The sequence below is a fragment of the Alteromonas abrolhosensis genome, from assembly GCF_001953635.1.
Lineage (GTDB): Bacteria > Pseudomonadota > Gammaproteobacteria > Enterobacterales > Alteromonadaceae > Alteromonas > Alteromonas abrolhosensis.
This window is the reverse complement of record NZ_MEJH01000016.1, coordinates 1-57,671: the sequence shown is the minus strand read 5'-3', so window position 1 is coordinate 57,671 and position 57,671 is coordinate 1. Positions and strand designations below refer to the sequence as shown.

Sequence of the window (57,671 nt, the reverse complement as noted above, 5' to 3'; positions counted from 1 at the left end):
TCAACCCGCAGTTTAAAGCATGGGTGCCTGTTATTGATAATCCTAACTGTTGGTTGGTGGTTAACGGTGTAGACAAGCCTACACTTATTTTCTATCGCCCCGAAGACTTCTGGCACAAGGTGCCGCCAGAACCAAATGATTTTTGGACTGAGAGCTTCGACATTAAGCTACTTCAACAGGCCGATGCGGTAGAGAAATTCCTGCCTTACGACAAAAGCCGTTTTGCCTATGTAGGTGAGTATATTGAAGTGGCAAAAGCACTGGGTTTTGAAAATGTTAATCCAGATCGCGTGCTGCATTATTTGCATTACCAACGCGCCTATAAAACCGATTACGAACTTGACTGCATGCGTGAAGCAAACAAGCTGGCGGTAGCAGGTCATAAGGCGGCAGAGCAGGCTTTTCGCGAAGGTAAAAGCGAGTTCGACATTAACTTAGCCTATGCCTCTGCGTGTCGACAAGGCGATAACGATGTGCCTTACACCAGCATCGTGGCACTCAATGAGCATGCCTCAATTTTGCATTACATGCAGTGCGATACCGTAGCGCCGAAAGAATCGCGCTCCTTTTTGATTGATGCGGGAGCGAATTATCATGGTTATGCAGCGGATATTACGCGTACTTACGCTCAAGACGGCGTTCATAATTCAGCGATGTTTCGCGATCTTATTCAAGCGGTAGACAAGGTAACGCTAACCTTAGTCGATTCGTTGAAGCCGGGTGTAGCCTACACAGACATTCACTTGCTAGCGCACGATGGCATCGCACAAATTCTTCATGACACTGGTATGGTGAATTTAACGCCGCCTGAAATCGTAGAAATGGGGATTACTCGTACGTTCTTCCCACACGGCATTGGCCACTTCTTGGGTCTGCAGGTACACGATGTGGGCGGGTTGGTTAATGACGACAGAGGCACGCCTAAGCCTGCTCCTGAAGATCACCCGTTCTTGCGCTGCACGCGTATGGTAGAGGCGCGTCAGGTGTTCACAATTGAGCCGGGTCTATACTTCATCGACAGCCTGCTGCGAGACCTCAAAGCAACACCTGCGTCTAAATACATCAATTGGGATACCATTGATGCCTACAAGCCGTTTGGCGGCATTCGCATTGAAGACAACATCATTGTGCATCGTGATAAAAATGAGAATATGACCCGAGATTTAGATTTAAATTAATTGGGTGCGGCATATATCGCCACTAGCGATTATCAACAGCCTTACGAAAAAAAGAGCAGCGCGACGCTGCTCTTTTTTGTTGTGCTAACTTCTGTGTGATATTAAATTTTGGCTTTGCATGTAAACCATTGATGCTCTTGAAAGTAACCATAGAGTAACGGTAAAAGTGTTAGGAAGGAGTCTTTATGCCTCAGGGCGACATAATAAGTTTATTGGTTATGGCAACGGTCGCAGGGCTTGCCATGCCCGCAGGCGCTATTTTAGCTACCTTTAAAGGGGTCCAGCCTAAGTGGCTAGAGAAAGAGTTGCGACACGGTATTTTAGCGTTGGGAGCGGGGGCACTAATATCGGCAGTAGGCCTTGTACTTGTTCCTGAAGGCATAAAAGACGTATCCGTATTCGCTGCTATATCGTGTTTTGTTGGTGGTGCCTTAGCTTTTATGGCCTTAGATATTTACTTAGCCAAAAAGAAAACCGCGGGCAGTCAACTCGCCGCCATGCTTAGCGACTTCGTCCCTGAATCTATTGCTCTTGGTACCACTGCGGCACTTGGTGGAGGCACCATGCTATTAGGTATCCTCATTGCGGTGCAAAATTTACCTGAAGGGTTCAACGCTTATCGAGAAATGCTGCCCAAAAATAAGCGGCGCAGTACCAAGCTCATTATAATTTTTGTATTGATGGCACTGCTTGGCCCCTTGTTTAGCTTGCTAGGGTTTTATTATTTAGCGCAATTTCCTGTCATAATGAGCGGCATTATGCTGTTTGCAGCTGGCGGTATTCTCTATTCGGTGTTTCAGGACATTGCCCCGCAAATCCGCATGGAAAATCACTGGCTTCCTCCCCTTGGCGGTATTCTTGGTTTCTTAGTGGGGATGATAGGTTTTATGCTTGAAGGCTAGCGTTTTGAAAATGAGCTAGTTTTCTTCATAAGTTATCGTAGTTAGGCTGCGCCATTAAAAAAGGCGTGTTACTTACAACACGCCTTATCATACAACTTAGCCCACTAGGTTTATACGGATGTTTCGCGCACGGATGTTTCGCGATCAAAGGGCTTCTATTATCACCAAAGCTAGTAAATCTGAAGTCAACAGGCCCTAGCTCGTGCGCTCAATTGAAATATGTGCCAGCGCGATTAATGCCTCTTTGTACTCTGAATCTTCAATAGCGTTTAAGCTATCAATGGCCATTTGCACTTCTTTTTGCGCACATTCCCGTGTGTAATCCAACGCACCGGTTTCTTCCATAATGCCTTGAATTCGCGTTAAGTGTGGTAGGCCATTGCTTTGTTCAATCGCTTCTTGAATAAGTGCTTTATCGTCGTCGTTCTTGGCGTGCCACATCGCGTAAAGCAATGGCAGAGTAGGCTTACCTTCGGCTAAGTCGTCACCAGCATTCTTGCCCATTTCTTCGCTGTCAGCCATGTAGTCAAGTATATCGTCAGCTAGCTGAAAGGCAGTCCCTAAGTGCTTGCCGTACTCTTGCATAGCGTGTTCAATGTGCTCATCTTGGTCGGTTAACACTGCGGCTAACTGTGTTGCGGCTTCAAACAAACGTGCCGTTTTACCATAGATAACGTCAAAATATCGGGCTTCTGTAGTGCTGGCGTCGTTACAATTCATCAACTGTAAAACTTCGCCTTCAGCAATTTGGTTTGTGGCTTCTGACAGTACTTCCATAACGCGCATACGCTTTAGGCTTACCATCATTTGGAAAGAGCGGGTGTATAGGAAATCACCCACCAATACCGATGCCTGATTACCAAAAATGGCATTAGCCGTTTCTCGCCCTCTGCGCATGGTCGACTCGTCAACGACATCATCATGCAGCAGGGTAGCGGTATGAATAAATTCCACAATCGCCGCAAGGGTATGGTGATCGTTGTTGTCTATTCCCATGGCCCGCGCACTTAACACGGTAAGAAGTGGGCGCAAGCGTTTGCCGCCACTGTTTACAATGTAAAAACCTAGCTGATTAATAAGGGCAACATCAGAATCGACTTGTTGTTGAATCAGCTGGTTGACCGCCTGCATATCATCATTAGACAGGGCGCGGATTTGATCTATATCCATAGGCATGGCAATAAATACTTACTCTTACGTCTTGGGCAATTATTGGGGGCGATTGTACCTTAATCATCCGTACTATCCACCAAATTGTCTTAAAAAGTGACGGCTTAACGCATTTATGTGTAATTCCTCAAATACGGTTAAACCGGATATGAAATAGGGCGGGTGACATTCTTAACATAAATTTCGTTCTATGTATGTCGGCGCGCAGCTAGCATGCCCCTAAATTAAGTAATTACATGCAATTATAGAGACTCTTGCTATTTTTTCCTGCCAACGCGCTATTTTTTGATATTTAAATAAAGAAAACCGTGAGCATACAAGTAACTTCTTTTGTTAACCAGAAGTCGAGGCGTTAAAGGCGAATCGAAATTACATCGCTTTATGGCAGATAAAGTATTTGAATTTCTTTAGTGCGATCCAATGGAGGGATCGCATTAGGATCGCAGCCCTTTTTGAGGGATCTTTTGTCGATCCTTACTGGCAGATCGGTTATCAGTTTGATCGCCATATGCGTCAGTCCGGCCTATTAATACTTCAATTTTTATTCGTTATGACTTCAACTTTTTTCCAGTTTTCTCAAAAAAAATTGTGATTTTTTAACGCTTTTTAGGCATTTGAAGCTGCATCAAATAAGCAATTGGGGCATAATTCCCCCCATGTTGGAAAAATAATCTATTTTTCTGCGAATCGGGGTTGTGATTTACGGATGTTTCACGTACAATTCGCGCCCTGTTTTTTGAATTGAAGCGTCAGTGGACGCAGAGCGGAGTTAACTATGTACGCGGTTTTCCAAAGTGGCGGTAAACAACACCGTGTGGCCGAAGGCCAAACCGTTCGTCTTGAAAAAATCGAAGTAGCCCCAGGCGAAACGGTTGAATTTGACAAAGTTTTAATGGTAAGCAACGGTGACGACGTAAAAATCGGCACACCAATCGTTGCTGGTGGTAAGGTGACTGCTGAGGTTGTTACACACGGTCGTGGCGATAAAGTAAAAATCGTTAAGTTCCGTCGTCGTAAGCATTCTCGTAAGCAAGCGGGTCACCGTCAGTGGTTCACAGAAGTGAAAATCACTGGTATCAACGCATAATAGGAGCACGAACACATGGCACACAAAAAAGCTGGTGGTAGTACCAAAAACGGTCGTGATTCAGAAAGTAAACGCCTAGGTGTTAAGCGCTTTGGTGGTGAATCTGTTCTTGCTGGTAACATCATTGTTCGTCAACGTGGTACTCGTTTCCACGCTGGTGACAACATGGGTATCGGTAAAGACCACACGTTGTTTGCACTAAAAGACGGTAAAGTTCAGTTCGACGTTAAAGGACCGAAGAACCGTAAATTTGTAAGCATCGTAGCTGAGTAAGCGCGTAAGCTTCTCGCCGAACAGGCTTAGAAAAACCCCGCGCTTGCGGGGTTTTTTGTTTTATGAAACCTTTCTTTCTTTTTCTGTTCTTAATTAATAGCGTTGAAAATCCAGCATAGTTTAGCGTTAGGCAAGGTTTTACTTCTCGTTTTTTAGAATGCTGAACAGACACAAAAGCGCCGATGAGCAATTTGGTGTAAACTTAGTATTCGCATTAATAAGTTAATAACCCACGGCATTACAGCCCGGAGTGATAAATGAAATTTGTAGATGAAGCTGAAATTCGCGTTGAAGCCGGCGACGGCGGCAACGGTACCATTGGCTTTAGAAGGGAAAAATACGTACCTAAAGGTGGCCCAGACGGTGGCGACGGTGGTGACGGCGGCAGCGTGTTTTTACAAGCCGATGAAAACCTAAATACATTGATCGATTATCGCTTTGAGCGCTTTCACCGTGCAGAGCGCGGCCAAAATGGTCAAGGCGGCAACTGTATTGGTAAGAAAGGTAAAGACCTCACTGTAATGGTTCCTGTGGGCACACGCGCTACGGATAGCGATACTGGTGAAGTATTAGGTGACTTAACCCGTCATGGCCAAAAGCTTAAAGTGGCACAAGGTGGTTTTCACGGTTTAGGTAATGCTCGCTTTAAAAGCAGTACTAACCGCGCCCCTCGTCAAAAGACCAATGGTACACCAGGTGAAATTCGCAACCTTAAATTAGAGCTAATGCTTCTGGCAGATGTGGGTCTACTAGGTATGCCTAATGCAGGTAAATCAACCTTTATCCGCTCTGTATCGGCAGCTAAGCCTAAAGTGGCTGATTACCCATTTACCACCCTTGTGCCTAACTTAGGTGTAGTTCGTCAAGACTCACAGCGCAGCTTTGTTATTGCTGATATCCCTGGATTGATTGAAGGTGCAGCCGATGGCGCAGGCTTAGGTATTCGTTTCTTAAAACACTTGGAACGCTGCCGTATATTGCTTCACATCGTGGATATTTTCCCAGTTGATGAAACAGATCCTGCTGAGCACGCCAAAGCAATTATTGAAGAGCTTGAAAAGTACAGTCCTAAGCTGGCAGACAAGCCACGTTGGTTAGTGTTCAATAAAGTCGACTTGTTGCTTGAAGCAGAAGCTGAAGAACGCTGCCAGCACGTGATCGATGCACTAGGTTGGGAAGGCCCTGTTTACCAAATCTCTGCCTTCCAGAAGATGAATCTAGATCCTTTGTGTAACGACATTATGGACTTCATTGAATCTCTTCCTGCAGAAATGGAAGAGGAAGAAGAGAAAAAAGAGGTGGAATTTAAGTGGGACACTTACCACAAGAATACACTTGAAGCTCATGATGAGTTTGAAGACGACCTAGATGACGACGACTGGGACGAGGACGATTACGACGTGGAAGTTGAGTATCGTCGCTGAGAAACAGTCGTTGAGAAACAGGCGTTAAAAGCCAGCCGCTAAGTTGCTAATGACAATCCGCTGCTGGCAAGTGAACATAGCGCATGTTAAACCTGCTACAAATTTAAGCGGTAGGTTCGCCAGAACAACGTAATGAAACGGATAAAAGCTCGCATTATTGCCAAGGCAAGATGCGGGCTTTTTTGTTGGTGTATCTAACTCCTACACGGCGAAGCGCAGTGGTAGATGGTTGTTTACCATGTTATTCGAGGCGCTGATGACAGTATGAGCTCTGTCGACAATAGCGTTTCTGTGGTGAGGCAGTTTCAGATGAAAGTAGGCTTCTTCAAGTAAGCTTGTTAAACCCATAATTTTGGCGGTCATAGCGCTATTCTCTCCACCATCTACTTCTAGCAGAATAACGGCGATATCAAACGCACAGCCAAGGTAGGGAATTGCGTCACTGAATTGACCGCTCTGCATAAGCATAGTGCCTTGCAATTCGTCGCGCGCCATTACGTGTAACGCCTGTTCTGGGTTGTTATAAACCCAGTCTGCGTGTTTAGGACATAAATAGTTTATTTGCATTGTAGCGACCTCCTATATACACACTAGAACAGTTAAAATAATAATGCAAATGATAACTGTTTCTATTTGTTGATGGTGCAGCTATATACTTTGAGCCATTACACATTTGGTCACCGTTGTTGATATACTGCCGCGGTTCAACAAATTAAAACGGCTTTAAAGGTAATGAAATGAAGATAGCGATGATTGCTGCTATGGCGAAAAACAGAATTATAGGTGCCGACAATGATATGCCGTGGCATTTACCGGCAGATCTAAAGCACTTTAAAGCTATCACCTTGGGTAAGGCAGTTATAATGGGCCGTAAAACCTATGAGTCAATTGGAAGGGCACTGCCAGGCAGACCAAACATAGTTATCACAAGCAATGCAGACTACAGTCTGTCTGACGCTACAGTGGTCGATTCGCCTGAGTCAGCCTTTGAGGTTGCTAAAGCATTGAGCCCAGAGCAGAGCGAAAATGATGAAGTAATGATTATTGGTGGCGGTACTATTTACCAATCGTTTCTGGATAAAGCAGACACCTTGTACCTCACGCATATCGATTTAGACGTTGATGGCGATACGCAGTTTCCAGACTACGAAGCAGCAGCAAGTTGGAAAGAAGTGTCGCGAGAGGCGCACAGTGCCGATGAGAAAAATGCGCACTCTTACACATTCGTTACTCTTGTCAGGAACTAACATCGGGTTTAGAAGTTACGCTCACTAAGTCATTCTTTCAATCCAAAATAAAAAATGCCAGTGTTGGGAAGCTCAATAACGTAAAGCTTCGCAACACTGGCATTTTAGTTTTCTACGTTACGCGTAGAAGCTACTTCATTTGATCGAACAAATTCTCTAATGAAAGACCCTGATGACCCAACATATCGCGAAGACGGCGAAGTGCTTCTACTTGAATTTGACGAACACGTTCACGTGTTAAGCCAATTTCGGCACCCACATCTTCAAGTGTAGAAGGCTCATAACCCATTAATCCAAAACGGCGTGCAAGTACTTCGCGCTGTTTAGGGTTAAGCTCCTCTAACCACGTAACAATATTACTTTTGATATCTGAGTCTTGTAAGCTCTCTTCAGGGCTAAACTCTTTCTCGTCCGCAATAATGTCTAGTAATGCTTTATCATTTTCTCCGCCAATGGGTGTATCGACAGAAGTAATGCGCTCGTTTAAACGCAACATCTTAGTGACATCTTCAACAGGCTTATCAAGCGCTAGTGCAATTTCTTCTGCGGTCGGCTCATGATCAAGCTTTTGTGAAAGTTCACGAGAAGCACGTAAATACACGTTCAGTTCTTTCACTACATGAATAGGCAAACGAATGGTGCGCGTTTGGTTCATGATAGCGCGTTCGATGGTTTGGCGTATCCACCATGTGGCGTATGTTGAAAAGCGGAATCCACGTTCAGGATCAAACTTCTCTACGGCACGAATTAGTCCTAAATTGCCTTCTTCGATTAAATCTAGAAGTGCCAACCCACGGTTGTTGTAACGGCGAGCAATTTTAACAACAAGGCGAAGGTTGCTTACAATCATACGTTTACGAGAGGCTTCGCAGCCTTTCAGTGAGCGGCGCGCAAAATAAACTTCTTCTTCTGCGGTTAGCAGTGGTGAAAAACCAATCTCGCCTAGATAAAGCTGTGTGGCATCTAGGTTTTTAGGTTGGTCGTCCTGACTGAAAATGGCATCGTCATTTTCTAGTTCAGCGTCGTTAATTAAGGTCTCGTCAGCTTTCATATCAGCTGGCATATCGATGACATCTAAGTCATCTTGCGGTTTTGATTCTAAGGCTTTATTTGACTTACCCATCGTGAATCTCCTGCTACAAGGTTTACCTTATGACGTTTCTCCTTTGTCTTTTTTTATTGTTATTTATTTTTATTATTTTAATACTGGCAGGTACTTCATAGGGTCTAATGATTTCCCTCTATACCTAACTTCAAAGTGAAGTTTTACCGAATTTGTTCCGCTGTCACCCATGGTTGCTATTTGTTGCCCCGCCGATACCCATTCTCGTTCTTTGACTAAAATGGTGTCGTTGTAGGCATAGGCACTTAGAAAGGTATCTGTGTGTTTTATAATAACCAGATTACCGTAACCTCTTAGTGCACTCCCTGAGTAAACAACTTTTCCATCTGCTGCCGCTACGACTTTACTGCCTCTAGCACCAGCGATATCAATACCTTTGTTACCTGACTCTGACTTACTGAAGGTTCCAACTACTTTACCCTCTGCAGGCCATACCCACTCTTGTACTTTGTCGGGGAAGCTCGTCGGTGTTTGTTTTTTGACGCTTTGTGACGGCTTCTTGACAGCTTTAACATTTTGTGGCTTAACAATTTTTTCACTTTCACGATACGCCTGTGGTTGTGGACGGTCAACCAAACTTTTGTCTACATTTAAAGTGGTCGGAGTTGTCGACTGATTGGTCTTAGACTTAGGTATAACAGGGGGTGTAGCCACTTTCGAGGGAGGTGTCACGGCTAAAATTTGACCGGGAAAAATGGTGTAAGGGGCTGATAATTGGTTGTATTTCGCTAAGTCACGATAGTCGTTTCCGGTGTACCATGCGACCGCGTAAAGGGTGTCTCCACGTTGAACTTTGTAGGTTTTTTTAGTGTATTCTTCGCTTCCATCTGATACTTGGCTATTTAACAAAACAACGGGAGCGGGTGCTGTTCGACCTGCACAGCCCCCAAGAAGTGCAAAGATATATAAGGAAAAGCCTAGGTAAAACCAGTGCTTACGCATATCATCGCAATAGTAAATAAGCGAAAACTGCGAGGACAACTACACCCCAGCCAAGCACCTCTACATATTGCCTTAGCTTTTGCTCCATCGCAGCGCCACCCCAGCGCATAAGTGCGGCGACTAAAAAGAATCGTGCGCCACGCCCCACGGCAGATGCCAGTACAAAGGGCAAGAAAGCCATTTGCAAGAAGCCAGCACTTACAGTAAATATTTTATAGGGGATAGGGGAGAAGCCTGCGAGAAAAACTACCCACACACCGTAGTCTTTGAACCACTGCATTGCGGTCTCGATTTTGTGGGTATAACCCCAACTTTCAATAAGCGGGGCAAGCCATGCATCAAATGCAAAATAGCCTAGCCAATAGCCTGCAATGCCGCCAAAAATAGATGCAATCGTGGTAATAAAGGCAAAGTGCCAAGCTTTATTAGGCTGTGACAATGCCATTGGAGCAAGCATTACATCAGGTGGAATAGGGAAGAATACTGACTCTGAGAAGCTTAACCCACCTAAATATTTGGTTGCGTGGCGATGCCTCGCCCAGCGTAACGCCATGTCATAACATGGCTCAAAAAGCTTCACATTAGCTCTCCTGCTACAAGGGGAACAAATCGGACCGATTCAATGGTCGATGTCGTTAGTTCACCTTCAATCCTATCAATACATAGCAACGATTGTTGTTCGTTGCCTACGGGTATAATGAGTCGCCCGCCTTCTTTAAGCTGATCGCACAAGTCCTGAGGCAGGCTCGCAGCAGCGGCAGTAACGATAATAGCATCATAAGGACCTTTGGACGCCCAGCCCTTCCAACCATCACCGTGTTTCATTGCAATGTTGTGAAGGTCGAGTTGATTCATTCGACGCTTCGCTTGGAACTGCAATGACTTAATACGTTCAACACTGAATACTTTGGCAAATAGTTGCGCCAGAATAGCAGTTTGATAACCAGAGCCCGTGCCTATTTCTAAAACTTTCTCGGGTTTATTAGGGCTATCCAGCAGCAACTCAGTCATTTTCGCAACAATATATGGTTGCGAAATTGTCTGGCCTTGACCTATCGGTAACGCCGTATTTTGATAGGCTTTGTGTTTCAGCGCATCGGGTAAAAAGCTTTCCCGCGGCGTACCAGCAATGGCGTTTAATACTGCTTGCGAACGTATTCCCTCGTTGTAAAGCAGTTCTGCTAACGCGTCTCCTTTTCTAGAAGCTCTCATGATGTTGCGTACTTTCCTTTATTATTATCCACAGCCACGCGAGGTTTAGTCTATTGCGCGCCACGCTTTCTCAATACTTTCTTTAAACCCTGTTAATTGGCGACAGGGTTTCAACGCACTCTCTAAGGACTGAGGTTGCAAAACAGCCACTAGGAAGCGCAAATGAGATAGTAAATGTATCACCCTTACTCTGCCATTCAAGCTGTGAAGGCCAAATTTTTATCGCTCGGCGCTCTTGTTCGAACCCGCACTGACTTAAAAAGTCGATAACTTCGCTATTTTGCTCTGCGACAGACTGCTCTAGTACGAGTGCGTCAGCTTGCGTAACAAGCGCGCCTTTACCCCAAAGTGGAGCCGATGGACACACATCTTTGTCATCAAAGCGACGTTGTGCCTCTTGCTGCTGCTCTGAACCTTCATTGATGAAAAAGCTATTGGAGCCCGACAGTACCAGCGCGTCGCCGGTAACGACGTTGTCGAACAACCCTTTTTCTAATCGCGCAGAAAGCATTTCATTAAATAGCCAGCTGCGTAGCGCTGAAAGCGCCATTGAGCGTTTGTTGCGATGTCTAATGGTTTCGCCATTGACCATGCGCTCTGCCATTACCAGGTTTCCACCGCGCTGCACTTCACCCATGTCATTTAAGCGCATTACACCAAAGCGTTGTTCGCCGTAATAGTTTGGCACGCCGTGCTTTTCAATTTCTTGAAGACGCTCTTCAATGGCTTCTGGATGCAGAACCTGACGTAAGGTAATAGTAAAGTGGTTGCCTTTAAGTTGCCCTGTACGCAGTTTTTTATTGTGGCGCATTTGCTTAAGCACCTTAACGCCTTCAAGTTCGAAATTACTAAAATCGAAATCGGGTTTACCGGGCGCGTGAATACCAAACCACTGCTGAGTTACCGCATACTTGTCTTTGCGACCAGCATAGGTAATTTGACGTAGTGGTAGGTTAACGAAACGGGCTAACTGCTCAGCAACAAACGCAGTGTTTGTGTTGGTTTTTTCAATAAAAACAAACTGGTGCTCGCCTTCACCACAAGGGGTATAGCCCAAATCCTCGACAACTTGGAAATCGTCGGCTTGGAATTTAAAAATGCCGGTGGATACAGGCTTTGCGAAATAGTACTGCCAGTGGTCAGTGTGTAAAGGCTTCATAATTTTTCCAGTAGAACAACGGCGTGAGAGGCAATGCCTTCTTTACGACCGGTATAACCGAGCTTTTCAGTGGTCGTTGCTTTTACGTTAATGTCATCAAGTGCTACGTTGCAGTCTTGGGCAATAATCTCGCGCATAGCCGAAATGTGCGGCGCCATTTTAGGTGCTTGCGCCACAATGGTCATGTCTGCATTACTTAAGCCGTAACCTTTCTCCCTTACCACATTGACGACGTGACGCAACAGCACACGGCTGTCTGCGCCCGCGTAGGCGTCGTCTGTGTCAGGAAAGTGCTTGCCTATGTCACCGAGTGCTGCCGCACCTAACATGGCATCGCATAGCGCGTGGAGTAAAACGTCCCCATCGGAGTGGGCTAATAGCCCTTGTTCGTAGTCGATTTTTACGCCACCTATTGTGATGGGACCTTCACCGCCAAACTTGTGTACATCAAATCCGTGTCCAATTCGCATTATGATTGTGCCTTTTGATTTTGTGCGCTGTAGCTTTGTGCGCTGTAGCTTTGAGCGTCCTGGCCTTGCGCGCTAAATTTTTGCTTAAGATAAAATTCTGCTAAAGGAAGATCGGCAGGGTGCGTTATTTTTATATTCGCCGGGCTTCCGTTCACCATGGCAACCTTGTAGCCTTCAAGTTCCATGGCTGACGCTTCGTCGGTAATGTTGGCGCCTTGTGATAATCCATTTTGAAGAGCGCGTTTTAACAATGTGGCTGGGAAAAGTTGAGGCGTTAACGCGTGCCACAAACCCTCTCTATCTTCGGTGTGTGAAATCACATTCGACGAAGACTTGACCCGTTTCATAGTGTCACGAACAGGAGTAGCCAGTATACCGCCTACAACGTCAGGGGAGTGTATTAATTCGATAAGTGCAGAAATATCGCTCTGCTCCACACAAGGCCTTGCTGCATCGTGTACCAGTGCCCAGTCGTTCTCACCAAGATTCACAATACCGTTTAAAACGCTATCTGCTCTTTCTTTGCCGCCGTCAACAACGTGAATGGGTTTGTCACGCAACCCATATCGATCGAAATACCCGTCGCCCGGGCTTATTGCTACGATCACCTCGTCGATTAACGGATGATGTAGCAATGCGTCAATCGTGTGTTCAAGAATAGTTTTACCATTTATGGTGAGGTATTGCTTAGGGCGGTCAGCCTGCATTCGGCTGCCAACTCCGGCTGCGGGGATAACCGCAACAACGCGGGGCGATGTCATGTTCTTCACTTAGAATCTGCGGGCAAAATACGGTAGAAGGTTTCTCCCTTTTTGATCAAACCGAGTTCGTTTCGCGCTCTTTCTTCAATGGCTTCTAAACCAATTTTTAAATCGTTAATATCAGCTTTGAGTAGGGCGTTGCGCTGAGCAAGATTTGCATTTTGAAGGGCTTGAGAGTGAACTTCTTGTTTTCGGTTGAAGTAATCGGGAATACTATTTTTTCCAAACCATAGCCTGTATTGCAATAGACCAAGCAGTACTATCAATACAATGGGAAGCCATTTACCTTGCAACACAGATTCACCTGACAATGTGGTTAAGCGGAAAAAAAGCAGAGGCTCTGCGCCTCTGCTGTGTCTTATTATGCCGCGAAGCAGCGTCGAGTCAAAGTCGCATTATTCACCTTGGCCCAATTTTCCCTTCAATTTGTCAAATAGTTTACTTTTTTGCTGCTCAACAACGTTGTTAAGCTGAGCTTGTAGTAGTTCCTGAAGAGCGGCACTGTCGCCTTGCGCTGCGCTAAGCATGCTGTTTACATCAACAAGTTCGCCGGATAACAGTGATTGCTGGCTGCTTATCATGCTGTTGAGTTTGTTGTTTAGCTCATCTAACTTATCTTTTTGACTTGCGGTAAGCTGAGAAAGCGCCGCTTTAGCAAGCTTATTATCAAGGTCGGATTTAATATTGAAGCCAGGGTCTGAAAGCGTACCGTCAAGTAGCATGGTCATGTTCAAGCTGGTTAACGTTTGCAGTGCCTGCGCGATCGCGCTGGTAATATCACTGGTGCCAGTGGCTTCCATAACAAGCTGCTGAAGATCAACTTCGCCAGTACCACTTAATATGTTATCAGTGACTTTCATCGAGCCATTGGTTTTCATCAACGCCGATTTAAGTACAGCATTTAGCGTTTCATTGCCGCTAAATGTAATGTCAGACATATTCACACCGGCTAGCTGCCATACTTGGCTAGCGTCAACCCCGTTGCCGTCAATCCAGAATTCTCCGCTTGAAGTAAACGATTTTAATAGGTCTCCCGCCGCTTCAATAGTAAAGGTGGTGGGGTTACCGAAGACTTCGTGAACGTTTGTAATGTTATTCCACTTGCTGGTGATAGTTTCATTTTGCCAAAGCACTGATACATTGGCTTCTTTCACCAAGATTGACGGCACTTCAGTCGGCGCTTCACTTTTTTCTTCACCTTGAATGAGCGGCATAACAATTTGCATTGCTGCCATGAGGTACTCAGTGTATTCCGCCGCCTTGTCACCAAACACAAAGTAAGTCACTTGAGAAAGCGCAGCTTGATCGCCTGCAATTACGCCTTTTAACAAAGCGTAATCTTCTTGTGGCGCTTTTTTAAGTGCCTCAACGCTTTCACTGAACGCTTTTTTAGCATCGCTCGCTTTTTCCGTGAAGTTACTAATAAGCGCGCGGTCTGCCTGCATTTCTTCTTTTAACTTATCAAACGATGACTTCGCCTGTACCAAGGCTTGAGGGTCTTTGTAGTTCGTTTCTTTTAGCTGGGCAACTTGCGTTTTATAGTACTCAATGCGCGCCTTATCAGGTAAAGATTCATAATCGTCTTTAAGGCCCTTACCGTAAGTTTCGTAGGCAGATTTTGCTTTTTCAATGGCAGCGGTGGTTTTTAGCGGGTTACGAGCGAGTAGCTCATCGACCGTAGGCACCGCTTCTTTGGCTTTGGTTTTGATTTCATCAAATGACAATGAGCGCTCTGGTACGCGATACACTTCGCCTTCAGTCTCGCGCAACGTGTCGAACTGTACTTTCAGTAAATTAAGGTTGTTAACAATAACCTGGTCGTTCAAAAGCGGCTTGAGTTCAACGTCAGCATAAGCTTCACCCACAAAAACCTGGTTATGCGAAGGTTTTGTAGGGTTAGTTAGGGAAATGCCTTTTAGTGTAACCGTGGTCGGAAAAAGAGAGTGGTCGAACTCGTCGATATTCACTTCAGCGCCGTATGACTCGCCTAATTTGGACTCGAGAATAGATTTGATTATGGTGTTGGCGAACAAAAAATACACCAGAAATAGCACCACAAAAATACCAACCACCCATAATAAAATAGGCTTGCCCTTTGAACCACTACTCATATTCAACTCCTTGATTTGTTGCGCGTTTAAGGTTTATTGCGCAAAAGCCACTACTTTTATGTGGTGCAATACCAATTACAAAACGGCAATTGATGAACAGCCACTTATGGTGCTTCTGAGTGTAATGCACTCAGGTCGTTTCTTCCATACGCATAAGGTAGGTGTATTGTTTAAACAGAGAATGCGAAAGCACGTAATGAGGGTAAGAGAAGCAAATAACAGTAAAGTTTAGTTTTTTCTTTATAAAAGGCATAACACAGCCGTATGCGCAGTGCAGTGGACAACACTAATATTAGCCTGCTTTCCGATGCTTTCGATACCTTTAAGGCTTTCAAGCAAGGTGCAGCAGGCCAACTATTGGATGAGAGTTTATAGCTTAAAGCGGTTCGCAATATCCATAATAGCCAGACAGCTTGTGCGTAGCGCCTGACTTGCAGCGGCTAATTCATCAGCCGTACGCAAGCTGCTATCAGCAGCACCAGATAGCGCATTTATACGCATATTGGCTTCTGTAGCAGCCTCTGCTTGCTGTTCCGTCGCCCGAGCTATTTCGCTACTCATATCGGCAATTTCGGTCATCAGGCGATCTGCTTCCTGCAAGTTTTGGTTCGCTTGTATGGCGTTATCGACGGTTTTAGTCGACGCCGCTTGGCTCACTTTTACTGCATCAACCGCGTTTTTGGCGTTGTTCTGCAGTTTTTCAATCATCGCCTGAATTTCATCGGTACTTTGCCCGGTACGGCTTGCTAGCGTGCGAACTTCATCAGCTACAACGGCGAACCCTCGTCCTTGCTCGCCCGCTCGCGCGGCTTCTATAGCAGCGTTAAGCGCAAGTAGGTTCGTTTGTTCGGCAATGCCGCGAATAACATCAAGTACCGCACCAATGCTTTCGGTCTGCGCAGCAAGTTCGGTCACTGCACTACTTACACTTTCAATATCCGAGGTTAAAGAGCGGATATCTTTTACTGTGCTGTCTACGACCGAGGCGCCGTGCTGCACGTTACCACGGGCACTGCTTGTACTTTTCTCTGCCGAGTCAGCATTATTGCTAACTTCATTTATCTGCGTGGTCATTTCTTCCATCGCAGCGGCAACCTGAAGCATGTTTTCATTTTGGGTCTGAGCTTGGGCGTTACTGTTCTTGCTCGACGTTTCTACCAGTTCGGCTTGTTGGGTTAGTGAGTTTATATTCTCACGGATACCCAATAGCGATTGGCGCATTTTTTCGGTGTACTCATTGAAGTAGCGAGCCAGACGAGTCACCTCATCCTGACCAGTTTCTGGCAGTGAGCGGGTTAGGTCACCTTCACCTTGTGAAATGTCCTTCATGCGCTCACTAACTTCTTGCACCGGTTTGACAATGCTTCCACCGATTACGTAAATAAGTAGCACGACTAAAATTACGCTTACCACGCAGAACACCACAATCAGGTTGCGTAGGTGAGAAAACTCCTGTTCTAGGTTTGTCAGGTAAATACCAGAACCTACCGTCCAACCCCATGGCTTGAACTCTTTTACATAAGAGATTTTATCCGTGGGTGACTCCTCGCCGGGCAGCGGCCATACATAGTCCACAAAGCCTTCACCTTTAGATTTTACCTTTTGCGCCATCTCGATAAAGAACGCTTTTCCATTTCCGTCTTTAAACGTTCTCAGGTCCTGTCCATCAAGCGCTGGCTTAATAGGGTGCATGACCATGGTTGGCGTTTGGTCTTGAATCCAAAAATAATTGCTGCCGTCATAACGCAGCGCTTTAACTGCGTCTAGCGCTTGTTGCTTGGCTGTTGCTTCATCTATATCAGTGCGTGCAGCAAAGCTGCTAAGCATAGTATGAACAACTTCAACAAGGTGCTGGTTTTCTTCATAAGACTTGTGCTTTAAAGCTTCATAATGCCTATTTAGAACAACGGCAGTAAGTAATACAAATAACAACGTAATAAGAGCAACTATGATGCCCAAACGTTGAATTAAACTGAATTTTCTTAACCACATCGGCAATTACCTATCTATTTATATTTTTGTTTTTTTATAGTGTAGACGGTTTTTTATTAACCGCTTTTTATTGCGATTAAAAATACACCATTTATCGAAGTGTTTTTCTACGACTTTAGAAGCAACAATACTTATGTCTAAGAAGCGAAAAATAATCTGATCTCAAGGGGATAAAAAATGTCATCTAACGCACTGAATACGTAGCTTGACAGAGAATCAAAAAAACTTTGCTGGTAGGGGCTTGGCAGGGGAATTTTGTGTGCTACCATCCGCGCAAATTTGGCGCTGTCGTGATCTTCATACAAAAGTATAAAGTTAAAAGAAGAACGACAGGTCAACGCAGGGTTTCGACTTTGCTTGTTTTTTAGCCGCTTCCATGTAACCGTGAGCAGTCTGACACGGCGGGAACGCTTTTTGTTACAGCTATTTCTATGAAAGGGTTGCAATGCTCATTAACGACACACTTCATACAACTTCACCCCTACGCCAGCGTATAAGAGACTACTATCGCATTAGTGAGTCGGTGGCTGTGGATCAAATCCTTCCTATTGCCGAGGTAAATCCACGTGCTCGAAGCCGTGCATGGGAACGCGCCCGAAAGATGGTGCTTCAAATCCGACGCGAACAAGAGGGGCACGGTGGTGTTGATGCACTATTAAACGAATACTCGCTGTCTACTGCAGAAGGTGTGGTATTGATGTGCTTGGCAGAAGCCTTGCTGCGTGTGCCTGACAAGGCCACTCAAGATGAGCTTATTCGTGACAAACTGTCTCAGGGTCAATGGACACCTCACCTGGGTAATTCAGAATCATTGTTCGTTAACGCATCTGCGTGGGGCTTGTTGTTCACGGGTAATATGGTGAACTATGCCGACAAGCGCAAGAAAGAACAGTTTGGCTTGTTAAAACAAACCCTGGGTCGCTTAGGTGAGCCTGTTATTCGCCGTGCTATGAATATTGCTATGCGGGTTATGGGTCGCCAGTTCGTTATGGGCGAAACCATTGAAGATGCCGTAGATCGCGCTAAAGAGAAAGAAACCAAAGGGTATGTGTATTCTTACGACATGCTAGGTGAAGGCGCACGCACTATGCGCGACGCTGATCGTTACTACGATGCATACGTGAAAGCCATTAAAGTTATTGGTAAAGCGGCTAACGGACGTGGACCTAAGCGTTCACCGGGCATCTCAGTTAAGCTGTCAGCTATTCACCCACGCTTTGAATTTTCGCATCGCGAACGCGCCATGGCCGACATTCCGCCGCGCTTAAAAGCGCTGTGTATGATGGCGAAAGAATACGATATTGGCTTAACGGTAGATGCGGAAGAAGCAGACCGTCTTGAGCTTTCTCTAGACATTATCGAAGCGGTTTTTCGTGATGAAGACCTAAGCGGCTGGACAGGCTTTGGCTTGGCTGTACAGGCATATCAAAAACGTGCAATTCACGTTATTGAATACTTACGTGAGCTTACCCTAGAAGTAGGCCGCCCGCTGATGGTGCGTTTAGTTAAAGGCGCCTATTGGGATACTGAGATTAAACTTACTCAGCAGGCAGGTCTTGAAGAGTTTCCTGTATTTACCCGTAAGTCGTCGACGGATGTGTCGTACCACGCGTGCGCTAACCGATTGCTTGAGTACCGCGACACTATTTACCCGCAGTTCGCTACACACAATGCTTACACGGCATCTGTTATTGTTGAACTTGCCGGTGACGACAAAGAAGGTTTTGAATTCCAGTGTCTACACGGAATGGGTGATACCCTTTACGACCAAGTGGTAACACAGGATAAGATTCAGTGCCGTGTATATGCACCTGTAGGTGAACACGAAGACCTATTGGCCTACCTGGTACGTCGTCTTCTTGAAAATGGCGCGAACTCGTCGTTCGTAAACGCTATCGTTGACGATGAAAAACCGGTTGAGTCTTTGCTTGAAGATCCGGTAGAGAAAACACAACGCTTAAAAGTACGTTACAACAAGCTGATTAAAACGCCACGTGGTTTATATGCCCCGGAGCGTGACAACTCGCGCGGACTGGATTTGACCGATACCAACGCGGTAACGGCGCTTAAACACGAATTAGAGCGCTGGCAGGATTACTACAAGTTTACTGGTGAAGTGCCAGAAGGTGCTACTCCGGTACTTAGTCCAACTAACCACAACGACGTGGTAGGTTATCACCATTACGCTACGCCTGATGACATGCGCAAGGCATTAGATGAAGCCGAAGCTGGATTTGAAGCATGGTCTAAACGCGACGTGAGTGAGCGCGCTGAAATCCTCAATCGTACCGCTGACGCACTAGAGCGTCACATGGCAGAGCTCATCGCTATTTGTATGCGTGAAGCGGGTAAAGTAGCGCAAGACAGCATTGATGAAGTGCGTGAAGCGGTAGATTTTTGTCGCTATTATGCCGCTCGTGCTGAAGAGCTGGCTGAAGATCAGCGCTTGCTTCCTCGTGGTGTTGTGCTGTGTATCAGCCCGTGGAATTTCCCGTTGGCAATCTTCTTAGGCCAAGTTGCCGCGGCACTGGTAACAGGTAACACTGTTATGGCTAAGCCTGCTGAACAAACCAGCATCATTGCACAGCGTGCGGTAGATATTATGCACTCTGTAGGTCTACCAGAAGATGCATTGAAACTTATCGTATCGCCGGGTAAAGAAGTTGGTGAAACGCTACTGCCTGATGAGCGTATTAAAGCGGTAATGTTCACTGGTTCAACGCAAACTGGTACGTTAATTTCTCAAGTGCTTGCAGAGCGTGGTGGTGAGCAGGTGCCGCTAATTGCAGAAACGGGCGGTCAAAACTGCATGATTGTTGACTCAACTGCACTGCCAGAGCAAGTCGTTGACGATGTGATCCACTCTGGTTTCCAAAGTGCCGGTCAGCGTTGTTCAGCACTTCGCGTATTGTACGTGCAAGAGGAAATTGCAGACGACCTTATCGACATGTTAATTGGTGCGATGAAAGAGCTGACAATTGGTGACCCGACACAGCTTGCTACCGATGTTGGTCCGGTAATAGATGAGAAGGCACTCAAGAGCCTGACTGACCATCAAAAATACATGGAAGACAAGGGGACGCTACTTTATCGCAATGAAATGCCTGCGGGCTTTGACAACGGTACTTTCTTCACACCAACGTTATATGAAATCAAAAACATTGATGTGCTTGAAAAAGAAGTGTTTGGCCCAGTGGTTCACATTGTTCGCTTTAAGTCGAAAGAGCTTGATAGCGTACTAGATCAAATTAATGGCACAGGTTACGGCCTGACCATGGGTATTCACTCACGCATCGAAGAGCGTGCGAACGAGCTTGCAGCGAAAAGTCGCGCAGGTAACGTTTACATCAACCGTAATATGATTGGTGCCATAGTTGGCGTTCAGCCGTTTGGTGGCCGAGGCCTTTCGGGCACAGGTCCAAAAGCGGGTGGTCCAAACTACTTGCCTCGTCTAATGATGGAGCGCGCCACACCTAAGCCTTCTCACATTGATGATGTAGACGGTACTGATGCAGCGCTAGTTGGCGATGAAAAAATTGCTGAGCGTGCGCACGTGATGATGGATAAGGCTAAAGCCGTAGAAGCCAAATGGCGTCATACGCCGTTGAATGACCGTATCTCTATGGTGCGTCAGCTTCTGGCGAAAATTGCGAAAGTTGATATTGTTGATGAGCTTGCCGATGACTTAAACCGCACACTTGCGACGGCACGTCAGCAGCTAACCAGCGTTGAACGTAAGCTTGCTAAGCCGCAAGTACTGCCTGGACCAACAGGTGAGTCGAACAAACTGTATCTAGAGCCGCGCGGTATCTTAGTATGTTTCGCCGATAAAGAAGTGACCTTCGAATACTGGTTGCTCTCTATTGTAACGGCACTATCAACGGGTAACCCGGTAGTATCAGTAGTGTCTGAAATTTTCTACGAAGAAGCAGTAGAAATTCAGAATAAGTTTGAATCGACAGGTGCACCAAAAGGATTATTCCAAGTAGCACGTCTTGCACACCTAGACACCTTGCTAATGGACGAAGACTTGTCGGGCGTAGTGGTAGATTCAGGTACTGATCGTACTGCGCGTATCACGGCAATGCTGTCATCACGCGAAGGAGCAATCTTACCGGTAATTACCGCTGAGTATAATGACAACCTTATTCAGCGATTGATGACGGAAAAAACCATCAGTATCGATACTACTGCCTCAGGTGGTAATACATCGTTGATGACGCTTGTTGAAGACGATGAGTAAGCAGTAAACCTAGGGTTTGTTCACTAACGTTGAGCAGACCCTAATGCTTAAAATCAAAATGTTAAATACAAAAATGGCCAGCTTTAAAGCTGGCCATTTTTTTATATCAAGCTAGAAAAAAACGGTGCGCTGGCGCTACATCCACTCGCTGTTTCTGCGCTTTCGTTTCGGAAGATAGGTCAGCATTACACCCAACAAAATACCTACACCCGCTACCATACCGCCGCGAGTAAACCAGGTCACAAGTTCATCTTTATTAGCGCTTTCTACCTTAGCGGTAAGACGCACAATTTCAGAGGCTTGTTCTTCGTTTGTGGTTGTTAGCTTTGATACTTGCTGGCGCGCATCGTTAAGCTGTTGGCGAAGTCTGGCGTTTTCTGACTGCGCAGCTTGTAAACCACTTTGGCTTTCAGCAAGCTTTTCACTGATGATAGGAAGCTGTTCTGCTTGAGACATCGTGTTAGACACAAAGCGGCTTTCAACCCAGCCTTCGCGACCTTCGTTGTCAGTAATTTGCGTGAATTCAGCATCGTTGTCGCGCGCAAGCACAGTAATAGGTGTGCCTGCTTCAATTGAACCCAGAATACGGTAGTTACGACCAGGTCCAGTATGCATAAAGATAAACAAGTCATCTCTAATGTAATGCGAAGAAGACGCTTCTAAATCAGCGGTATCTTGTAGCGAAAATGCTTGAAAAGAGCATGCAATAAGGGCTGCTGCTAACCACTTTCGAATCATATGAAGTCCAATTTTAGAATTTAAAACGTGAAGATGGTATTGGTTGACCGCGATAAAGGCAAGTTTGTTCCACTTTTGTCTAATTAAAGCATCTTGTTTCATGGCGCCAGCATTGCGAAAAGTAGGCGACAAAGGTAAGGTGTCAGCATCACAAGCTGTGCTTAGCGCAACCATGTCAGAAATAGAATTAAAATTTGTAACGGGTGACAACGCTCACCAAGCGTTTACGCAACGTGTTCTCCCACTTTTCGAAAAACACAGTATCCAGGTCAACTCTCATCGCGAAATGCGTTTAGAGAATGATTATTACGATACCGACAAACTCGATTTTCAGAACAATAAAATGGGGTTTAGGGTTCGAGGTAACAACGGCGAGTATGAGCAAACGCTAAAAACGAATGGTGTAGTGAGCGGTGGCCTACACAAGCGCATGGAATACAACGTCAGTCTTGATAATTCAAGGCCCGATCTTACGTTATTCGACGCCAGCGCCTGGCCGCAAGACTGGGATGTAGCGGCCAAAAATACTCGCTTATCGAAACAGTTTAGTACTCACTTCACGCGCAATGCCTATGTGGTCAGCGTTGGTGACAGTGTGGTTGAAATTGTGCTGGACTGCGGTGAAGCCAGTACAGACAAAGCCAGTTCGCCTATCAACGAAATCGAGCTAGAGCTGATGTCGGGGGATATCAACAGCTTATTTTCATTGGCGGTATTGATTAACGATAATATGCCAGTTCGACTTAGCGATGTATCGAAGGCAGCGCAGGGCTATCAATTACTCCACGGCTTTAACGCTAAAGTTAACCATCTGCCGGATTTTCTCGCGCTTGAAGATACCACCTCAACGGAAGAGGCGTTCTGCTTAGCAGTGCAAACTGCACTGGCGCATTGGCAGCATCACGAGCATGTGTTTTGCGAAAGCGGCTCAATAAAAATGCTGGCTGAAGTTGCTAAAAGCGTACGTCTGTTACTGCAAAGTGTGTCGCTTTATTTGCCAGTTCTGCAGTGCCCAGAGCTGCTCGCCTTGCATAAAAAGTTAGTTACCCACGCACAAAAGTGGGGCTGGCAGGACGACTTGCAAAGTTTGCGTTACTTACTGTCTAAAAAAAGCATGTTTAATAAAACCTTGAGTAAGCACCCAGCGGTAGTGAGTTACCTTCAAGGAAGACAAGCAGGTTTAATGCAGGCTCATCAGCCTGAAAAGCTGTTTTTCGACAATGACGCAACAGACATTAAGCTACATGCCATAAGCCTTATCCAGAACAAGCCGTGGCAGAAGGTTGCGACGGGTTTTGACCACCCGGTGCTTGACCACGCAAAAGGTTGGTTGTCGCAAGGGTGGCAAACCGTGCAGCAAAGTATGCCTTTGAGCAAAACCATGGGGCCTGCGAATTACAGTGCTGTTGAAATCATGCTTAGACAAACCTTATGGAGCGGGTTTCTGCTTGGCGACTTATTCGTTGAGGAGCGAGGCAACTTTCGCGCACCGTGGTTAGACTTGCTCACTGGGATTGATGAGTTGAACGCACTTCTTATGTTAAAACAGTCAATTGATGATGCCGATGTAGACTCTCATGAAGAGGTGCGTAAGTGGACGTCAGAAAAACTTAGTACGTTAATTCGCATTATGGAGCGCACGCGTACGGTGGCCATGCAACGTGATATTTACTGGTAATTGCCCTTTACATGCGGTTTCTGCGAACGCGCATGGTAAAGGCAGATCGAATCTCAGGGATGGAGGGCGCTGATGACCTCAGCCATATATGACTATTTTCTTTACGCGCTGATAGGTATTTACATCATCGGTTTCGCGCGTTTATTCGTTCAAAAGGTTAATCTGAGCAGTTCGCGCTGGCTTACCGCGGCATTTTTGTGCTGGCCTTTATTTATGTTGGATGAATGGCTTCGTATGGCAAATGCCACAGGCCTGGCCGATATTTACGGATTATCAGAAGTGTTTGCTGTTATTGCTGTGACGTGTTGTTACCGTGCCATAAAGCCCATGCTATTAGCTTACCCTACAGCAAGAAAGCGTTTGTGGTGGCCAGTGCTTGTTACCGGTGTTTTTCAATTCGCGATTCTCCTTATTCCCGTGGACGACAAACAGCAATGGCTATCCTCGTCACCGCATGGACAACCACTCCTGTTGTGGCCTGCCTACATTGCATCGCTGCTAACCGGTTTTAGCGTGTTGCTTATAGGTATTCTTATCACCGAACATATTCAAATGTATCACAGGCATCTGCCAGAGCAGGCTGTAGATATCAAAAACCTTAGAATGCCCAGACTTGCCGGAGTAATGGGCAGTTTAGTGGGCGTTTCGTTTATGAGTATTCTACTTGTTACTGCCGCCACATTCGGTTTTTTCCCCGTGCCATTTTGGGAAGGGTTTCATCATTTAATGATGGGAGCGGCCATTTTAATTGTGCTGTTTTCGTTAACTTTTATACGCCGTACATCACCTTCGCCGCTTGATTATGAGCGTTTAGACAAAGGCAAGGCAACGCCCTATGAAATTAGCAGTATTATTTCTAAAGCAGAACGCTACACCATTGAATCAAAGGCGTATAAAACGCGCTTCCTAACCCTGAGCGAATTTTGCAAAGGGGCGGATATTGATCCCACCTCGCTTGCGATAGCTCTTCAACTCACTGAAAAGAAAAACTTCAGGCGGTTTATTTTTCATTATCGCTTAGAGTACGCCAAGAACGTACTGCTTCGAAGTGACGCTAAGCTTGAAGCGGTTGCCAAACGAATAGGCATAAATTCAGAAAAATTTTTAAGTGAATATTTAGTGAAGCACTTAAATTCCCCGTCTGCTAGATGATCATCCCCTGGCGTTTCTGGGGCACTGCTTGTGAATTACCTAGGTACTATTTTAGGCACTTCTTGGGCGCTTGGCTAACCGCCAAAAGCATTTAACAGTATTTGATGGGTAAAGGTTTTGCGCAGATAAAAGCCGCGGGGGCGGGTTTTAATGCGCTGTCCTTCGGGGCCTAACGCATCGGTGAGCACTTTTCCATTTGCCGCCTTTGGGCGGATGTGTAGCGCCTCACCTTGGCGGGATGTGATGGATTCTACTTGTCCAGTTGCGATTTGCTCGACCAACTCCTCCCAATCCCGTCTTAGCAAGGTATCTTCGCTTTCATTTGGGCGCCAATAAAACCCAGTGGCAACCCGCCGTTCAGCCAGTGGAATGGCTCTGTCACCTTCAATAGGCAGCCACAACACCTGTTGTAGTTTGTTACGTACATTTGAAGTCTCCCACGTAATGCCAGGCGTCATCAAAAGCGGAGCAAAACACACATAGGTGGTTTCTAAGGGCGAAAAATTAGCGTCGATGGGGATAGTTTTAAGCTCAATGCCAAGTTCAGGAAAGTCTTGTTGAGGCTTTGAACCCGCACTGGCGCCAAGCCACTTTTCTATCAACATACCTGGCCACCCTTTATGACGCTGTAAATTAGCCGGAATGGCAACATTTGCCATTTCTGCCAACTCTCCAAGTGTAAGGCCTGCAATCGCATGACAACGGGCTATAAGGCTATCAGGAGAGGATGGTGGTGACGCTGGTGGTTGCATAAATACGGTTTATTTCCTGTTTGAAAAGCGAGTGCGAACATTAAGACTATGATTGGAGCATAGTTTGTGGAAGAATGAAAACATATAACAGTATAGTGTGCCCGGGAGTCTATGTGATAGATGCCGATGGATTCCGTGCGAATGTGGGCATAGTGATTTGCAACAAAATGGGTCAAGTATTTTGGGCAAGACGTTATGGTCAACATTCATGGCAGTTCCCTCAAGGCGGAATTGATGAAGGGGAATCTGCTGAACAAGCTATGTACCGCGAGCTTCACGAAGAAGTAGGGCTGACACCGAAAGATGTCACTATTTTAAGTGTTACCCGTAACTGGCTTAGATATAAGCTGCCAAAACGATTAATTCGACAAGGCAGTAACCCTGTTTGTATAGGGCAAAAACAAAAATGGTTCTTGTTGCAACTCGATTGCAACGAGCGAGACGTTAATGTACTTAAAACAGGTCATCCTGAATTTGATGACTGGAGGTGGGTCAGTTACTGGTATCCCATAAGAAACGTTGTATCGTTTAAGCGCGATGTCTACAGACGAGTAATGAAGGAATTCTCACCTGTAGTTATGTCAGCGCAGCATCGGCCTCAGCCGCGCCAGAATGCCACGCCACACAAACGTGGCAAAAAACGCAGGCGTGGATAAGCGTATGCAAAACAGAGGTACGCAAAAAAGGGGTGTGCAATATTGCGGTGTGCGGAGTAAGCAGCGAGTAATCTGCGAGTAAAAAAGGAAAAACCGGTGAGCCCTCAAAGCCAGCAAGGAACAATGTTAACCACGTTAAAACGTATCGTGCAGGAAATGAATCAAATTCCTGCTCTTGATACGGCGTTGTTTAGGCTAGCCTCACGGGTTAAACACACCTTGGATGTGGACTCATGCTCTATTTATCTTGCCGATTACGACACTCAAGAGTTTATTCTTAAAGCCACTGACGGTCTGCATCCAGATGCGGTAGAGCAAGTGCGCATTGGCTTCTCTGAAGGGCTTATCGGCCTTGTAGGCCAACGAGAAGAACCTCTCAACATCGTTAACGCCCATAGTCACCCTCGTTTCAAACATTATCCTGAAGTACAGGAAGAGAACTACAACGCCTTTTTGGGAACGCCAATTATTAATCAAAGGCGTGTGCTTGGTGTTATTACCCTTCAGCAATCACAGATGCGCCGCTTCAGTGAAGACGAAGAGGCGTTTCTAGTTACCCTTGCCGCCCAATTGGCGTTAGAAATAACCAATGCTGATATTCGCGGTGCGTTAACCCTATCAAGCTCTAATGATAATACTGCACGTCAGAAAAACGTGCGTGGTATCGCTGGTTCTCCTGGCCTCGCCATAGGTAAAGGGGTGTCGCCCGACAAATCAATTAACCTTAAAAACTGGGTTATAAAGCGCACTAACTCCCCTCAGGATCAAATTCAACTTTACCGTAAAGGCGTTGAAGTCACGCGGGGCCACGTCGACGCGCTATCGAAGCGGCTAGACGATGGTATTCCCGATGACGTTAAATCTATATTTCAGCTGTATCATCATCTGCTAGATGCCAACAGCCTTGGGCGCGAAGTAGAAGAAAAGATTCGCCAAGGTTGGGACGCTGCGTCGTCGTTGAAGATGGTTGTGGAAGGCTATGCCGCGCGCTTTCAAGCCATGGACGACCCTTACATGCAAGAGCGAGCCATTGATATTGTCGACTTGTCTGACCGTATCCTTGCCAACATCTTGTATGAAGCTAATGGCAAGAAAGTTACCGAGAAAACCATAACCGAAGCCAGTATTCTTGTTGCCGAAGAAGTATCAGCGCCTATGCTTGCCGAGTTCCCGAAGGGAATGCTTAAGGGCATCATCTCTATTCGTGGCTCGAATAACTCGCATGCGGCAATATTAGCAAGAGCCATGGGCGTGCCGGCAGTAATGGGCTGTCAAAACGTAACGCCAGCGCTGCTTGAAGACAAAGAGATTTTACTTGATGGGTATTCAGGTGAAGTTATTGTCTCGCCCGAGCGCAACATCAAGTCCGAGTTCATACAGCTTATTGAAGAAGAGTCGGCCATTGCAGAGAAAATTGACGCAGAGGCTGACAAACCGTGCGAAAGTGTTGATGGCTGTAGAATGTCATTATATATCAACGCGGGGCTTTCAGCTGAAGTAGAGCTAAACGCTGAGCAAATTGGCGCGGGTGTCGGGCTTTATCGCACGGAAATTCCGTTTATGCTGCGCGAGCGTTTTCCTTCAGAGCAAGAGCAAGTAAAGCTGTACCGCCAAGTACTTGAAGCAGCGCCAGAACTACCAATTACTATGCGTACTCTCGACGTAGGAGGCGATAAGCCACTACCGTATTTCCCGATTAATGAAGAAAACCCATTTTTGGGCTGGCGAGGAATACGCCTTACCCTTGATCATCCAGAAATTTTCTTGGTTCAGGTTCGCGCCATGCTTCGTGCCAGTGTTGGCTTAAGCAATTTGCAAATTATGCTGCCTATGATTTCCACCGTATCAGAGGTTCAGGAATCTAAGCGGTTAATTAATCAGGCGTTTTACGAAATTTCTGATGAAATTGCAGAGTCAGGCGAAACACTGCATAAACCTAAATTAGGGATCATGCTAGAAGTCCCTTCGGTACTTTATCAATTACCTCAACTGGCTAAACACGTTGATTTCTTTTCTGTTGGTAGCAACGACTTAACTCAGTATCTGTTAGCCGTTGATAGAAACAATACGCGGGTGGCAGGTCTCTACAATAGCTATCATCCGGCTGTATTAGGGGCGCTTTACGATGTGGTTCAAAAAGCCAATCAAAATCAGGTGCCCGTGACTATCTGTGGTGAAATTGCGGGTGAGCCTGCGGGTGCGTTACTGTTGATGGGAATGGGCTATCGCCGATTAAGCATGAACGGGTTCAACTTGAGGAAAATAAACTGGCTGATTCGAAAAGTGACGTTGGATGAATGTAAGCAATTACTGTCATTGGCACTTACCTCTGTTAGCCAAGAAGAAGTCTTTGTGCATTTGAATCAATATCTTGAAACCAAGGGCCTGGGAGGCCTAATCCGAGCAGGTGCTTAGGGAATGGATCCATTAGTTGTAATCATTGTCAGCTGCCTAGTTTTAGGCTCTGTTGTTGGTATTCTTGCAGGCATGTTAGGCATTGGCGGTGGGCTTATTATTGTTCCTGCTTTGTCGTACTTGCTTATACACTTTATGGGAATGACCACTGAAACGGTGATGCCCGTCGCCATTGCTACCTCTTTATCTACTATTATTTTCACCGGCATGGCATCGGCATTTGCCCATTATAAGCTGGGCAACATTCAGCGGTATGTTGTGTTTTACACGGGTGTAGGTATTGCGCTTGGCGCAATCGTTGGAGCTCAGGTAGCTAGCCATATCTCTGGTGAATTGCTAAAAGATGTCTTCGCTGTACTCGTTATACTTATCGCCCTGCAAATGATTTTCGGAAAGCAAAAAGCATCAGAGAATGAAGCCTCTAAAGGTACGCTTGCTGCTGTTGGTGGGGGAGCTGGCCTACTCAGTGCGCTTATGGGTATTGGAGGAGGCGCATTACTAGTACCTGCATTAGTATGGTTTCGTGTTAATGTACGCGCGGCAATTGGCTGTGCCGCCTTTTGTGGGCTCATTATTGCCGTTTTTGGAACGGCGAGTTTTGTTGTTGCTGGTTACAATGCGATAGACGTACCAGAACACAGTTTGGGTTATGTGTATTTGCCCGCTACAGCTGGTATTGTTGCCACTTCTATGTTTACCGCAAACATAGGAGCGAAGCTTGGGCAGCGAGTAAACGTACGTGTGTTAAAAGCGATGTTGGCATGCTTACTTGTTTTGGTAAGTATTAGAATGATTTTAGGAATTGAATAAAGTAATGGAACAGAGCAGTTATCTGGTATTTCCCAGTATCGACCCCGTTATCTTCAGTGTCGGTCCGTTAAGTGTACGCTGGTACGGCCTAATGTATTTGGTGGGCTTTATCGCCGCCTATTTGTTAGCGCAAAAGCGTCTTTCACAAACTAACTGGAGCCGTGAGCAATTAAGCGACTTGCTATTCTGGAGCTTTGTAGGCGTGATTTTGGGGGGACGCATTGGCTATGTATTTTTCTACCAGTTTGGCATGTTCCTCGATGACCCCTTGTACCTATTCAAGATTTGGGCTGGCGGAATGTCATTCCACGGTGGGCTATTAGGGGTATTAGCAGCCTTATTCTGGCGCGCCAAATGTATGAACACGACCTTCCTTCGACTCGGGGACTTCGTTGCCCCGTTAGTGCCCATCGGTCTGGGGGCAGGGCGAATAGGTAACTTCTTAAACGCCGAACTTTGGGGGCGTAGCACTGATGTGCCTTGGGCGGTCATCTTCCCTAACGCGGGTAATATTCCTCGCCACCCGTCTCAGCTTTACGAGTTTGCCCTTGAAGGGGTACTGCTCTTCATAATTCTGTGGCTTTACTCTGCCAAAAAGCGTCCAGTAGGGGCGGTCAGCGGCCTGTTCTTACTTGGTTACGGCACCTTCCGATTTATCGTAGAATACTTCAGGGAACCCGATGCACATATTGGCTTATATCAAATGGGACTAAGCCAAGGGCAACTTCTTTGTTTACCTATGATTGCTTTAGGAATAGGATTAATAGTCCGTGCGTATATGCGCGGAAAAGACCATGTTGAACAGCAAAAAATATAAGAATAACGATGAAAGAATATCTCGCTCTAATGCGCCATGTACGTGATACGGGTGTGAAAAAGGAAGATCGAACTGGTACAGGTACGTTAAGTGTATTCGGCTATCAGATGCGTTTTAATCTACAGGAAGGTTTCCCCTTGGTGACAACAAAGAAGTGTCACCTTAAGTCTATCATTCACGAGTTACTTTGGTTTCTTAAAGGCGAAACGAACATCGCGTATTTGAAAGAGCACGGTGTGAGCATTTGGGATGAATGGGCTACAGATGAAGGCGAATTAGGGCCAGTTTACGGTCACCAATGGCGTAGCTGGGACCGCGGTGATGGCACATCGGTGGACCAAATTGCCGAGGTAGTTGAGCAAATCAAAAACAACCCAGACTCCCGTCGTCTTATTGTTAGCGGCTGGAATCCTGCAGTATTACCAGATACGAATTATTCTCCAAAAGAAAATGCGGCTATGGGTAAACAGGCGTTGCCGCCTTGCCATACGCTTTTCCAGTTTTATGTTTTAGACGGCAAACTTAGCTGTCAGCTTTATCAACGTAGCGGTGATATTTTCTTAGGCGTGCCATTTAACATCGCAAGCTACGCCTTGCTAACAATGATGATGGCGCAAGTGTGCGACCTTGAACCGGGTGATTTTATCCATACGCTAGGTGATGCTCACCTCTACTCAAATCATCTTGAACAGGTAGAGTTGCAGCTTAGTCGTGAACCGTTTGAGCGTCCAACCATGGAAATTAACCCAGAAGTTAAGGATATTTTCGGGTTTTCCTTCGACGACTTTACGCTTAAAAACTATCAGTCACACCCACACATTAAAGCCCCTGTCGCCATTTAAGGAGTTACCATGAGTACTCCAATATTAATATGCGACGACTCAGGTTTCGCAAGGCGCCAGATGGCGCGCAGTTTACCTGATGGGTGGGATGTAGACATCTCTTTTGCCGAAAATGGCGAGCAAGCCCTTGAGCTTATTCGCGAAGGTAAGGGAGATGTTGTATTTCTCGATTTAAACATGCCAGTAATGGATGGCTATCAAACCATGGAAGCCATTCGTCAGCAGGATCTACCTTGCTTAGTGGTTGTGGTTTCTGGCGATGTACAAGTGCAAGCGAGAGAAAAAATGCTTGCGCTTGGCGCGTTGGATTTTATTCGTAAGCCTATCGATAATGACAAGCTTAGCCACATCTTGACCTCGTACGGGATTTACAGCGGAGAGAGTCATTCATCCGGAGCGAGCTTAGAAAAAGCGCAAGGCGAAGGCGCTTCCAATGCCGTTTTAGCAAAACCCCAGATGAGTAAAGAAGACCAATTAGACGCATGTCGTGAAATGGTCAATATTGCCATGGGGCGTGCAGGTGAAAACCTCGCTCAGTTGCTAGGTGAATTTATTGATTTACCCATTCCTAACGTCAACCTAATTGAAAGCAACGAACTGTCTATGGCGGTTGCAGAAATTAATCGTAACGACAGCGTATCGGCAGTTTCAAAAGGCTTTATTAGTGAAGGGATAAGCGGCGAAGCGCTGGTCATTTTTAACGACACAAACTCTCAAAACATCGTTGAGCTATTAAAGTATCCGCCGTCGGCTTCCTCAGACAAACTAGCGCTAGAAGCACTAATGGATGTTTCCAACATTCTCATCGGTGCCTGTTTAAACGGTTTGTCTGAGCAGTTAAATGTCGCCTTTAGCCACACGCATCCGGTGTTACTGGGGCAGCACCAAGGACTATCAACGCTTTTAAGTGATAACGTGCAGCGTTGGGGTAAGCTCATGGCTATCGAAATAGGTTATGCCATTAAGGCCAGAGATATTTCCTTTGACCTGCTGTTGCTATTTCCTGGTGATGCCATGAACCATATCTATTCTCGGCTGCTCGATGATGACGCTGTCACACAAGACAAGGAAGGTCTATGAATGCTTCAACAGATGCGCTTGCTACAGGCGCTTTAATGAGTTCATCTCAAGTGCCTGAAGAATTACTTGATTCCATTGAGGTTGGTATTGCGGTTCTGGATCGCAACTTCAAGGTTCAAGTGTGGAATAAGTTTCTTGAAAACCACGGTGCAAAAAAAGCGGAAGCAATTATTGGAGACAGCCTCTTTGCTCATTTCCCCGAGATAGAAGAAAAGTGGCTTAGAACCAAAGTTGACCCCGTATTTAACTTAAAAAGCCCGGTGTTTATTATTTGGGAGCAGCGCCCTTACTTGTTTAAGTTTGGCTGCAACCGTCCTGTAACCAGCGCCGCAGAGTTTATGTACCAAAACGTGACTATGTTTCCTATCGTTGATAAGCGTGGCAGCGTAGAACGATTTTGCATGCTGGTGTACGACGTAACTGAACAGGCGCTTGGCAAGCAAGGAATGGAACATCTTAACGAAGAGCTGAAAACAGCAAGTCGTGTAGATGGCCTGACAGGTCTTTTTAATCGTCGTTATTGGCAAGAACGCTTTGATGAGATGCACAAGCTGTGTGTGCGCAGAGAGAAGCCAAGTACTGCGCTTATGCTCGATATCGACCACTTTAAGCGCATTAATGATACCTACGGCCATCAGGCTGGGGACAAGGTCATTAAGATGCTGGCAGCGCTGATTAAGCGCTGTGTACGGGAAACCGACCTTGCAGGGCGTTACGGCGGTGAGGAGTTCGCTATTATTTTGAATGATTCATCGGTCGAAGATGCCAAGGTCGTTGCCGAGCGTATTCGTCAGCTTGCTCAGCGGTTGGTTGTCGAGCACGAAGGCGAGTCGATAAGCTTTACGGTAAGCCTTGGTCTTGCACAGTTTTCTTCTGATTTTAAAGGAGCAATGGCTTGGCTAGAATGCGCAGACCAAGCGCTTTATGAAGCAAAGGAAAAAGGTCGAAATCAGTATCGCGTTTATGCTTAGGGCTTGTTGAGTCAAAGCGCTAAGCGCAATGTGTTTTTAAGCTCTTGAAAGGTAACCGGCTTCACCAAGTGGTAGCGAACGCCAGCCCGAAGTGAAGCTTCTTTATCGTTCCTGTGGGCATTCGCCGTGAGGGCAATAATTGGAAGGTCTGGGTGGCCCTCCTTCATAATTTTAGCGACTTCCAAGCCATTGATATCCGGCAGATTGATATCAAGCAGCACGCAGTCGAAAGCATTTTCATTCACTCTACTAATTGCATCGTCTCCCGTGTAACTTACAGTGACCTCGTGCCCCATACACTGAAGCATATATTCCACCATCTCCGCGTTAATAGGCTCATCTTCTACGACTAACACATTAGCCTTTTTTGAACTCTCAATAGTTTTTGCATTGCTAGCGGTAAGGTGGTGCAGCGCATCCACGAACCTGTTTCTATCAATGGGCTTAACAAAGCTTTGGTAAATGGGTAGTTCGCTGTTGGCAATAATATTGGCAATGTCTGGCGTGGCCGACAAGACAATCACTGGTGGGACTCGTTCGCCAAATATGGCCTGAAGGGTTTTTACTAGCTCAAGGCCGTTCATGCCCGGCATATACAAGTCGGCAATAATGCCTGAAAACTGCAGTATTTCTTCGTGCAGGTTAAGCAAGTTTGCGCCAGATGAAAACGAGCGCGCACTAAAGCCTTCCTTAGTGATTATCGACTGTAAATGCAGTCTCGAAATTTCCAAATCGTCAACAACGGCAAAGATAGCGTTAGATGGCGTGGCGTTAGTAACGGGAAGCTCGTCTACAGGCTTTAAGGGAAGGAGAATTTTAAACTCTGAGCCAACCCCCACCGTGCTGGTAACTTGTAACGCTCCACCCAGCTTATCAATACTACGCTTCGCTACAGATAAGCCGATACCGGCACCTGGGAAGCGTTGCCCAGTTGAATGTTCCCCTCGATAGAAACGCTCAAACATGCGTTTTTGCGTTGCCTCGTCAATGCCAATACCCGTGTCGCTGATAATAATAACTAGAAAAATTCCCTGATTTTTTACCAGCGTAGTGACCGTGACGTCAATCAGTCCATTTGCCGTAAACTTAACGGCATTATCAAGAATGTTCACCACTACTTTTGAAAGTGCAACAGGATCGGTTTCAGCGAAGTGAGGTACACTGTGACTACAGTGCATATTAAATTCTATCTTCTTGTCTTTCACTCTTACAGAAAAAGGCGAGATACATTCGTCGAGTAAACTGATCAAATCAACTTCTGAAAAGTGAAGGTCGTCTTCAGAGTTGTTACTTAACACATCGGTGAGGCTGTTGGTAAGGTTGAGTAGCCGATAGCTTGATTGCTCTGCCTGCTGAATTAATCTGCTGCGCTGTTCTTCCATGTTAGGAATAAGCTCAAGAGCACTGATAATTGCACTTATTGGCGCTCGGAACTCATGGCTAATCAGCTTCAGAAATTCCTTGTTCTGTAAATCTCGTTCGTCATCGACAATCGCAAGCCTTAGTTTAGACCTTACAAACTTTTGAGGTGATTTATTGATGTTGCTTCTGAAAAAGAGCCATGTAACAAAGTACCAAAGCACAATGATAATCACACCAAAAATAGTGGTAAGCAGCATTTTATGACGTAATTCCTGAATACGGAGCAGTACCGCTTTTTCTTCCGCCTGTATGGCTGTAACCATTGGTAAGAGGCTGAATTGCTGTTGGATATATTGTGCAGTCTCAGACGGTGGAACTTCAATCAGTGTATGGAGTAAGTTCAGGGTTGTTTTAGCAATATGCCTTGCGGATGCGTGAGCCAGGCCTTCCTCTGCACTTAGAAAGTCCTCCTTCGACAAAACTAGGGGGCTAATTAGTTGATCTGAATGGTTGTTAAGATACTCGGAAACGCTTTGATAGCTGACTTGAAGCTCTCGCTTTAAAATAGCATAGGATGCGGCAGTCGGCGTGGAACCGCTTTCCATCAGAGTTTTAAACTGAGTGAGCCTGTGCTCGGTGGCGAGAATGCTATCTTCTAAATAACTTTGATGTTTTAGGGAAGTTATGAGTGTTTGTTGTTTGCTCATTAATACAAGCAACACCACTATGGTAATGGTAGCTATTAGCAGCGCAGTCGCATTCACTTTAGGAAACGTGAATGCACGCGAAGTATATGATGAATTGCGTTGCGACTGACTGGCCTTGTTCGAGCTCAACGTTCTTCCTTGCAAATACATTGCGGTAGAGTTACCTACCTTAAATGTAGGCAACTAATGCTAACTTGCAAGAAAGTAAGATTAAATTACGTCGCTTCTACTTGCTTTATATGATGTCTAATTGAGTATAGAAAGCAGAGACTTGGAATCACCATAACTGCCGTAAGAATAAAGAATAAACTCCAATTACCTTCTAGGCTGTCTACTACCAAACCGCTACTTGAAGCGACCAGAGTTCTGCCCGCTACACTGAGTGACGCCATAAGTGCATACTGAGTCGCGCTGAATGCGCGGTTACATAAGAGCGAAATGAACGCCACCATTGCCACGGTACTCCACGCTCCGGTAAAGCCATCGACGATAACTGTTATAGCCAGAAGCGATGTAGATGGGCCTGTCTGCGCAATCAGTGCAAATAGTAAGTTCGACGCCGCCATTGCCACGCCTGCAATCATTAGCCCGCGGTAAATACCGTAGCGAATGTTTACCAAACCACCTAGCAGTGAAAATACAATGGTTACCCACCAATTAAGCAACTTTGAGTAGGTAGCGATATCGCTATTAGAAAAACCAATTTCTTTATAAAAAACGATACTCATACGGCCTAGAAAGGCTTCGCCGATTTTAAAAAGAAAAATGAACAACAAAAATGACGCCGCTAACTTAACACCGTTGCGATTGAAGAACTCAGCGAAGGGTGTGATCAGCGTAGATTGAATCCAGTGAAAAACGGGAGACTGGTTTTCATTCTTGGCCGTTATCTTTTCTAGCAAAGCATCGCGGTCAATTTGCGGTTCGTTAGCAAAGCACGTGGCGCACATCAATAAAGCCATGAGAGCACCGAGTAAAAGATAGATGTTTGGCCAAGTCCAAGATGTCATGTCAGCCAAGAAGAAGGGGATAGCGCCGAGCCCGCCATAACCTGTCCACCATCCAGCGGTAGCTACCGAAGACGCAGCTGACATGCCATCTTTGTCATCTTGCGCGATACAGTCGATACGAAAACCATCAATGGCGATATCTTGCGTGGCTGAGGCAATAGCAATGAGTAAACCAACCAAAGCAACATAAAACAAATCTTGGTCGGTAGTGAGTTGAGACATGACTAGACACAGCAAAACTACACAGCCTTGCATGGCGAATATCCAACCTCGTCGTTGACCTAACAGTGGGGGCTTGATCTTGTCGACAAGTGGAGACCAGAGAAAATTAAAGGAATAAGTGGCAAAGATAATACCGAATAAGCCAATGGCTGAGCGAGACAATCCTTCATCTTTCAACCAGGCAGATAGCACTGAGCCAATCATGATCCACGGAAAGCCACTGGAAATACCGAAAAGAAATATACTGAGGTATCGTCTGTCGTTAAACGTTTTTAAAGCATTAAGCAAAACTGCAGCCTTGGATGGGAAAACAAAGGCATATTGAGCCACGAACCACAGTGAGAAGCAATAACGCGTTGAAGTGAAAGTTTTACTATGGGCGAATGCCAACGCAGTCTAAGGGGCAGTGTCCCAAACCTTCAAGGAAATTCACGCAGTTGTTTAACTCATCAACCAAAAATTGGTCGTTAATTAGCTTGTCTTCATTCCAGTAGTGTACTTGATGAAGTAAGTGCCAAAAAACTCGCTCTTTCTGCGTGTAGGGCTGCGTTAAGGTGTAATCAATTTGCCCCCATTCTTCCATACTATCCCAAAAGAATAGTTCGATCTCCTCGATAGGAAGCTCTCCTTGCCAAAATGCTCTCAAATAGAAACACAGCTGTTTTGCTTTGTTATCTACGAAATCTTGAACACTCACAAGTTACTCAACCGTTTATGTTTGCTAAAAGTATTATAGTTCATAACAATTTTACTGCTTAGGACAGAGGCTTGCTATTTACACCCTAAAATTTAGGTAATTGTTTTGGATACTAATTTAGCGTAATGGGTTAATGAGAGAATTACCAGCCTAGGTGCCGTGTCCAGCCGATAGTGCTATTTGCAACTAGTTGAATGTGAGGGGGTTTCTGAAATTCCTTTATACTAAAGGCTAATAAATTACTTGGAATAATTATCTGACGATAGTGCATTTTTAGTGCATTCTTCGCGCTTACTTTTCGCTTTTGCGTAGTGCTGTTCGCCCAGTCATTAAATCCACTGAGTGACAAATCTAATATTGGAAAACTGGATTGCGCTATATTATCTATAACTAATGTATTCGTTGTCTCTTCTGGCCAAAAAGGGGAAATGGCGACAAAGGTGTCAGGGTGTAGCTGAGGTTGTTTCTCCACGACAGACAAGTAGGTTGTAGCAAGCATGCCTTGCGCAATTACCATTCGGTAGCCAGCTCTGTCTTGTAGATAATTATTCAGCGCGTTCAGCTGCACGTTAAGTGCAGAAGTTGAAGATTCAAAGTTGAGGTACTGGGTAAGTTGATTGCTTCTTGGATGGATACTCTCTACCTGCGTGGCCGTTGACGCTTCACTTGGGCCTGTTGCGCTGTCGGTTTCTTCTAACGTGTTTTGAGGGGAAGTAACATCCACAGGTAAATTAAACGGGCTTATCACTACATTCCAGCCTTTTTCAGCAAGCAAATTGGCAAGGCTGTGTCCTTGAGAAAGCGTTAGGCTAGAAGGAAAAGGCTCAGTGAGGATGATGGCCACACCCAAAGGTAATGGTGTTTGCGCTTCAATTTCTATAATGGGGGCTTCTACTTCGCCAATCATCAAAGGTTTTACTTCTCCTGGCAAATAGGCATGACTCACGTCTGTGAAAAAGTCACAGTGAGCTGTCATAGGCAGTAGTGAAGCGATAACTGCAAATGTTAAAAGAAGAGCGTGCCTTTTCATAAAAAAGTGAAGTGCCTTTCGCTATTACTCTGATTCGTGCGGGAGCGCCAGCGCGAAATCAATTTAACCACTAAATCGTTCTATCAAGGATATCGGCAAGTTAGTGTAAAACTAAAGTCAGTGCGCAAAGCAATCTGATAACAGTAATTAAAGTAGGATAGCGCTTTTATGCTACTCAATACTTAGTGAAAGCGCTTCGGGTCGATAGTGGCTAAAGGGAATAGGAGTTTGAAAGTGCTGCCAATGCCCATGTGTGGGGTGTGAAAAACTTAAGCTTTCCGCATGTAGTTGTAAGCGAGGTGCCATGGATAGCGCTTCTTCATGGGCATAGAGTCTATCCCCTAAAATGGGGTGACCTAAAGCAAGCATATGCACGCGCAGTTGGTGAGAGCGACCGGTGATGGGATAAAGGGCAACGAGAGAATATGGCTGCCCTTTTTCATCTTGCGTGCGCTCGACAACATCGAAGCGCGTCACTGCTTTTTTACCGCGCTCGAAGTCTACTATCTGCTTTGGCCTGTTTGGCCAGTCGCAAATGAGTGGAAGATTAACCTCTCCGCTGTCTTGTTCTACATGCCCATGAACACGGGCAAAGTAACGCTTCTTGGTTTGTCGAAGCTCAAATTGTTTTGAAATATGACGGTGGCTATCTTTGTTAAGTGCCAGCACCAGGATACCCGATGTCGCCATGTCTAACCTATGGACAACTGTGGCAGTGGGGTACACAAGGTTTACCCTGTTAATCAAAGAATCGCGGTGCTCTAATGCTTTACCCGGAACGCTCAATAGCCCGCTAGGCTTATGCGCAACTATCATATCGTCATCTTGATACAAAATATCAAGATAAGGTGTCATCGGCGGGTTATAAACAAAACTTGGGTTAGCCATATGTACTCGTTGCTTCACTATCGCGGTTGTGATGGTTCACGTTTCTCAGTTACGGGTTGTTCACCACAATTCGAATGGCGTCCAGCTGCACGTCAGCCTCTTGAATAACTTTATCTAAGGCATTCATTTGGGTTTCAATAAACTCAATTTCGCTGTCGCGAACAGCTGGATTGCGCTTTTGAAGGTCGCGTAGGCGCTGTATTTCTTCGTTAAGCGTGCTATGCATATTGTTAAGCGCGTCGTGTTGCTTTTGATTCGCCTGCTGGTGGGCAAGCTTGCGCGCCTTCTCAATGGCAAGTTCAAGGGGCTGCTGTAACGCTTTTAAAAGTTGCGCAGAGATCTTACGACCAATTTTACGCTTAACATCGAAGCTTAAATCAGACGGATTGCCTTGCGCGTCTAAACAAACTCGCACTGGGGTTTGTGGCAAGAAGCGGCCTAGCTGAAGTGATTTCGGTGCTTGGGCTTGCAGTACGAACAGCGCTTCTATCCAGTAAGCGCCCTTCGGTAAAGACGGCTCGGCAATAAAGCCCATGCTGCTTTTACCATGTACGTCAGTGAGTACAACGTCAATGGCAGTATGTACCAGCGGGTGGTCCCAACTTAAAAACTGCACGTTCTCTAGTGTTGTGGCAACGCGACGTTTGTAAGTCACTGTCATGCCTTCTGGGTCAAGACCTGGAAGCTGGCTCACCATCGATTCTGTTGGCATAAGAATAAAGCAGTCATTGCCTTTTTCATCCTGCTGAACACCGATAGCATCGAAAACGCGACCCATAAAGCGCGACAAATCTTGCTCGCTATCAAGGGTAATAATATCTTCAAGCAGTTGCTCTACGCGGCCTTCGCCCGAGGCATTAAGCTCAAGAAGACGATCGCGACCGGCTTCAAGCTGCGCCACGAGCTGGCTATTTAGCGTAACACTCATGTTTACTAGCTCGTCACGCGCGCTCATATCGTCAGGGTGTAAACAAGCACCAATAAGCAAAGGCTTAACATCGTCGAACACGCCAGAGCCCGTAGGGCAAGTTTTCTCGAAGGCATTAAGCCCTTCGTGATACCAATCTAGCAATACGTGCTGCGCGGTTTTCGCCAAATATGGCACGTGAATTTGTACGGTTTGAGTTTGTCCAATACGGTCAAGACGACCAATACGTTGTTCCAGCAGGTCAGGCGTAATAGGTAAATCGAACAGCACCAAGTGGTGTGCAAACTGAAAGTTACGTCCTTCACTACCTATTTCACTACATAATAGAATTTGTGCGCCGTCTTCCTCATCGGCAAAGTAATGGGCCGCCTTGTCGCGCTCGACAATGCTCATGCCTTCGTGGAATACGCTGTGGCGAATGCCGGTTTGCGTGCGAATAACCTCACCCAGCTCCTGTGCTGTGCGGGCACTTGCGCAAATAAGCAGAATTTTTTCTGGCTTAACGCTTTGCATGAAATCAAGCAGCCATTCAACGCGAGGGTCGTGTTTAGTCCAGCTGTTAACCACACTTGCCATACGTTCAGGATACAGTGAATAGGTTAAGTCGCCGCCGCTCACTGCATCTGAATAAACCTCAGGTAAAGCCAGCTCGTAAGCGCTTAATTTACGCATCGGAAAGCCTTCGATATTGGCTCGGCGGTTTCTAAACAGCATACGACCGGTGCCGTGACAGTCGATAAGTTGATGCAATAGCGCGTGGCGATTTTCTGGTGAACTTAAGTCCCCCGCATGTTCCATTACGTCAGGCGCGAACTCAGCAAGTTTGCTGCGCTGTTTGTCGTTAGGCTCGGCGTCTGAAAGTAATGGCGCTACCGCATCGGCAAGCTGGCTGTATTTCGACTCTTCATCTAAGAAAGCGTCGTAGCTATGGAAGCGAGCCGGGTCAAGCAGGCGCAAGCGTGCAAAGTGGCTTTCGTGGCCAAGTTGATCAGGCGTTGCGGTAAGCAGTAATACACCAGGTGTTTTATTGGCTAACGCTTCAACACACAGGTATTCAGCAGATGGCGCTTCACTTGACCATGCAAGGTGGTGGGCTTCATCGACAACCATTAAGTCCCAACCTGCAGCTTGAATTTGCTGCTGGCGTTTTTCACTTTTGCTTAGAAAGTCGATACTGCAAAGTACCAGCTGATCGTTTTCAAATGGGTTCACAGCGCTTGCATCAGACGTTTCGTCATCTTCGAAGCCTTCGCTTAGTCCTTCACTCTTCTCTATCGCTTCGCAGCGGCTTTCGTCGTAAATGGCAAAAGGAAGGTTCACCCGGCGTAGCATTTCAACCAACCATTGGTGCATAAGCGAGTCTGGAACCAAAATAAGCACGCGCTCTGCGCGGCCTGTTTTAAGCTGCTGGTGAATAATTAACGCAGCTTCAATGGTTTTACCAAGACCTACTTCATCGGCAAGCAGAACGCGAGGTGCATGTCTGCCGCCTACCTCTGATGCAATGTGCAGCTGGTGCGGGATAAGTGAGATACGTGCGCCAGCAAGGCCGATAGTGCTAGAGCGTAAATAATCGTATTGATAGTCGAGAGCACGTTCGCGTAAGTCGAACCACTTTGGGTTGTCCAGTTGCTGACTGAATAAACGCTTTTCAGGTTGGTTCAAGCGGATGTGGCTGTCTAGCATGGTTTCAGGTAATCGGGCCTGCGCTTTGGTGTCTTCGCGAAGTCCGTGATAAATGAAAAGCCCTTGGCTTTCTTCTTTTTCAGTAATGGTCATTTCCCAGCCGTCTTGGCTTTTGACCGTCTCGCCAATTTCAAAAATTAGTCGCGTAAGCGGGGCGTCTTGTTTAGTGTATTTTCGCGCTTCTCCCGTTGCTGGATAAAGCACTTCTACTGAACGGAAATCGCTGCCGATAACGACACCTAACCCCAACTCTATTTCTGTGTTGCTTAACCAACGCTGACCAACTGAAAATTGACTATCTGAACTCATAAATCACCAACCTGTTTTTCGGGGGGCGGTATTGTACGCATTGCGTTGTGATAAGTCATTAATACTAGCTCATTTGATTTACGGTTGCAGGAAGGCGTGATTTTCTATCTCGCTAATACGCGGTATAAATGGTTTACCACCGAAGCTTAGTGAAAAAATGAGTGGCGTTAACATGTCCGTCAGACTTGCTTTGTCACAGGGTTGGCGTAAAACTGTCGTATCACTGACCATGGATATTTCTTACTGTTAATGGCGTTACGTTATAAACGTATGTGTAGCGCAGCTAACAGGAGGAAGCGCGAGATGGATATGAAAGTAGACAGTCAAAAGCTTATACAACTTCGCAATGCTAAGGCATGGAGTCAACAGCATCTGGCAGATGTGTCTGGATTGAGTTTGCGTACTATTCAGCGCATTGAGAAAACGCAATCTGCATCGCACGATTCGATAGGTGCACTTGCTTCGGTATTCGAAATAACACCCGATGCGTTGTTGATGAATGAATCAAGTGCAGTTACTCAACATGCTCAAGCGCAGCAAGCTTCAAAGGCAGGCGAAAATGCGATATCTCATCATGCAGACCAGCACCGAATTAATCGCCCAACGTCCTTGAGCCCCAAAAATGTTCTTTGGCTTACGCTTGCGCTCGCCATTAGCCTATTCGTTGCTATTTACTACGCGCAAACGGTTAATGCGAATAACGGTAGCAATCAGATAATAGAGGCGGGCAAGCCAGTCAATATAAGCGACGAAGTCCTGGAAAGCGCCATAAACTGGTTAGAACTTATCGACGGCGGTGAGTATGCCCAAAGCTGGGAAGAGAGCGCTGCTATTTTCAGGAGCAGTATTTCGCAAGCAAAGTGGGTTGAAGCTATGCAGTTAGTCAGAGAGCCGTTAGGCGATGCTAAAAAGCGGGAACTGGCTGTTGCGCAAGCGCCATCATCGTTTCCGGGACTGCCCGAGGGTAACTATCTTCTCTTGTCTTTCTCGACTGACTTCGATGCGAACACCACCATGAAAGTGGAAACCCTTTCTATGGTGGAAGTTGATGGTGAATACAAGGCAATAGGCTACTTCATCAAGTAGCCTACTGATTCATTTGGTAAAGCGCTTCAATACCTTGAATGGCCTTTAGAGCATCATTACTTGTTGCATCATTAATGGCGTTCATAAGTTCAGGTGCGTTGTAAGGTTCTAGCAACGTTAAAAACGTTGTGGTGCCGGGTGGCATGCCTTTGCTCACTGCCTTTTGAAGTCGCTGCCATACTGTGAATAGCGACTCTTCACCAAACGTTTTTTGCTGAACCACATTGTCGATGGCGCGGTGCATTATCATGCCGCACGAGTAGTAAAGGTTGAAATGCCCAGTTTTGTAAGCATTGGCAAGCGTGGTTTGCTCTAGCCCTTCAATACAGCTTTCAAAGGCGCGGATTGTGCGACTTTCTACATAGCTGCCGGTATCTTCGTACAGGAAGTTCATTGCCAGTGCTGCAAAATAATCGGCATTGCCTTCGTGCAGCCAAGATTGCTCATTATTTTTTGATACACCGTCGGTATTCCCTGGCTGATATAAATGTGCAACTTCGTGAGCAAAGAACCAAAGCGTTTGGTTAATGAAGTTTCTGTTATTGGCCTGTTCGTCTAAATCTTGCCTGTTCCAGTGCATAAATATCTGATTGGGTAATGTGCCTCCTTGTGTAGAGTGATCATCTACGTTTGCGTAAGAGGCTAGTAGCATAGGTTTTTCGCCTCTAAGTGGATTAAGAGAGTGGGAGAAAAACGCCATAATTTTAGGTATGTCTTCTTCTAGCGAAACCTTAATGCTTTCGGGAAGCCCAGCGTCAATTAACGCAACCACGTTCTCGGTAATAATTGGTTGTTGCTTACCCACATACACGTTTCTCCCGTCGTTGTTATCTATCCACGACACACTTCTCTGGGCTACCTTGCCATTCAATATAATATGTTCATCACTTGGAACGGTAAGTGTCAGGTGCCACTCATTATCTTCTTCAGAACAAGTATTAGCGCAAGCAAAAAGCCGCCCGGTATGGATGGCGTTACCGCCATCTGAAAAGGGAGAAAAAGGTGCGTAGTCTTTGCCTAAATGCTTGTAGGTAGGAGTTAGTAAAAAAGTTACGGTTGTAAGCGGTTTGCCAGATTGAGAACGCACAACTTCTTGATGGGAAGCGTCGTCATAAGCAATCTTAATATCACTATCCTGAGGGAGCCAGCGTGTTGTTCGTGACCTATCGGGGTTTCGAAGAAAAACTATCTGTTCTGCGGGCTTGTCTAGTCTATAGGTTACTGTCCATTCAGGTTTGTCGTTGACCACGACTTTTTGCAATTCAGCTGAAATAGGGCTTGCAAAGCTCACAGTGCTGCTGGCAACGAGAAGGGCTGATAGAAAGAAAACCACGAATACTGTGTTTAAACTTTTTAAAGCGTGACTCACTGTCAAATTTATCCTTTTTTGCATTAATACATGGTTTTATATCAAACAACATAATGCAATTACACAAACGGCTCAACGCACTTCTTATTTTGCCGAACATTAAAAAAGTAGTTTTATTGAATCTATTGCGTTCTTTGGGAGGCGAGTTGTGTTTTTATCTGCTATTTAACATACATCTTTAAGATAACGGAGCTTGTCAGGTGCCAAAGGTAGGGTGTTTTTTAGTAAAGGGTCATTGGAAATCTGCAGTAAAAAATACGGTCGTCGCCTTTTATAGTTTTGTCGTTATCTCATTGAGCTACAGCCAATTCACTTTCGCTAGCCCTGTTACTTTAGCAACTTCAGATCTAAGCCCGTTTAGCAGTCAGTTTGACCTTTCAAAAGGGTATATAAACGAGATAGTCAGCCAAGTCTTCGACGAGCTTAACCTGCCTGTAGAGTTTGAATATTTTCCTCATGCTAGAGCTGTCATGTTGGCGGAAAAGGGGTCTGTAAATGGCGTTTTTCCTGTCCACGAGAACGAGCGAACAACAAGTGAATTTTTTCTGTCTGCAGCAATACCTGCGGGCACGAGCGGGTATCTCATTAGGTCAGATTTTAAAGGTGACTTTGCATTAACCAAAGACGCCGCAAGTCTCTTGAAACGCAATGAGTTGAAAGGCGTAGGGTATTTACGGGGAACCCGGTTACCCAGCGTTAGTGCGGATGATAAATATTTTAGTTTCTATCCGGGTATATCAGCCAGCAGCCTATTAGATCTGCTGGATAAGAAGCGAATAGATGTTGTATTTATTGATAAATATAGCGTTAAAGAGGCGTTGGTTAATGAAAGGCCCAATCTAATTGGAAAGCTAGTCTTTATCCCTAAACTTGAAGAGAGTAATACTTTTCACCTAGCGTTTTCTAAGCAGTTTCCAGAATCCACTCACATGTTAAAGCGATTTGATTTAGCGTTGAAAAAGCTAATGCAAAACGGCTTTTTAACCAAAACGCTCGAAAAATACGGGGTGTATGACAAAGCAATCGAAAGCGAAAATGCACTTATTATAGGGGCGCCGGACATCAACGCTATCGTTCATGCGAAGGAGTTTCTCGAAAAGTATGACTCGGCTTTATCACAGCTAAATATCCAATGGCGGATAATGGATGAAACGGTATTGCGGCGTCGCTTACTGGGGGATTTTTCGGTTAATGAAAACAGTTTCGACCTAGTTCTTATCGGTAATTACGGCATACCTATTTGGGCGAAGCGCGATACCTTGGTTCCTTTTAATCAGCATCCTGCTGACTATGATATAGACGATATCATCCCTGCCGCAATACAAGCGAACAGGGTTGACGAGCAGCTTTATGGCTTGCCGTTTGTAGCAGAAACAACGCTGACTTTCTTTCGCAAAGATCTGATAGAAAATGCCAACCTTACCATGCCAACTGCACTGACTTATAGGGACTTAATATCGTTAGCAGAGAGTATACATAGTCCTGAAAAAGAGGTGTATGGAATAGGTTTGAGAACTAGGGTCGGCTGGGGCCAAAATATGGCGCTGGTAAGCACCATGGCGAATACGTATGGCGCTACCTGGCTAGATGAAAAGATGCACCCTCAGTTAAATAAAAAAGAATGGTTCGACGCAGTAACGACGTATGTTCACTTGGTTCGGCGTTTTGGCCCGGACGACAAAGATGACTTGGGGTGGCAAGAAAACCAGCGGCTTTTTGCCGACGGCAAATTGGGCTTCTTCGTAGATGCCTCTTCATTGGGAGGGGCTTTATTTGACGAACGATTTTCCCGTGTAGCGCCACACATTGGTGTTACTTATGCCCCTATTGGCGTTCAACGCAAGGGAGCGCAGTGGTTTTGGTCGTGGAACTTTGCTGTACCCAAACTATCCCGATACACAGAAGAGGCGCAGGAGTTAGCGCACTGGCTCACTTCAAAGCACTTTATTTCTGAGGTTAAGAAAGCTCGCGGAGAATATGCAGCACCATCTGGAACCCGGCATTCGACCTACACCCCTGCTTACCAGGAAGCCTTACCCTACGCCATTTTCGAGTATCAGGCGCTTAAAGCGCTAACGAGTGACACTACAGAACAGTCTATGATTGGGAAGCAATTTGTACCAATTCCGGAGTTTACCGCGATTGGCTATGCGGTGGGGGCACAAATCAACGACGTTATTGCCGGTAAAAAGACGGTTAAAAGTGCATTAGAGAATGCTCAGAATCAGACGCAGATAATTTTAGAGCGGGCTGGTTATTTTTCTAACCATAATTAACGCTCAGAATGTGACGGTGCACGCTATTACTGTTCATAGGTAAAGGAAAAATAAAAAAGAGAAAAACAGTGCGAAATCTCAAAAACTGGATTATGGTGGAATTAAGGGTTCGTTAAATTTACCGCGAACTCCCGAGGCAGAAAGTGTAGTACTGCTTCTCAGTCGACGCGAGTAGGGGAAGAAGTCCTGTTTCGAGCGGCATTCTTCTACGACCGTAACTGTAGCTTGTTAGCGCGTGCGTTCATAAATGAACAATACGTCTAGCCTGGCTTTATTTACCGGAGTGAAGGATGCCAAGAAAAAATTCTACCGATACTAAGATTTACGTCCTCGATACCAATATTCTGCTGCACGAACCTCACGCTTTTCTCTCATTTAAAGAACACGACGTGGTTATTCCAATGACCGTATTGGAAGAGCTCGACTACATCAAAGACAGCAAGAAAGACGTGGCGCGAGATGCGCGGGTATCCATTCGGGCGATGGAGGATTTGCTCCACGATGCAACACCGGAAGATATGCTTGCCGGTGTATCAATGGAAGGGTTGGGCGCAGGGCAAACGGCACCTACAGGGAGTTTATCTATTTTTGCCGACCTCAACATGGTTGAGGCTCAACAAGTGTTCACCAGCAATGAAAACGACAACCGCATTATTAACGTAGCGCTACATCTGCAGAAGACTTTCGCGCCGCAGAAGGTCGTGTTGGTTACTAAAGATTTAAACATGCGCCTTAAAGCGAAAGGAGCAGGCCTTGCGCATGTTGAAGATTATCGTACCGATCAGCTTATTACTGACATTAAATATCTATCTCGCGGGTTTCACACCTTTGAAGGTAACTTTTGGGACAGCGTAAAGAGCGTGGATAGTCGCAGCGAAGGACGCGATACGATTCACACCATTCCCAAGTCTATGTTGCCAGAAGCGTATGTAAACGAGTTCCTACTAGATGAAACTAAGCAATTTGCTGGCTTGGTAGAAGAGATTACCGACGATCACTTAGAGGTGTTGGATTTAGGTTACGAACGCTTAATGGGTCGCCACGCGTGGGGCATAACGCCTAAAAATATCGGGCAGGCAATGGCACTTCATGCGCTGCTAGACCCGCATATTGATATGGTGATCCTTACCGGCCCGGCAGGTAGTGGTAAAACACTCCTTGCGCTAGCAGCGGCCCTTGAGATGGTGGTAGAGCGCAATATGTATGACAAAATCATCGTTACGCGCAGTACACCGGAAATCGCAGAGTCTATTGGCTTTCTACCGGGAACGGAGGAAGAAAAAATGCTGCCTTGGTTGGCCGCTATTACCGACTCCCTTGAAGTGCTTCACAAACACGATGAAAACACTAAAGGCTCCATGAATTACATCATGGAGAAAGCGAATATTCAGTATAAATCGGTGAACTTTATGCGCGGACGAAGCATTCAAAACGCTATTGTGATTTTGGATGAGTCGCAAAACTTAACGGCCTCACAACTAAAAACCATCATCACCCGTTGTGGTGAGGGAACTAAACTGATAGTGGGCGGGAACTTGGCGCAGATTGATAGTAATTATTTAAGTGCAGTTACCTCGGGGTTAACCTATCTGGTTGAGAAATTTAAAGACTTCTCAGGCAGTGCTACCATCAATTTAGATGGTGTGGTCAGAAGCCGACTTGCAAGCTTTGCAGAAGAAAACCTCTAACCAGGTAAGGTAGACAAAGTAAATATGATAGGCGAGTAAGAGCAATAGTTACTCGCCTATATCACTCCCACCTAGCTACTCTATTGCTTCTACTTGATAACGTCCTGTTACGATAAAGCGCTCTGCATCTTCAGAAACTTGTCCAAAAGGAATAAGGGCTGGGCCTGTTGGGTCGTATAGCACATAGGTGTCACCATCGTGTTCTATGGTTCTATCTTCTGCCATTGGAGTTAGCGCAATGCCAAGCAGGGCATGATTAGGAAGAAATACAATAATCATCTTGGTGGAGGGCATGAATGCTCTTACCATCGATGAAGCCAACACCGCTTTACTGTCACAATCCCCAAGGTTTTGCATGAGTACACTGACAGGCGGTGCATAGCCAGAGCCATTGCTCACTACTCTATCTTCTAATGTGTCGTAGGGGATACTTTGCAGCCAACTAAGAATTAGCGAAAAATACGCTCTAGAATCAGACTCGGAAGCGACTTTTTCGTAGAATGCCTGCGATGCTGCCACCAAAGGCTTAACCGACTCAGCGACATATCTTACGTGGTCTGGCTTAATTGCTTGTTGGTTAAAAAGTGTAGTGAAGCGAGTGAAATAGTGAGCGTGTAAGTATTTGTCATATTCACGCTGCTGTATTTGCTTCAAGTTAGCCAGTATTTCCTCAACAGCTTCCTCGTTAGTACCTTTTACTTTGATATCTATCGACTCTCGCTTTGGCGTTATTTTTACGCGGGCGGTTCTTGGGTTAATCTTTTTGGCTTCTTCCATGAGCGCAACGGTGACATGCCGTTGGGCGATTTTGGCTTTGTAATTGGCCTGCCTCGTTGGAGCATCTTTCAGTGCGCTTTTAGGTAATTCAAATGTAATCGACTGGCGTTCATTTTCAATGTCTAACCACTCGTAGCTGAACTTGACGCCCGTATCGGTTTTCGTCTTTTGATATTTTAGCTGTTCGCTGTATGCGCCGGATGACAGTAGAAGGCCTGAAAGTAGCAAAAATACGCCCGCCAGCCTTGAGCTACAAAACGAGTGAAAGCAAAGCAAAGAGGCTTTCTTATTCAGGGCTTTTCTAAACACTGGGCGGCGCACCATACTCTATAAGTTCATCATCTTATAGAGTATGCGCGTATACGCCTAAAAAACAAGGCGACACTCGTTACCTATTCTTGAAACCAATTTAACTCGTCGTGAAGACTTACTACGCTTCCAACAATAATGAGTGTAGGGGGTTGAAGTTGGGCTTTTTCTTGTTTGGCGACGATATTTTCCAGTGTGCCAGTTAGCACTTGCTGCTTCTCTGTTGTTGCAGATTGTACTAGTGCAATAGGTGTTGTGGCGTCTAAACCGTGCTCAATCATCTTCTCGCAGATAATTGGTAGACCCGTTAACCCCATGTAAAAAACTGCAGTTTGATTTTTTTGCGCAAGGGCAGGCCAGTTAAGGTCTATAGTACCGTTTTTTAAATGTCCGGTGGCGAACACTACGGATTGGGCATGATCCCTATGGGTAAGCGGAATGCCCGCGTAGCTAGACGCTCCACTTGCTGCGGTGATCCCAGGAACTACCTGAAACTCAATTCCATGCTGAATAAGGGTTTGAATTTCTTCTCCGCCGCGCCCGAAAATGAACGGGTCACCGCCTTTTAAACGCACCACGCGATTGCCTTTTTTGGCTTCATCAACCATTAGTTGGTTAATGTCGTCCTGAGGAAGTGTGTGATTGCTTTTAGCCTTACCCACGTAGATTTTTTCTGCGTCGCGGCGCACCAGTTCCAGAATTTGTGGCGATACCAAGCGGTCGTATACCACTACATCGGCTTTTTGCATTAAACGCAATGCGCGAAATGTCAGAAGATCAGGGTCACCTGGACCTGCCCCTACCAGATAAACTTGGCCTTGCACTTTTTTGTCTTTAGCGGCGGCGTTTAATGCCAATTCAAACGCATCATCGGCCTTTTTGTCCTGGCCTTTTTCCACCATTTCAGCAATATCGCCATCCAGCATGTCTTCCCAGAAATAGCGTCTGGCGGTTACACCGTTAAGTGTTTGCTTTACCTTTTCGCGGAATTTTTCAGAAAACGCACCAAGCCGGCTTAAATTGGCAGGCAGTACCGTTTCTAATTTCTGACGCAAATAACGAAGTAGCACAGGCGCTACACCGCCACTACTCATGGCAATAATAATGGGCGAGCGGTCGACAATAGAGGGGGTAATAAATTGGCAAAGCGGCGTATTATCTACCACGTTTACCAACACTTTGTTAGCGCGAGCCAGGTCGTGAATATGCTGATTAACATCGCCTTTATCGGTGGCGATGAAAACCATGTCTTTATGAGTAAGGTCGCTATTTTCGAACTCGCGTTCAATCAGCGTTACTTTTTCGTTTAATGCTAGCTGCTTGACCGTATCGCAAACCCAAGGCGCGATTACGGTAATGGTCGCAGGCGTCTTCATAATAAGCTCTAGCTTACGGGCTGCTACCTCACCGGCCCCAACAATAAGGACATTAAGTTTTCTGGCATCTAGGAATAACGGAAAGTAATCCATAAAGGTTTTCTTAGCTTCAAATACAAAAAAAAGAACTGACACTATTTTGCGCCAATTCTTTTTAATTAGAAAACAACGAAAACAGCCTTTATATTGCTATTAGTTATATAAAGGCTGAATGTATTGCTATTTAGTTCTTACGCTTACGGTTTTCGCGATCTCCGCGATTAGGGCGGTCTTCACGATTGCCGCGAGGCGCTCTGTCACCACGGTTACCACGATCGCCACGACCTTTAGCTGGTGGCGTGTCTGACCATTCGCGAATGTTCAGGCGCTGACCCGCAACACGAGTACCTTGTAGGGTGTCTCGAGTTTCTTTTGGCATGCCTTCAGGAAGGTCAACTGTACTGAAGTTATCATAAATTTCGATAGCGCCAATGTGCTTAGAATTAATGTTAGCTTCATTAGCAATAGCGCCTACGATATTACCTGGCTTAGCACCGTGTACGTGGCCTACTTCAATGCGGAAGCGCTGCATACCTTCCTCAGGCTTGCGGTTGCCGCGAGGAACTTTTGGCTTTCTTTCGCGACCGTCACGACCGTCACGAGCATTTCTGTCACGGCTATCGCGCTGAGGCTTGCTATTAATATCTGGACGATCTGATTCTTTAAGAATTAACGGTTCGTCGCCTTGCGCAATTTTAAGCAGTGCTGCCATCAATACTTCAGGAGACGCTTCGTTTTCTTCTTTAATCATCTCAACAATAGGCATTAATGATTCAATGCTATCGTCTTGGGTTGCTTCGGCAACCGATTGTTTGAAGCGGCTTAAACGGGTTTCGTTAATTTCGCTGATTGAAGGAATTGGCATTGCTTCAATAGGCTGCTTGGTGGTCTTCTCGATAGAGAATAACAAGCGCTTTTCACGGTGAGAGATAAATAGGATCGCATCACCTTGACGACCAGCACGACCCGTACGGCCGATACGGTGTACGTAAGATTCGCTGTCGTAAGGAATATCGTAGTTAATAACGTGGCTTACACGCTCAACGTCAAGACCACGCGCTACTACGTCGGTAGCAACAAGAATGTCGATCTTACCCTGTTTAAGTTTTTCAACAGTACGTTCACGGGCAGCCTGAGGAATATCACCGTTCAGCGGCTCTACATCGTAACCACGAGCAGATAGCTTATCAGCGAGTTCAACCGTTGCCGTTTTTGTGCGTACGAAAATAATCATGCCGTCAAACACTTCCACTTCCATGATACGCGTTAGCGCTTCAAGCTTGTGGTGCGGTGCAATTTGGCAGTAACGCTGGCGAATGGTGCTAGCCGTACTTACCTTAGACGCAATTTTAACGTGCTTAGGGTCTTTCAAGTAACGCTGAGTGATCTTCTTAATTGGGCCAGGCATAGTTGCTGAGAATAAGGCCGTTTGGCGTTCTTCTGGTGCGTGGCTAAGAATAAGCTCAACATCATCAATAAAGCCCATGCGAAGCATTTCATCAGCTTCGTCTAGAACTAGGAACTTAAGCTCGCTTAAGTCTAGTGTCTTGCGCTTAATGTGGTCGATGATACGGCCTGGTGTACCCACAACCACTTGAACGCCGCGTTTAAGCTGGCGAATTTGGTTGTCGTACGACTGACCGCCGTATACTGGAAGTACTTTAATTTTTTGACTAAAGCTCGCATAAACCTGAAACGCCTCTGCAACCTGAATAGCTAGTTCACGGGTTGGGGCCAATACCAGTAATTGCGGCTTACGTTGCTCAGGATCGATATTTGCCAACATAGGCAGGGCAAACGCAGCGGTCTTTCCTGTCCCTGTCTGTGCCTGACCGAGTAAATCGTGCCCTTCAAGTAAAAGAGGAATACTCTCTGCTTGAATAGGAGACGGTTTCTCGTAGCCAACTTTTTCAAGGGCTTGTAAGATAGGTTCTGGTAAATTGAGGTCTTTAAATGTCATGTCGACAGTTGTGGTCATTAAGGGTCCTGGTGCATTAAGTAAGGAGGGTGCGGCATACGACTAAACCGTTCCGTAACGGTTTACTAACGCAAGACGCTATACAGCGGTTAACTAGCACATGAGGCGAGTTTAATTGGCTTATTTCTAGCGTATTTCGCGATATGCTTGCCAGCAGTGTTGCAAAAACCCATATTATATTCGAATAATGGACAGGTTGCCACGAAATTGCACAATTTCGATGAAATAATAGACAGCGCGCACGTGTTATTTTCTATATGTAGCGATGTGACAATAAAAAGTTGAGGCAGGGCAAGGAATTACAATGATAAAAAATAATCCCAATACATTACTTAAACGCACGACGTTGGCGGTGATGCTAACCAGCGCGCTTTTGTCTGGTTGTAGCGAAAAATCAATGGAAAGCCACTTGGCAGATGCAAGGAACTACGCCTCTTCTCAGCAAATTGACGCCGCTATCGTAGAATATAAAAATGCCATTCAAAAAGCGCCCGATGCCGCATCGCCACGCTTTGAACTAGGTAAGCTGTATCTACAGCAAAGTAATTTTTCTGCTGCCGAAAAAGAACTCAACAAGGCAATGGAGCTAGGGCATCCCGTAAGTCAGGTCATTCCTCTATTGTCGTTAGCCTACCAGCAGTCAGGGGCAGAAAACGCCTTAGCTGAAGTAGATTATCGCGCAGAAGGTATGACAGCCGTTGAATCAGCTGAGGTGGGCTTTTACAAGCTTCAGGCATTAATGCAGTTGGGCAAAAACGAAGAGGCCCGCGCGTTACTGGAAGATTTATCGACATTAGATACCCGTTCTATTTATAAAGGCTTAATAGACAGCTACACCTATGTTCTAGATAACGATGTGGAAGGAGCGCTGGCTGCTACGCAGAAGCTGCGTGAACAAGCACCTACGAATAAAGATGTATTGCAGCAGCTGGCAAAAATTTATCTTCAAAAAGGCGAATCAGAAAAAGCCGCAGAAGTGTATGGTGTGTATGTTAATCAATTCCCTGGCGACGTAACAAGTAAGTTTGCTTATGCTGCATTGCTGATAGAGACAAGAGAACTCGATAAAGCAGAGCCTATCGTTGATGACTTGTTAGCTCTTAATGAAAATCATCCGCTACTTAATACCTTTAAAGGAATTATTGAGTCGGCCAACGAAAATTACGCAAAAGCCTTAAAACACCTTGAGATAGCCGTTCAAAACGGCAGAAGTGACCAAGTGGTGCGTTTGGTTGCGGGCTTTAGCGCCTACCAAATACAAGATTTTGAAGCTGCGCAACGTCACCTCACAATGGTTGCGTCTAGCCTTCCAGACAACCATCCTGGCCTTCGCATGCTGGCAGACAGTATGTTGCAGTTAGGTGAGAACGATGAAGCGCTAAAAGTGTTAGCCAGAGTGAAAGGTGAAGAAGGTGTTGATGCTGCGTTATTCTCAAAAGCTAGTTACCAGCTGTTAAAAGACGGCAATGTGGTTGGCGCTAAGCAAATGGTGGAAAAATCTGAAGCGGTGAGTACCACGGCAGAGGATCTCTCTCGTTTGGGTGTGCTGCAATTGTCGTTAAACGATGTCGATGGCCTTGTGAATCTTGAACAGGCCGTTGAAAAGTCGCCAGAATCAGTGACGTCACAAGCCACGTTACTACGAGCTTACATTGCTACCAACCAGTTGGAAAAAGCAAAAAGTGCTGCCAAAGAGTGGCACGGACAATCGCCTGACACCGCCGCGCCACTTATCTACTTAGGCAATATCGCTACCGCAGAAGGAGCTTATCAAGAAGCCGCCCAATACCTCGATAAGGCAAGCAAACTGAAAGGTGCTGAAAATGAGGTAGTTTACTCTCGCGCAAAACTACTGGTAGCAGAAGGCAAAAAAGATGACGCGATTTCCTCTCTTCGCGCGTTCATTGATAAGAACCCTGCCGACGTGCCTGCGTTGGCGCTGTGGTTTGCGTTAGCCACTGAAAAAGGTAACGCAGAGCAAGTAATTAAACATACCCAACAACAGTTTAACGCTAAAAAAGGCGACCTGAATTTAAGACTTTTACTTGCAAGAATGTATTCGCTTAACAACCAGCTTGATAAAACGGTTTCGCTTTTAGCTGATGTAGAAGGGAATGAAGCGTCACCGCAAGCGTTTTGGAATCTAAAAGGCCAAGCGCTCATCGCAACTAACAATTTGAAAGATGCGACAGCGTTCTTTGATCGCTGGCTATCGTTTTACCCTCAAGATAAAAACGCGGTATTGGGAAAATTGTTAATTGTTGATTCGCAAAAGCAATTTGAACAGGGGCTAACATTAATAAATAAGGTATTAGCTAAACGTCCTGACGCACAGCTAACTTTATTGAAAGCATACTTCCACAGCCGTCTGGGTCAGGCTAAACCTGCGTGGGACATAATAAATAGTACCGCTGAAGAGGTAAGAGCGCTGCCGTTTGTAAGAGGTGTGATTGCACGTTTGTATCTTATTGATAACGCGCCAGAGCAAGCGGTAGAGCATGCAAAAGCTGCTTATGACGCCACACCAAACTCTGACAATGCTTTGTTATTAATGGCAGCGTTAGAGATGTCGGATAAAAAAGCTCAGGCCTATACGTTCCTTGAAAAACACGTTCAGATGCACAGCAACGACATCCCAAGTGCAATGCTGTTAGCCGAGCGTCAAATTGGCAAAGACCGAGCAGCAGCCATTAAAACTTATGAACAGGTGCTAGCTAAAACGCCAGATAATTTTGTCGTATTAAATAACCTGGCGTTTTTGGCGCTGGAAGATAAAAAACTTACCCGAGCAGAAGAGCTCGCTAAAAAAGCGGTATCACTGCAGCGAGAGAATGCAGATGCTGCGGACACGCTAGCGCAAATTTACATTGCTAAAGGTGATAAAGCCGCAGCGCTTAAACTGTACGAGGAAGTCGCTGCACGTCCTATTGCCAATGACGATGTATATTTAAATTATGTGAGTGTATTACTTGAACTCGATAAAAAGGCGCTCGCCTCGCGCAAGCTGGCAAGCCGAGAATTTAAGTCAGAGGCAGCCAAGCAAAGAGCGGAATCACTTAAGCAGCAATACGGGCTTTAGGCTCGCCCGGGCGTATCTTGCTTTAGCTTAAATCTAGGCATCACCATTTTTGAGAAACTAAAAAGGCCACATCACTGTGGCCTTTTTCAATTGCGCTATTCGGATAGAACGTATTTAGCTGTTTTTGTTTACCGTGCTATTCTGATTATTAGCGGCAAGCTGTGCCTTCAGCTCTCGCAATTCTTGCATCACATCTTGAAGGGTTGGCTCTATGTTCCCTTGGGCAATTTGCTCTTCAAGTAAAGCGGCTTCTTTTTCTGCTCGTGCTTTTTCGTTTTCTCTTTCCATCACGTTCACTACGATACCAATCACCATGTTTAAAAACGCGAAGGCGGTGAAGAAAATAAAGGTAAGGTAGAAAATCCAGCTTAGCGAATAAATCTCCTGGGTCTCGTACATTACGTCAGTCCAATCTTCGAATGTCATAATTCTAAAGAGCGTTAGCATTGAGATAGTGATATCGCCCCACAGTACAGGGTTGATGGTTTCAAATAAGGTACTGCCTACTGCGGCATATATGTAGAAGATGATAAACATTAACAGCATTACGTAAGCTAATTGAGGCAATGCTTTAACCAAAGACACTAACAGGATCCTAAGCTCGGGGATGATCGAGATCATACGCAGGACGCGGAATACTCGCACCAAACGAGCGATAAGTGCCAGCTCAGTGTCGTCTGCAGGAATGAGGCTGATGACCACAATCAGTGTGTCAAACCAGTTCCAGAAGCTTTTGAAAAAGTAACGCTTACGTTTTTCAGCTAAAAAACGAATGGTGATTTCTGTTAGAAAGAAGGCACTGATAAACCAATCTAAAAATAGTGTTACTGACGACATACCAGCTGGCAGTTCATAGGTCTTGGCACCTACGAGTAGCGCTGAAATAACAATAACGCTTATTACAAAGGCTTCGAACCATTTATTGGCTCGTATGCGTTCAAATTTATTTTGAAGTTCAGAGGCTTGCATTTCTATTTATCACTCAAAGAAAAACCGAATAGCCAAAGGGCTTGTGGTAAGCGCCATTGGCTGTATACTAAATAATCAGGAGTGCAGCGTACGCGCACTTATTGCATACAAATGTAGGGGCACAACGGGCGTTTTAAACCTGTCTCGTCGCACGTTACCTAAACGTTTATCAAGCCGAATACACAGGCTTAAAAATAAAGGGCATAATCATGGATGATGAATTACGGTTGTTGCAAGAGAAATTGCATCGCGTAGCGGAACGCTTGTCTAACTTCGCGCCCACAAAGCAAAATGCAGAAGCCTTGCGTATGGAATATCGCCAACTGCTAAGCGCACTTAAGAAATATACACCTACATCGCCAACTTAATCATCACTAGCATCGCCCTTTTTCGCGACTTAGCATCGCATTTCTTCAGGTGCCATATTATCTCAGTGACTAGTCCTGAAATAGGTTGACACTTATTTCGGTTAAAACGCCCGATGTATTTCATCGGGCGTTTTGTATTTAAGGGCCAGATGTGGCCTCCTACCATTATAGATAGCTACTGACTCTGCAACCATCTTTCTCGCTTCTTCTAAATCTCTTGGCTTATGGAGTAAGTATTCATTTTTAAGAATACCGTTTATCCGCTCTGCAAGGGCGTTTTGATAGCAGTCGTAGCCATCTGTCATTGAGCACT

General features: G+C 45.7%; 47 protein-coding genes (1 of these 47 running past the window's edge). 21 read left to right on the top strand and 26 right to left on the bottom strand.

From position 1 onward, the window contains the following. Together pepQ and BGK61_RS18020 are read left to right on the top strand one after the other, a co-directional pair. Positions 1-1,178, top strand: the 3' portion of a protein-coding gene (gene pepQ / locus BGK61_RS18025) for a Xaa-Pro dipeptidase (RefSeq protein WP_076026124.1). It extends 154 nt beyond the left edge of the window; the window shows 1,178 of its 1,332 coding nt (coding positions 155-1,332); the start codon falls outside the window, past its left edge; its stop codon occupies positions 1,176-1,178. A gap of 185 nt (positions 1,179-1,363) precedes the next feature. After that, entirely contained in the window at positions 1,364-2,080 is a 717-nt protein-coding gene (locus BGK61_RS18020; protein ID WP_076012733.1) for a ZIP family metal transporter, read from the top strand. A 195-nt stretch (positions 2,081-2,275) separates the two neighbouring features. Here the strand turns inward: BGK61_RS18020 and ispB are convergent, their stop codons facing one another. After that, positions 2,276-3,250, bottom strand: a complete 975-nt coding sequence (gene ispB, locus BGK61_RS18015; protein ID WP_076012734.1) for an octaprenyl diphosphate synthase — start codon at positions 3,248-3,250, stop codon at positions 2,276-2,278. 775 nt (positions 3,251-4,025) lie between these two features. Between ispB and rplU the strand changes: the two genes are divergently transcribed. The 3 genes from rplU to cgtA all read left to right on the top strand — a co-directional run bounded on the left by rplU (position 4,026) and on the right by cgtA (position 6,034). Continuing rightward, entirely contained in the window at positions 4,026-4,337 is a 312-nt protein-coding gene (gene rplU, locus BGK61_RS18010) for a 50S ribosomal protein L21 (RefSeq protein ID WP_012517169.1), read from the top strand. A 15-nt stretch (positions 4,338-4,352) separates the two neighbouring features. Then, positions 4,353-4,610 (top strand): 50S ribosomal protein L27, encoded by a 258-nt coding sequence (gene rpmA, locus BGK61_RS18005; protein WP_012517170.1) that lies wholly within the window; start codon positions 4,353-4,355, stop codon positions 4,608-4,610. Between the two features lie 257 nt (positions 4,611-4,867). Next, on the top strand, positions 4,868-6,034 hold the full coding sequence (gene cgtA / locus BGK61_RS18000; protein WP_076012732.1) for an Obg family GTPase CgtA: 1,167 nt from the start codon (positions 4,868-4,870) through the stop codon (positions 6,032-6,034). A gap of 201 nt (positions 6,035-6,235) precedes the next feature. Here the strand turns inward: cgtA and BGK61_RS17995 are convergent, their stop codons facing one another. Beyond that, positions 6,236-6,601 (bottom strand): hypothetical protein, encoded by a 366-nt coding sequence (locus BGK61_RS17995; RefSeq protein WP_076012731.1) that lies wholly within the window; start codon positions 6,599-6,601, stop codon positions 6,236-6,238. Positions 6,602-6,783: 182 nt separating this feature from the next. Here BGK61_RS17995 and folA point away from each other — a divergent pair, with 182 nt between their 5' ends. Continuing rightward, on the top strand, positions 6,784-7,281 hold the full coding sequence (gene folA, locus BGK61_RS17990) for a type 3 dihydrofolate reductase (RefSeq protein WP_014997223.1): 498 nt from the start codon (positions 6,784-6,786) through the stop codon (positions 7,279-7,281). A 130-nt stretch (positions 7,282-7,411) separates the two neighbouring features. Here folA and rpoS read toward each other — a convergent pair whose 3' ends face one another. The 10 genes from rpoS to BGK61_RS17940 all read right to left on the bottom strand — a co-directional run bounded on the left by rpoS (position 7,412) and on the right by BGK61_RS17940 (position 17,051). Then, positions 7,412-8,404, bottom strand: a complete 993-nt coding sequence (gene rpoS, locus BGK61_RS17985; RefSeq protein ID WP_014997224.1) for an RNA polymerase sigma factor RpoS — start codon at positions 8,402-8,404, stop codon at positions 7,412-7,414. A gap of 72 nt (positions 8,405-8,476) precedes the next feature. Continuing rightward, on the bottom strand, positions 8,477-9,346 hold the full coding sequence (locus BGK61_RS17980) for a peptidoglycan DD-metalloendopeptidase family protein (RefSeq protein WP_076012730.1): 870 nt from the start codon (positions 9,344-9,346) through the stop codon (positions 8,477-8,479). 1 nt (position 9,347) lies between these two features. Further along, positions 9,348-9,926 (bottom strand): YqaA family protein, encoded by a 579-nt coding sequence (locus BGK61_RS17975; RefSeq protein WP_076012729.1) that lies wholly within the window; start codon positions 9,924-9,926, stop codon positions 9,348-9,350. Then, a complete protein-coding gene (locus tag BGK61_RS17970; RefSeq protein WP_014997227.1) occupies positions 9,923-10,558 on the bottom strand; it encodes a protein-L-isoaspartate(D-aspartate) O-methyltransferase in 636 nt (211 codons plus the stop codon). The genes BGK61_RS17975 and BGK61_RS17970 overlap by 4 nt, the downstream gene beginning before the upstream one ends. Positions 10,559-10,640: 82 nt before the next feature. Next, positions 10,641-11,717, bottom strand: coding sequence for a tRNA pseudouridine(13) synthase TruD (gene truD, locus BGK61_RS17965; protein WP_014997228.1), 1,077 nt, complete (start codon positions 11,715-11,717; stop codon positions 10,641-10,643). After that, on the bottom strand, positions 11,714-12,187 hold the full coding sequence (gene ispF, locus BGK61_RS17960; RefSeq protein WP_014997229.1) for a 2-C-methyl-D-erythritol 2,4-cyclodiphosphate synthase: 474 nt from the start codon (positions 12,185-12,187) through the stop codon (positions 11,714-11,716). Before ispF ends, truD begins: the two co-directional genes overlap by 4 nt. Further along, a complete protein-coding gene (gene ispD / locus BGK61_RS17955; RefSeq protein WP_014997230.1) occupies positions 12,187-12,948 on the bottom strand; it encodes a 2-C-methyl-D-erythritol 4-phosphate cytidylyltransferase in 762 nt (253 codons plus the stop codon). Before ispD ends, ispF begins: the two co-directional genes overlap by 1 nt. A gap of 5 nt (positions 12,949-12,953) precedes the next feature. After that, positions 12,954-13,244 (bottom strand): cell division protein FtsB, encoded by a 291-nt coding sequence (gene ftsB / locus BGK61_RS17950; protein WP_014997231.1) that lies wholly within the window; start codon positions 13,242-13,244, stop codon positions 12,954-12,956. A gap of 99 nt (positions 13,245-13,343) precedes the next feature. After that, positions 13,344-15,059, bottom strand: a complete 1,716-nt coding sequence (locus BGK61_RS17945; protein ID WP_076012916.1) for a TIGR03545 family protein — start codon at positions 15,057-15,059, stop codon at positions 13,344-13,346. Positions 15,060-15,428: 369 nt separating this feature from the next. Then, entirely contained in the window at positions 15,429-17,051 is a 1,623-nt protein-coding gene (locus tag BGK61_RS17940) for a methyl-accepting chemotaxis protein (RefSeq protein ID WP_014997233.1), read from the bottom strand. Positions 17,052-17,496: 445 nt separating this feature from the next. Here BGK61_RS17940 and putA point away from each other — a divergent pair, with 445 nt between their 5' ends. After that, a complete protein-coding gene (gene putA / locus BGK61_RS17930; protein WP_076026123.1) occupies positions 17,497-21,294 on the top strand; it encodes a bifunctional proline dehydrogenase/L-glutamate gamma-semialdehyde dehydrogenase PutA in 3,798 nt (1,265 codons plus the stop codon). Between the two features lie 135 nt (positions 21,295-21,429). Here putA and BGK61_RS17925 read toward each other — a convergent pair whose 3' ends face one another. After that, entirely contained in the window at positions 21,430-22,134 is a 705-nt protein-coding gene (locus BGK61_RS17925) for a TIGR04211 family SH3 domain-containing protein (protein ID WP_014997235.1), read from the bottom strand. A gap of 70 nt (positions 22,135-22,204) precedes the next feature. On the opposite strand from BGK61_RS17925, the gene BGK61_RS17920 reads away from it, so the two are divergent. Further along, entirely contained in the window at positions 22,205-23,710 is a 1,506-nt protein-coding gene (locus BGK61_RS17920; RefSeq protein WP_044556728.1) for a CYTH domain-containing protein, read from the top strand. Between the two features lie 72 nt (positions 23,711-23,782). Then, positions 23,783-24,862: a helix-turn-helix domain-containing protein gene (locus BGK61_RS17915; protein ID WP_014997237.1), complete on the top strand. Its 1,080-nt coding sequence runs from the start codon at positions 23,783-23,785 to the stop codon at positions 24,860-24,862. A gap of 74 nt (positions 24,863-24,936) precedes the next feature. Here BGK61_RS17915 and mutH read toward each other — a convergent pair whose 3' ends face one another. Beyond that, the gene (gene mutH / locus BGK61_RS17910; protein WP_014997238.1) at positions 24,937-25,614 is read right to left on the bottom strand and encodes a DNA mismatch repair endonuclease MutH; all 678 of its coding nucleotides are present in this window, start codon (positions 25,612-25,614) and stop codon (positions 24,937-24,939) included. 113 nt (positions 25,615-25,727) lie between these two features. Here mutH and rppH point away from each other — a divergent pair, with 113 nt between their 5' ends. The 7 genes from rppH (at position 25,728) to BGK61_RS17875 (ending at position 33,205) form a co-directional block, all read left to right on the top strand. Beyond that, positions 25,728-26,270: an RNA pyrophosphohydrolase gene (rppH, locus tag BGK61_RS17905; RefSeq protein WP_014997239.1), complete on the top strand. Its 543-nt coding sequence runs from the start codon at positions 25,728-25,730 to the stop codon at positions 26,268-26,270. 123 nt (positions 26,271-26,393) lie between these two features. Then, entirely contained in the window at positions 26,394-28,685 is a 2,292-nt protein-coding gene (ptsP, locus tag BGK61_RS17900) for a phosphoenolpyruvate--protein phosphotransferase (RefSeq protein ID WP_076012423.1), read from the top strand. A 3-nt stretch (positions 28,686-28,688) separates the two neighbouring features. After that, positions 28,689-29,495 carry a sulfite exporter TauE/SafE family protein gene (locus BGK61_RS17895; RefSeq protein WP_014997241.1) on the top strand — a complete coding sequence of 269 codons (807 nt, stop codon included), beginning with the start codon at positions 28,689-28,691 and terminating at the stop codon, positions 29,493-29,495. Between the two features lie 4 nt (positions 29,496-29,499). Further along, entirely contained in the window at positions 29,500-30,312 is an 813-nt protein-coding gene (lgt, locus tag BGK61_RS17890; protein WP_014997242.1) for a prolipoprotein diacylglyceryl transferase, read from the top strand. Between the two features lie 8 nt (positions 30,313-30,320). Further along, positions 30,321-31,154: a thymidylate synthase gene (locus BGK61_RS17885; RefSeq protein WP_014997243.1), complete on the top strand. Its 834-nt coding sequence runs from the start codon at positions 30,321-30,323 to the stop codon at positions 31,152-31,154. 9 nt (positions 31,155-31,163) lie between these two features. Then, complete coding sequence (locus BGK61_RS17880) at positions 31,164-32,234, top strand: response regulator (RefSeq protein ID WP_014997244.1); 1,071 nt, start codon at positions 31,164-31,166, stop codon at positions 32,232-32,234. Further along, positions 32,231-33,205, top strand: a complete 975-nt coding sequence (locus tag BGK61_RS17875) for a sensor domain-containing diguanylate cyclase (RefSeq protein ID WP_014997245.1) — start codon at positions 32,231-32,233, stop codon at positions 33,203-33,205. The genes BGK61_RS17880 and BGK61_RS17875 overlap by 4 nt, the downstream gene beginning before the upstream one ends. A gap of 11 nt (positions 33,206-33,216) precedes the next feature. Here BGK61_RS17875 and BGK61_RS17870 read toward each other — a convergent pair whose 3' ends face one another. The 6 genes from BGK61_RS17870 to rapA form a co-directional block, all read right to left on the bottom strand. Next, on the bottom strand, positions 33,217-35,403 hold the full coding sequence (locus BGK61_RS17870) for a hybrid sensor histidine kinase/response regulator (RefSeq protein ID WP_076012422.1): 2,187 nt from the start codon (positions 35,401-35,403) through the stop codon (positions 33,217-33,219). An 86-nt stretch (positions 35,404-35,489) separates the two neighbouring features. Beyond that, positions 35,490-36,836 carry an AmpG family muropeptide MFS transporter gene (locus BGK61_RS17865; protein ID WP_076012421.1) on the bottom strand — a complete coding sequence of 449 codons (1,347 nt, stop codon included), beginning with the start codon at positions 36,834-36,836 and terminating at the stop codon, positions 35,490-35,492. A 43-nt stretch (positions 36,837-36,879) separates the two neighbouring features. Then, positions 36,880-37,203, bottom strand: coding sequence for a hypothetical protein (locus BGK61_RS17860; RefSeq protein ID WP_014948188.1), 324 nt, complete (start codon positions 37,201-37,203; stop codon positions 36,880-36,882). Between the two features lie 142 nt (positions 37,204-37,345). Beyond that, positions 37,346-38,233 carry a DUF3530 family protein gene (locus tag BGK61_RS17855; RefSeq protein WP_076012420.1) on the bottom strand — a complete coding sequence of 296 codons (888 nt, stop codon included), beginning with the start codon at positions 38,231-38,233 and terminating at the stop codon, positions 37,346-37,348. A 171-nt stretch (positions 38,234-38,404) separates the two neighbouring features. After that, a complete protein-coding gene (gene rluA, locus BGK61_RS17850) occupies positions 38,405-39,121 on the bottom strand; it encodes a bifunctional tRNA pseudouridine(32) synthase/23S rRNA pseudouridine(746) synthase RluA (RefSeq protein ID WP_076012419.1) in 717 nt (238 codons plus the stop codon). 49 nt (positions 39,122-39,170) lie between these two features. Next, positions 39,171-42,044, bottom strand: coding sequence for an RNA polymerase-associated protein RapA (gene rapA / locus BGK61_RS17845; RefSeq protein ID WP_076026122.1), 2,874 nt, complete (start codon positions 42,042-42,044; stop codon positions 39,171-39,173). A 303-nt stretch (positions 42,045-42,347) separates the two neighbouring features. On the opposite strand from rapA, the gene BGK61_RS17840 reads away from it, so the two are divergent. After that, a complete protein-coding gene (locus tag BGK61_RS17840) occupies positions 42,348-43,130 on the top strand; it encodes a DUF4019 domain-containing protein (protein ID WP_076012538.1) in 783 nt (260 codons plus the stop codon). A 1-nt stretch (position 43,131) separates the two neighbouring features. Here the strand turns inward: BGK61_RS17840 and BGK61_RS17835 are convergent, their stop codons facing one another. Beyond that, positions 43,132-44,499: a hypothetical protein gene (locus tag BGK61_RS17835; protein WP_108721597.1), complete on the bottom strand. Its 1,368-nt coding sequence runs from the start codon at positions 44,497-44,499 to the stop codon at positions 43,132-43,134. A gap of 200 nt (positions 44,500-44,699) precedes the next feature. Between BGK61_RS17835 and BGK61_RS17830 the strand changes: the two genes are divergently transcribed. Further along, on the top strand, positions 44,700-46,775 hold the full coding sequence (locus BGK61_RS17830; RefSeq protein WP_076012536.1) for an extracellular solute-binding protein: 2,076 nt from the start codon (positions 44,700-44,702) through the stop codon (positions 46,773-46,775). 290 nt (positions 46,776-47,065) lie between these two features. Next, positions 47,066-48,463 carry a PhoH family protein gene (locus tag BGK61_RS17825; protein WP_014978266.1) on the top strand — a complete coding sequence of 466 codons (1,398 nt, stop codon included), beginning with the start codon at positions 47,066-47,068 and terminating at the stop codon, positions 48,461-48,463. Positions 48,464-48,538: 75 nt separating this feature from the next. Here BGK61_RS17825 and BGK61_RS17820 read toward each other — a convergent pair whose 3' ends face one another. From BGK61_RS17820 to BGK61_RS17810, 3 genes are all read right to left on the bottom strand, one after another. Next, entirely contained in the window at positions 48,539-49,549 is a 1,011-nt protein-coding gene (locus tag BGK61_RS17820) for a hypothetical protein (RefSeq protein ID WP_232298256.1), read from the bottom strand. A gap of 83 nt (positions 49,550-49,632) precedes the next feature. Beyond that, complete coding sequence (gene cysG, locus BGK61_RS17815) at positions 49,633-51,018, bottom strand: siroheme synthase CysG (protein WP_076012540.1); 1,386 nt, start codon at positions 51,016-51,018, stop codon at positions 49,633-49,635. A 130-nt stretch (positions 51,019-51,148) separates the two neighbouring features. After that, a complete protein-coding gene (locus BGK61_RS17810) occupies positions 51,149-52,942 on the bottom strand; it encodes a DEAD/DEAH box helicase (protein WP_076012535.1) in 1,794 nt (597 codons plus the stop codon). Positions 52,943-53,246: 304 nt separating this feature from the next. Here BGK61_RS17810 and prsT point away from each other — a divergent pair, with 304 nt between their 5' ends. Continuing rightward, entirely contained in the window at positions 53,247-56,021 is a 2,775-nt protein-coding gene (gene prsT, locus BGK61_RS17805) for an XrtA/PEP-CTERM system TPR-repeat protein PrsT (protein WP_076012534.1), read from the top strand. Positions 56,022-56,135: 114 nt separating this feature from the next. On the opposite strand, the gene BGK61_RS17800 is transcribed toward prsT, so the two are convergent. Further along, entirely contained in the window at positions 56,136-56,990 is an 855-nt protein-coding gene (locus BGK61_RS17800; RefSeq protein ID WP_076012533.1) for an ion transporter, read from the bottom strand. Between the two features lie 209 nt (positions 56,991-57,199). On the opposite strand from BGK61_RS17800, the gene BGK61_RS19645 reads away from it, so the two are divergent. Next, a complete protein-coding gene (locus BGK61_RS19645) occupies positions 57,200-57,358 on the top strand; it encodes a hypothetical protein (RefSeq protein WP_014997260.1) in 159 nt (52 codons plus the stop codon). Between the two features lie 101 nt (positions 57,359-57,459). On the opposite strand, the gene BGK61_RS17795 is transcribed toward BGK61_RS19645, so the two are convergent. Continuing rightward, a partial coding sequence (locus tag BGK61_RS17795; RefSeq protein ID WP_157888798.1) for an integrase core domain-containing protein occupies positions 57,460-57,671 on the bottom strand: 212 nt, incomplete at its 5' end.

What these genes read in the sequence shown, in the direction of transcription:
- BGK61_RS17915 (WP_014997237.1), top strand. Translation starts at nt 23,783, where the DNA reads ATGACCTCAGCCATATATGACTATTTTCTTTACGCGCTGATAGGTATT.
- BGK61_RS17920 (WP_044556728.1), top strand. Translation starts at nt 22,205, where the DNA reads ATGTCAGAAATAGAATTAAAATTTGTAACGGGTGACAACGCTCACCAA.
- BGK61_RS17875 (WP_014997245.1), top strand. Translation starts at nt 32,231, where the DNA reads ATGAATGCTTCAACAGATGCGCTTGCTACAGGCGCTTTAATGAGTTCA.
- BGK61_RS17880 (WP_014997244.1), top strand. Translation starts at nt 31,164, where the DNA reads ATGAGTACTCCAATATTAATATGCGACGACTCAGGTTTCGCAAGGCGC.
- BGK61_RS17945 (WP_076012916.1), bottom strand. Translation starts at nt 15,059, where the DNA reads ATGAGTAGTGGTTCAAAGGGCAAGCCTATTTTATTATGGGTGGTTGGT.
- BGK61_RS17825 (WP_014978266.1), top strand. Translation starts at nt 47,066, where the DNA reads ATGCCAAGAAAAAATTCTACCGATACTAAGATTTACGTCCTCGATACC.
- rapA (WP_076026122.1), bottom strand. Translation starts at nt 42,044, where the DNA reads ATGAGTTCAGATAGTCAATTTTCAGTTGGTCAGCGTTGGTTAAGCAAC.
- cysG (WP_076012540.1), bottom strand. Translation starts at nt 51,018, where the DNA reads ATGGATTACTTTCCGTTATTCCTAGATGCCAGAAAACTTAATGTCCTT.
- ispB (WP_076012734.1), bottom strand. Translation starts at nt 3,250, where the DNA reads ATGGATATAGATCAAATCCGCGCCCTGTCTAATGATGATATGCAGGCG.
- rluA (WP_076012419.1), bottom strand. Translation starts at nt 39,121, where the DNA reads ATGGCTAACCCAAGTTTTGTTTATAACCCGCCGATGACACCTTATCTT.
- ptsP (WP_076012423.1), top strand. Translation starts at nt 26,394, where the DNA reads ATGTTAACCACGTTAAAACGTATCGTGCAGGAAATGAATCAAATTCCT.
- truD (WP_014997228.1), bottom strand. Translation starts at nt 11,717, where the DNA reads ATGAAGCCTTTACACACTGACCACTGGCAGTACTATTTCGCAAAGCCT.
- mutH (WP_014997238.1), bottom strand. Translation starts at nt 25,614, where the DNA reads ATGCAACCACCAGCGTCACCACCATCCTCTCCTGATAGCCTTATAGCC.
- cgtA (WP_076012732.1), top strand. Translation starts at nt 4,868, where the DNA reads ATGAAATTTGTAGATGAAGCTGAAATTCGCGTTGAAGCCGGCGACGGC.
- folA (WP_014997223.1), top strand. Translation starts at nt 6,784, where the DNA reads ATGATTGCTGCTATGGCGAAAAACAGAATTATAGGTGCCGACAATGAT.
- BGK61_RS17970 (WP_014997227.1), bottom strand. Translation starts at nt 10,558, where the DNA reads ATGAGAGCTTCTAGAAAAGGAGACGCGTTAGCAGAACTGCTTTACAAC.
- BGK61_RS17855 (WP_076012420.1), bottom strand. Translation starts at nt 38,233, where the DNA reads ATGAAAAGGCACGCTCTTCTTTTAACATTTGCAGTTATCGCTTCACTA.
- BGK61_RS17840 (WP_076012538.1), top strand. Translation starts at nt 42,348, where the DNA reads ATGGATATGAAAGTAGACAGTCAAAAGCTTATACAACTTCGCAATGCT.
- ispF (WP_014997229.1), bottom strand. Translation starts at nt 12,187, where the DNA reads ATGCGAATTGGACACGGATTTGATGTACACAAGTTTGGCGGTGAAGGT.
- putA (WP_076026123.1), top strand. Translation starts at nt 17,497, where the DNA reads ATGCTCATTAACGACACACTTCATACAACTTCACCCCTACGCCAGCGT.
- BGK61_RS17940 (WP_014997233.1), bottom strand. Translation starts at nt 17,051, where the DNA reads ATGTGGTTAAGAAAATTCAGTTTAATTCAACGTTTGGGCATCATAGTT.
- BGK61_RS17885 (WP_014997243.1), top strand. Translation starts at nt 30,321, where the DNA reads ATGAAAGAATATCTCGCTCTAATGCGCCATGTACGTGATACGGGTGTG.
- BGK61_RS17925 (WP_014997235.1), bottom strand. Translation starts at nt 22,134, where the DNA reads ATGAAACAAGATGCTTTAATTAGACAAAAGTGGAACAAACTTGCCTTT.
- ispD (WP_014997230.1), bottom strand. Translation starts at nt 12,948, where the DNA reads ATGACATCGCCCCGCGTTGTTGCGGTTATCCCCGCAGCCGGAGTTGGC.
- BGK61_RS19645 (WP_014997260.1), top strand. Translation starts at nt 57,200, where the DNA reads ATGGATGATGAATTACGGTTGTTGCAAGAGAAATTGCATCGCGTAGCG.
- BGK61_RS17995 (WP_076012731.1), bottom strand. Translation starts at nt 6,601, where the DNA reads ATGCAAATAAACTATTTATGTCCTAAACACGCAGACTGGGTTTATAAC.
- BGK61_RS18020 (WP_076012733.1), top strand. Translation starts at nt 1,364, where the DNA reads ATGCCTCAGGGCGACATAATAAGTTTATTGGTTATGGCAACGGTCGCA.
- BGK61_RS17800 (WP_076012533.1), bottom strand. Translation starts at nt 56,990, where the DNA reads ATGCAAGCCTCTGAACTTCAAAATAAATTTGAACGCATACGAGCCAAT.
- rplU (WP_012517169.1), top strand. Translation starts at nt 4,026, where the DNA reads ATGTACGCGGTTTTCCAAAGTGGCGGTAAACAACACCGTGTGGCCGAA.
- lgt (WP_014997242.1), top strand. Translation starts at nt 29,500, where the DNA reads ATGGAACAGAGCAGTTATCTGGTATTTCCCAGTATCGACCCCGTTATC.
- prsT (WP_076012534.1), top strand. Translation starts at nt 53,247, where the DNA reads ATGATAAAAAATAATCCCAATACATTACTTAAACGCACGACGTTGGCG.
- BGK61_RS17980 (WP_076012730.1), bottom strand. Translation starts at nt 9,346, where the DNA reads ATGCGTAAGCACTGGTTTTACCTAGGCTTTTCCTTATATATCTTTGCA.
- BGK61_RS17895 (WP_014997241.1), top strand. Translation starts at nt 28,689, where the DNA reads ATGGATCCATTAGTTGTAATCATTGTCAGCTGCCTAGTTTTAGGCTCT.
- BGK61_RS17810 (WP_076012535.1), bottom strand. Translation starts at nt 52,942, where the DNA reads ATGACCACAACTGTCGACATGACATTTAAAGACCTCAATTTACCAGAA.
- rpmA (WP_012517170.1), top strand. Translation starts at nt 4,353, where the DNA reads ATGGCACACAAAAAAGCTGGTGGTAGTACCAAAAACGGTCGTGATTCA.
- rpoS (WP_014997224.1), bottom strand. Translation starts at nt 8,404, where the DNA reads ATGGGTAAGTCAAATAAAGCCTTAGAATCAAAACCGCAAGATGACTTA.